Genomic DNA, 55,568 nt, shown 5'->3' with positions numbered 1-55,568 from the left:
ACGTCATCTTCCGGCGCGAGATCAACGCCGCCGAGGACCCGGACGCCATGCGCGCCCAGAAGATCAAGGAATACAAGAACGAGCTGATGCACCCGTACTACGCGGCCGAGCGCGGCCTCGTGGACGACGTCATCGACCCGGCCGAAACCCGCCAGGTGATCGCCTCCGCCCTGGCCATGCTCCGCACGAAGCACGCCGACCTGCCGAGCCGCAAGCACGGCAACCCGCCGATGTAGCAGCGCGGTCCACCGCAGCAGGCCGTACCGAGAGCCGACCCACACCACAGCCACCGGGGGAGAAACCAGGACATGACCGCTTCCGCCGAACCCCTCGTCCGCATCGTCCGCGGCAGCCTCACCGACGAGGAACTCGCCGCCCTGACCGCCGTTCTGATGGCCCGCGCCGCCGCCGCGCAGCAGGCCGCCGGCAACGCGCCGATCGAGCCGATCGCCAACTGGCAGCGCCTGGAGCGCCGCCCGGCCTACTACTCGCCGGTCAGCTGGCAGCAGGCCGCCTGACGGTCCGCGGCTTCCGCCGACGGCCGGTCGCCCCGTCCGGGTGACCGGCCGTCGGCCGTTCCCGGGCGGCGCACGCCCGCTTCGCGCCCGTCCGTTCCGCGCGGGCCGGACCGACCGCCGGACGGCTCGGTAGGATGCCTACCGGTCGGTGTGCCTCCGCCGCCCCGTCGGCCCCATGGGATCGGTCGCTGCCGAGGTACCAGAACTTTCCAGGGAGGCTGCGATGGCCAGGCAGGCCCGCGCGCTGGCGACCCGCCAGGCGGTACTCCTCGCAGCTGCCGAGGTGTTCGACGAGCGGGGTTACGCCGCCGCGACGATGTCCGAGATCCTGGACCGCGCCGGCGTCACCAAGGGCGCGCTGTACTTCCACTTCCGGTCCAAGGAGGAGCTGGCCCTCGCCGTCATCGAGGGGCAGGGCGCCTGGATCGCCGGCTGGGAGCCGTCCTCGGACAGCTCGGTGCAGAACCTGATCGACCTCGGGTACGCCTTCGCCCGCGCGCTCCGGGACGACCCGCTGGTGCGCGGCAGCATCCGGCTGACGATCGAGCACGGCAGCTTCACCCAGCCGCAGATCGCGGCCTACCAGGGGTGGATGGACCTGGTCCGGGAGCTGCTGGAGCAGGCCCGGGACGCCGGCGACCTCCACCCGGGGATCGACCTGGCCGCGGCCTCCGGGGTGATCACCGGGGCCGTCACCGGGATCCAGCTGAGCTCCCAGGTGCTGTCCGGCCGGGAGGACCTGATCCAGCGGATGGCCGACCTGTGGACGCTGCTGCTGCCCGGCCTGGTCCAGCCGCACGCGCTCGCCCGGCTGAGCGTGGCCGAGCGCACCTGACGGACCGGCGCACCTGACGGACGAGCGCGCCTGACGGCCCGGCACGGCCGCGCCCGGCCGGCGAGCGGCGCGGATCAGACCCGGTAGCCGGCCCGGTTCCCGGCCGCCACCAGGGCGGGCAGCGCGGCCGTCCAGACCCGCTGCACAGCCTCCGCCCGGGGCCGGTCGGTCTCCTCTCCCGCCAGCAGCACCTGGCCGGCCGCCACCGCGGTGAGCAGCTCGGCGGCGGCCCGGCGGTCCACCCCGGGACACAGTTCACCGGCCTCGGCGGCGCGGTCCAGCAGGCGGTGGACGACCGCGGTGAGACTGCGCCAGGTGGCGTCCGGGCCGGGCGGGCCCGGCGGGCCGTCCCGGTTCTCGTCCCGGCGCGGCACCTGGCGGCCGAGCCGGACGCCGGCCCGCACCACCACGTCCTCGCGCAGCATCCGGGCCAGCTCGTGCGAGAAGTCGATCAGCCCCTGGAGCGCCGGGCCGTCGGCGCGCAGGGCCCGCAGCGCGGCCGAGCCGATCTCCCGCCCGGCGGCGCCGCGCACGCCGTCCGCGAGGGCCTGCTTGGACACGAAGTGGAAGTAGAGCGCGCCCTTGCTCACCCCGGCCCGGCGGCTGATGTCGACCAGGCTGGCGGCCTCGAAGCCCACCCGCGCGAAGGTCTCCGCCGCGGCGAGCAGCACGGCCTGCCGGGTCCGCCCAGCCCGTTCCTGCTTGACCACTGGCCCCCTCCGGACTCGACCGGGCGCGTTCCCTCCCCCGGCCCGGCTGCTGTCGGCGCACCCCCTGCCGGGAGCGGCGCTCGCATGCGGACGGCTGCGACCGAAACCGCATGGTTGGTATCTAATCTAGCGCCTGCGTCGCCCCCGCCGTCCAGCGGGGACGGCCCCCCGCCCAAGGTCTGCGGTCGTCCGTAGGGCATTGCCCCAGCCCACGGGGCGGGTAGCGTGAACGGGCCGGGCTGCGCGGCCGGGGCACCCCAGTCGCCGAACACAAACCGGGTGGTATGTATGTTTTGCTCGGGCGTCCATGGCGGCCGCCCGACCGACACCCTGGGAGCGGGGGCCAGTCATGCCATCGATCGTAGAGCCGGACCCCCACGGCGCTTACGCGCACCCCGGGCCCGGCCCCGGTGCCGACCCCGGGGCCGGCTACGACTTCCACGACCGGACCGTCTCCCGGCACCTGGTGCACCGCGCCTCGGTCTCCGAGGTCCTCCTCACCGGCTGGCAGGCCACCGGCCCGTACGACTTCCTGCTCGGCGCCCAGTGGCCCCGGCTGCACGGCTTCTACCGGCTGCCCGGGGACCGCTACCACGACCCGGTGCTGATGGCCGAGACCGTCCGGCAGGCCGGGCTGCTGATCGGCCACGCCGGGTTCGGGGTTCCGCGCGGCCACCACTTCGTGATGGAGGACCTCTCCTACGCGCTCGGCGAGTCCGGCCTGCCCGGTCTGGCCGTCGGCGCGGGCCCGGCCTCCCTCATGCTCGCCGTCGGCTGCGAGGACGTCCGGATGCGGCACGGACAGCTCGCCTCGCTGCGGGTGCACGCCGAGATCACCCGGGACGGCCGGCCGATCGGCCGGGGCTCGGGCCAGCTGCGCGTGCTGTCCCCCAGCTCGTACGCCCGGCTGCGCGGTCCGGGACGGCACGCCGTCGCGCCGCGGCCGCCGGCCCCCACCGCGCCCGAGCTCGTCGGCCGTGCGCAGCCCGCCGACGTGGTGCTCAGCCCGACCCTGCGGCCGGACACCTGGCTGCTGCGCGCCGACGCCGCGCACCCGGTGCTGTTCGACCACGAGCTGGACCACGTGCCCGGGATGCTGGTCCTGGAGGCGGCCCGGCAGGCCGCCCAGCGGCTGCGCCACCCCGAGCCGGTGGTGCCGGTCGAGCTGGTGACCTCCTTCGACCACTACATCGAGCTGGACCGGCCCTGCTTCGTCCGGGCCGTCCCGGAACCGGCCGCGGACGGCCGCCGGCTGCCCGTACGGGTGCAGCTGGTCCAGGACGGGCGGACGGCGGCCGAGTGCCGGCTGCTCACCGAGCCGCAGGACGGGCCGTTGGACGGGCCCGCGGAGCGACCGACCGTGCCGGCCCGGCGGGACGCCCTCGACGGCCGTCCCACCGCGCCGGGCCTCGGCAGCACCCGGCTGCCGCTGGCCAGCTGACCGGTCCCGCCGCCCGGGCCGCCGGGCCGCCGACAGCGCCGGGGCGTCAGGCGGCCGACCGCTCCGGGGGCGTCAGGCGGCCACCAGAGCCGAGGACGGCCGCCCGGCGTGCATCACGCTGAGGTTGGTCGCCAGTCTGACCGGGTCCTGCGCCAGCCAGAGCCGCAGCGCAGCACCCAGGGCGGCGCTGGCCGACTCGATCCGGACGTCGGTGATCTGCGCGATCCGGGCCGCGCCGGGCACCAGCAGGTCGGCCAGCGCGGTCGGCAGCCAGACCGTCAGGGCGCACGGCGCCGGCATCGCGAGCGCGCCCAGCAGCCGGTAGGCGTCCCCCGGCGCGCTGAGCGTGGGGATGATGTCCAGCAGGGCGTCCGCCACCACCTCGGACACGTCGCTCCGGTGCCCCTGGGCGAGCCGGCGGAGCAGCAGCTGCTCGCCGGCGGTGATTCGGACGGTCAGCATGACCTCGTCGCACTCCATTGCGCGATTTCCTCCTCAGTTCCTCCCCGTACCGGCGCGGACGCGGCCGGCACGAACTACCCCTGTCGCACCTCGGCCCGGCCACCTCCTGCGGAAAGCCGGGCCGTCGGGTGACTGCGCCCCGGTCAGATCCCCGCGTAGGAGTGCTTGCCGGTGACGAAGATGTTCACGCCGTAGTAGTTGAAGAGCCAGCAGGCGAAGGCCGCCAGCGCCAGGTAGGCGGCCTTGCGGCCCTTCCAGCCGGCCGTCGCACGGGCGTGCAGGTAGCAGGCGTAGGCGACCCAGGTGATGAACGACCAGGTCTCCTTCGGGTCCCACTCCCAGTACTTGCCCCAGGCCGCCTCGGCCCAGATCGCGCCCGCGATGATGGTGAAGGTCCACAGCGGGAAGACCAGGGCGTTGATCCGGTAGGACAGCTTGTCGAAGGTCGACGCGGCGGGCAGCCGGCGCCAGATCGACGCCGAGGTGCCCAGCGGTCCGGTGGTCAGGCCGGCCGCCGTCCGCTTGTCGAAGGAGTCCTTGCCGAGGTACAGCAGCGTGGCGATGAACGCCGCGTAGAAGGCGCCGCCGCAGAAGATCGCGGTGGACACGTGGATCGCCAGCCACGGCGAGTGCAGCGCCGGGACGAGCTGCTCCGAGTCGGTGTACAGCACCGTGGTGGCGATGCCGAGGGTCAGCAGCCCCGCGAGGACGACCGGCAGGCCGAGCCAGCGGACGTTCTTCTTCGCCGCCAGCAGCACCAGGTACGCGGCCGTCATCGCGAAGGCGAAGGCGCAGGAGAACTCGTACATGTTGCCCCACGGCCAGCGGGACACCGACAGGCCGCGGGCGACGATGCCGCCGCCGTGCAGCAGCAGCCCGAGGACGGTCAGCGAGACGGCGATCCGGCCGGCCATGTCGGCCTTCTCGTTGGTGCCGGCCGCGCCCGGACCGTCCTCCTCCTCGGCGCCGCGGCCGCTGGTGACCACCGTCGCGCCCTCGCCCGCGATCGCGGTGCGGGTGAGCGTGGTGGTGCCGCCGCCGGCCCCCGCGACGGTGACGGTGACCGTCTTCGCGGCCTTCTTCCCGTCGGCCGCGGCGACGGTCTCGCCCAGGGTGCCCGCCTGTTCCTTGGAGCGGACGGCGACGGCGCCCTTGCTGCCGAACGTCCACTCGATCATGTGGGCGAACATGGCGAGCGTGTAGACCACCATCGCCGAATAGATCAGCTTGTTGGAGAGGTCGGCCAGCTGTGGGTCGACCGCCGAGGCGAGATGCACCGTCTACTCCTTGGAGTTCTGGTCGGCAGGGACTGCGGGGTCCGAGGCCTCGGCCTCGGGGTCGTCGGGCACGGCGGACTCCCCGGCCGGGGAGGCGGCGCCGTCCTCCGCCGGAGCGGCGGCTCCGTCCTCCTCCTCGGAGGCCGGGGCGTCGTCGGCCTCGGTGGCCGGGGCGTCGTCCTGGAGGTCCACCGCGAGTTCGGCCAGCTCCTCGGCGATCTTCGCCGACTCGCTGCGGGCCAGCCCGGCCAGCTCCACCTGGGTGCCGCCGCCCGGCAGGGCGACCGCCCGCACCCAGATCCGGCGGCGCTGGATGAACAGCGAGCCGATCAGGCCGAGGATCGCCAGCACGGCGCCGGTCAGCGCGATCGCGTTGCCGGGGCGGTGCGAGACGTTGAAGCTGGCCCACTGCTTGTAGCCCTCGAAGGTGACGGAGCCGTAGCCGTCGGGGAGGGTCCAGCCCTGGCCGGGCTTGAGCCGGGCCTTGGCCGGCTGGCCGTCCTGGGTGAGCTGGGTGAGCTTGCGGGTGTTGAGCTGGTAGACGTTCTGCGGCAGGCCGGAGTCGGTGCCGAGGTCGCCCGCGAAGGCGTTCAGCACCAGCTCGGGGGCGGCGTCGCCGGGGAACAGCGAGACCGGGCCGGTGCCCTCGAAGCTCAGCGGGGCGGTCGGCAGGAAGAAGCCGGAGAAGCCCATCTGGGTCTTGGTGCCGTCGGGGCCCGTGCCGTAGTCCGACACCTTCACGACGCCGGTGGAGGTCAGGTTGGCGTCCTGCGGCAGGAAGGGGACGGCGCCCTGGTAGACGACGTCACCCTGCCCGTTGCGGACGGTGATCACCGGGGCGTAGCCGTGGCCGATCAGGAAGACCTTGCTGCCGCCGATCTCCAGCGGGTGGTTGACCTCGATCGTGGACTTCTTCAGCTTCGACGAGTCGCTGCCGGAGTAGTACTCGACGTTCGCGGTGAACTGCCGGGCGGCGCCGATCTGGTCGCCCTTGGTCTGGAACTTCGACGTGAAGCCGTCCAGCTTCAGGTAGAACGGGTCGAGGTCCTGGTTGTCGTAGAACCGGGTGCCGTTGAAGTCGTCGAGCTGCGTGATGGTGTTCGAGTAGCCCTCGCCCTCGACCATCAGCTTGCCGCCCGTACCCGACGCCAGGCTGGCCCAGGCGAAGCCGCCGAGCAGCGCGAACAGGGACAGGTGGAAGAGCAGGTTGCCGACCTCGCGCAGGTAGCCCTTCTCGGCGGCCACCGCGCCGCCGGACAGGTTGGCGCGGAAGCCGCGCTTGCGCAGCAGCCGGTGCGCGGCGGCGTTCACCGCGGCGGCGTCCGCCTCGGTGCGCCACACCGCGTGCACCGGCATCCGGGTCAGGTTGCGCGGCGCGGCCGGCGGCTGGGAGCGCAGCACGCCGACGAACTGCCAGGTGCGCGGGACGATGCAGCCGGCCAGCGAGACGAACAGCAGGATGTAGATCGCGGAGAACCAGACCGAGCTGTAGACGTCGAACAGCTGGAGCTTCTCGTAGATCGGCGCGACGGTGCCGTGCTGCGCCTTCCACGCCTCGACCTTCAGCTGCCCCTGGCCGTTCTGGTACTGGGGGATCAGCGAGCCCGGGATGGCGGCCAGCGACAGCAGGAAGAGCAGGATCAGGGCGACCCGCATCGAGGTCAGCTGACGCCACATCCAGCGCGCCCAGCCGAACGCGCCCATGCCGGTCGGTCCGTCGGACTCGACCGGGGCGGTGCTGAGCCGCTCGGCGGCGGCGTCGTCCGGCGCCGGCGGCTGCTCGGTCTCGGTCGTGGTGTTGCTCACGGTCAGATTCCGATCGAGGAGTCGGCGGTCCAGGACTGCAGTTCACTCATCCAGGAATCCCAGATCCCGGTGACGAGCAGCAGACCGACCGCGACGAGCATGCCGCCGCCGATCCGCATCACGAGCGGGTAGTGCCGCTTGACCCACCCGAAGGCGCCCAGCGCCCGGCGGAAGGCCACCGCGGCCACGATGAACGGTACGCCGAGGCCCAGGCAGTAGAAGGTCATCAGCATGGCGCCGCGCGCCGCGTCGGCCTGGTTCAGGGCCAGGTTCTGGACGGTCGCGATGGTCGGGCCGAGGCAGGGCGTCCAGCCGACGCCGAAGACCACGCCCAGCAGCGGTGCGCCCAGCAGACCGACCGCCGGGCGGCGGTGCGAGCGCACCTCGCGCATGCTCAGGCCGGGGACGAGGCCCATGAAGGCGAGGCCCATCACGACGGTCACCGCGCCGAGCACCATCGAGATGACCCGCTTGTGCTCCTGCAGGGTGTCGCCGAACTGGCCGAACAGCGCACCGCCGGAGACGAACACCGCGGTGAAGCCGAGGATGAAGAGCGTCGCGCCGAGCGCCATCCGGCCGCGCCGCACGCCGCGCGCGTCCGCGAGGTCGGCCGCGGAGAAGCCGGTCACGTACGACAGGTAGCCCGGGACGAGCGGCAGCACGCACGGGGAGAAGAACGACACCAGCCCGGCCGCCAGCGCGATCGGCGCGGCCACCAGCAGCGCCCCGCTCTGGAGCGTTCCGGTGTTGTCGGCGAGCTGCTGGGGCAGGCTCACTGCTTCTGCTCCGCGACCACCGGCTGGAGGATCGACTCCAGCGCGTCCTGGGTCGTGCCGCCGATGGCGCGGGCGGCCAGCTTGCCGTCGCGGTCGACGATCAGGGTGGTCGGGATGGACTGCGAGTTGAGGCTGCCCTTGGGGAACCTGAGCAGCTGGGTGCCGGCCGGGTCGAAGATGCTCGGGTAGGTGACGCCCTGCTCCTGCTCGAAGCGGACGGCGTTGCCCTTCTCGGTGTCCCGGGTGTTGATGCCGAGGAACTGGACGCCCTGGTCCTTGTACTTGTCCGCGACGGCCTGCAGGCTCTTCGCCTCCGCCCGGCACGGCCCGCACCAGGAGCCCCAGACGTTCAGCACGACGACCTTGCCGCGGTAGTCGGAGAGCTTGGCCTGGGCGCCGTCCAGGGTGTCCCCGGAGATGTCCGGCGCGTCCCCGCGCTTGCCCACGTCCACCTTGGACAGGTTGGTGCCCTTGACCGTGACGAAGCCGACCTGGCCGTCGCCGCTACCGGACGAGCCCGCGGAGGAACAGCCGGTGAGGGCGAGCGCAGCGGCCGCGGCGGTGGCGACGGCGGCTGCGGCGACACGGGGACGGGGGCGCGTCATGGCAGACATGTGAAAAGTTTCGCATGGAGTTCCGGGCAGGTTCGGGGGGGTCCTGCCTTGCGCGTCGCACCCCCTCTGACCTGCAACGAAATCGGGTCACCCGGCGTACGCCGGGTGACCCGAAGTCATACTTACGCACCACTTACCCGCCGTGCGCGCGGGCGTGTGACGCCGCTCGCACGCCCCCGTGTGACGCCGGTCGCCCCCGGGGGTGACGCGGGTCGCACGCCGGGGGTGACGCCGGTCGCACGCCGGGGGTGACGCCGGTCGCACGCCGCCGGGCGGCACCGCTCGCCCGCCCGTGCCGGAGGCTAGGCGCCGAAGCTCTTGCCCACCGGCTTGTCGCCCTTGCGGCCCTTGCCCACCAGGTGCGCGGGCAGCAGGTCGCGGGCCGGCTCGCGGTAGCCGACCGAGACGATCCGGTCGCCCTCGAAGGTGAAGCTGGTCAGCGAGGCCAGCGAGCACTGCCGGTTGCGCGGGTCGTGCCAGAGCCGGCGGCGCTCGACGAAGGAACGGACGATCCAGATCGGCAGCTGGTGGCTGACGCAGACCGCCTCGTGCCCGCGCGCGGCGTCCCGGGCGGCGCCGATCGCGCCCATCATCCGCACGACCTGGTCGAGGTACGGCTCGCCCCAGGAGGGCTTGAACGGGTTGGTGAGGTACTTCCAGTAGCCCGGGTTGCGCAGCGAGCCGTCGCCGACGCCGAAGGTCTTGCCCTCGAAGACGTTCTCCGCCTCGATCAGCCGCGCGTCCGCCGCGACGTCGAGGCCGTGCGCCTTGGCGATCGGCTCGGCGGTCTCCTGTGCCCGCTCCAGCGGCGAGGCCACCACGTGGGTGATGTCCCGGCCCGCCAGGTCCTCGGCCACCCGGTCGGCCATCTGCCGGCCCAGCTCGGACAGGTGGTAGCCCGGCAGGCGTCCGTACAGGACGCCCTCCGGGTTGTGCACCTCGCCGTGCCGCATCACGTGGACGACGGTGATCTCTTTGGCGCTCACTTCTCGACTGCTCCTGGGCTCGTAAGGGACTAGGCCGTGGCGGCCGCGGCTGCGCGGGCCGCGGCCGGCAGCGCGGCGGCGATCCGCTCGATCGCCCGCTCGTCGTGGGACGCCGAGACGAACCAGGACTCGAAGGCGGACGGCGGCAGGTAGACGCCCTCGGCCAGCATCGCGTGGAAGAAGGCGGTGAAACGGTACGCCTCCTGGGTCTTCGCCTCGTCGTAGTTCGTGACGGCGGCCTCGGTGAAGAACACCGAGAACATGTTCCCGGCGGTCTGCATCCGGTGCGCCACGCCCTCCTTGGCGAGCGCCTCGGAGACCAGGCCGGAGACCTCGGCGGCCACGGCGTCCACCCGCGCGTACACCTCGTCGGTGCAGCCGCGCAGCTGGGCCAGGCCGGCCGCGGTGGCGATCGGGTTCCCGGACAGGGTGCCCGCCTGGTAGACCGGGCCGGCCGGGGCCAGGTGCGCCATCACGTCGGCGCGGCCGCCGAAGGCCGCGGCCGGGAAGCCGCCGCCCATGACCTTGCCGAAGGTCAGCAGGTCCGGCGCCCAGCCCTCGTTGGCGGCCTCCAGGCCGTACCAGCCGGCCTTGGAGACGCGGAAGCCGGTCATCACCTCGTCGGAGACGAACAGCGCGCCGTTGTCCCGGCAGAGCCGGGCCAGGCCCGCGTTGAAGCCGGGCAGCGGCGGGACGACGCCCATGTTGCCGGGCGAGGCCTCGGTGATCACGCAGGCGATCTCGCCCGGGTGGGCGGCGAAGGCCTGCTCGACGGCGGCCAGGTCGTTGTACGGCAGCACGATGGTGTCGCCGGCCTGGGCGCCGGTGACGCCCGGGGTGTCGGGCAGGCCGAAGGTCGCCACGCCGGAACCGGCGGCGGCCAGCAGGGCGTCCACGTGACCGTGGTAGCAGCCGGCGAACTTCACGACCTTCGCCCGGCCGGTGAAGCCTCGGGCCAGCCGGATCGCGGACATGGTGGCCTCGGTGCCGGAGGAGACCAGGCGGACCTGCTCGACCGGGGCGACCCGGGCGACGATCTCCTCGGCAAGCTCGACCTCGCCCTGGCCGGGCGTGCCGAAGGAGGTGCCGTGGGCGACGGCCCGCTGGACGGCGTCGATCACCGCGGGGTGCGCGTGGCCGAGGATCATCGGACCCCACGAGCACACCAGGTCGACGTACTCGCGGCCGTCGGCGTCGGTGAGGTAGGGGCCGGTGCCGGACACCATGAAGCGCGGCGTGCCGCCGACCGCGCGGAAGGCACGCACCGGGGAGTTGACGCCGCCGGGCGTCACCACGGAGGCGCGATCGAACAGCGACTGGGACTGGGGGGCTTCGTAGGGGTAGCTCACGGGAGACATGGTCTCAAATCGTGTCCTTGCCCTCTGCATGTCGGACCCGATCATCTGGAACGATGATCCGGGCACTCGTTGTCTGTACGGTTGTCCGTACAGTCCGTACGGACGGGGGCGCTGACTGCTCCCGAGCACGGACCAGTCAGACTGTGCACACAGAGTGCGCGAGTGCTCCGGTTGTGTGCAGGGGTGTGAAGAGGACTGCTGTGCGCCGCTGGTGGGTACGGCCCGCAAGTGGGTACGGCGGCGCATGACGGGTAAGGAGCACGTCCGGAGGGACGCCGGGCGTGCGGGGGTCTGTCGATTCCGGCGAATTCCGGTGAGGATGGTCCGAGTGTCCGAGGCGCAGGACGGCTACGACGAGGCCGCGGGGGGCTCCCGCCGGCCTGCCGAGGCCGCACGCGGGGGTACGGGAGCGGGTACGGGACGTGGTCGCCGCGGCGGCGAGAGGCGGGGTGAGGGACGCGTGGGGGTGACGTACAAGTACTTCGGTGCCCCTGACCGCGCGACCGCCGCCAGGGTTCCCACCGCCCTCGGCCCGGGCGGGCTCGGTCTGGACGCCGGGGAACTCGGCTCGCTGGGGCGGCTCGGCGACCTGATGGAGACCAGCGGCTCCCCCACCGGCCACCTCTCCACCAAGATCAAACCGGAGACCATGAGCGCCATGGTCCTCACCGGCATCCAGGGCGTGCCGCTGCACCAGGTGCCCCCGCTGGAACTCGTCGTGCTGCACCCGGACTACGCCGTCGTGCAGCTCCCCCACAACGTGGTCGAGCCGCTCCGCAAGGCCGACGAGACCGAGCTCGGCGCCGCCGCCTTCATCTGGTCCACCGTCCCGGACCGGCGCGGGCCGCGGGACGCCTTCGTCATCTACAGCATGCTGCACGAGTGGCAGGACTTCGCCAACCGGCTGCACGAGGCCGGCCACCAGCTGTACTGCCTGGTCTGGCCCTGACGCCCGCTCGGACACCCGCCCGGACTCCGGCGCCGACGAACTCGGCGGCGCACGAGGCGGATTGACGGTCCGTCGACTCTTGACGGACGGTCGGGCCGCCTGGCAGCGGGCTCGGCACGTGCCCCGGCGCGGCCCTCAGCCCCGGGCCCGGCGGGCGCGGCGTACGGTGCGTTCGCTCTCCACCGGCTCCGCGAGGTGGCCACCCACGAGGTGGGTCAGCGCGGAGACGAAGACCTCGCGCTCGGACTGCGGCAGCGACTCCAGCAGCTCGCGGTGCACCCGGTCGGCGATCGCGGTGCCCTCCGCGACGGCGCGCTCGCCCGCCTCGGTGACCGAGATGATCCGGGCCCGGCGGTCGGTCGCGGACGGGCGGCGCTCGGCCAGGCCCGCCTTCTCCAGCTCGTCGACGGTGACCACCATGGTGGTCTTGTCCAGGTCCGCCAGCTCGGCCAGCTGGATCTGGGTGCGCTCCGCCTCCTGCGCGTGGAACAGCACGCAGTACGCGCGCGGGGTGATCCCGAGCTCGGCGAAGGCGGCCGCCATCCTGGTCGCCAGCACGTGGCTCGCGTGGTCCAGCAGGCCGGAGATGTCGCGGATCTCGCGCACGGGCGGGGTCGTCGTCATACGTCCGAGATTAGCAACGGCCCGTCTGCTGCCGGATGATCCCGTTGACAACCAACGCCGGGTCTACGGGATGCCCAACTCGAACAGCGCATAGCCGGCGTACCAGCCGGCCGCGATGGCGGGCATCGCGAACAGCCCGACCAGCGAGGAGGTCCGCACCCGGCGCAGCGCGAACGCCAGGCCGATGCAGAGCGGGAAGGCCGGCAGCAGGTAGCGCGAGATGTTGCCGAAGATCTGGTTGCTGCTCAGCGCGGTGGCGATGGTGAGCGCGGTGTAGACCCACAGGACCAGCGGCGGCCGGGCGCGCCACAGCAGCACCAGCAGGCCGGGCAGGGCGATCAGCAGGGCGATGGCGATCAGGTCCGGGACGGGGTTGGACTGCCAGAAGTCCCAGTGCCCGGTGATCACGTCCATGATCGTGCGGAGCGTGGAGGCGCCGCCGTCGAAGTAGCGGTTCCACGCGCCCCGCTGGAGCTTGAAGTAGCCGCCCCAGTCGCCCATCTTCCAGCCGACCCAGGCGACGTAGCCGATCAGGCCCCAGGGGGTGATCAGCATCGCGGTCAGCGGGCGGGCCACCCCGTCCGTGCGGCGCACCAGCGCGACCAGCGCGGCGATCGAGACGGCGGCGATCAGTGCGGCGGCGGTCGGCCGGTTGAGGCCCGCCACCAGCGCCAGCACGCCGGCGGTCAGCCAGCGGCGGGTCATCACGCAGTAGCAGGCCCAGGCGGACAGCGCGACGAACAGCGAGTCCGAGTAGACCGCCCACTCCACGCCGGAGCCCGGGAACAGGGCCCAGAGCGCCGCGGCCGTCACGCCCGCCCGGAAGCCGCCGAGCCGCTCGGCGATCGCGAAGATCCCGGCCGCCGCGACCAGCGAGGCGAGCACCGAGACCACGATCCCGGAGCCGTACGAACCGAGCCCGGTGACCGTGCCGACCAGCCGCATCAGCCAGGGGTAGAGCGGGAAGAAGGCGGCCGAGTTCTCGTAGTACGTGGCCAGCGGGAAGCCGTGCAGCGGGATCAGCTGCGGGTGGTAGCCGTTCTCGGCGATCCGCTGGTACCAGACGCCGTCCCAGGTGCTCAGCACGTCCCAGGGGTTGGCGCCGCCGCCGCGGCCGGGCTGCTTGTTCAGGTAGTCGCCGGTGTGCGAGAGCAGCAGCATGAAGACGGTCAGGCCGATGGCCTTGACCACCGCGTACGCGCCCAGCGCGGGCGCGAAGCGGTCCACCAGCGCCCCGAACCGCCCGGGCGCGCGGCCCGTCCGGTCCTCGGACGGCGCCGGCGTCGCCGCGGCGGGCGCCGTGGGCTCGGTGCCGGACGACTCGGTGCCGGACGACTCGGTGCCGGACGACTCGGTGCTCGATGCCGTGCTCATCTGCTCTGGGTACTCCCCCGCCCCGCCCGTGGTCCGCGCGGCTCCGGCGCAACGATTTTCCCGTGAGCCTACGGCACGTCCCGGACCGGGCCGGCCGTCCCCCGCCACGGCGGGAAATCCGATGGCACCCCGACGGCGGCACCCGCGACGATTGCGGACATGCCGAACACTCCGTCGACGCGCCGGATCCGGGCCGCGCACACCGCCGCAACGATCACGGTCTACCAGGCCTTCCCGTCGGCGATCGCCGGACCCGCGGCGGCCGAGGGGCGCTTCCCGGCGGCGTTCGAGCGCGACCGGATGACCTGGATCAAGCCGTCCTTCCTCTGGACGATGCACCGCAGCGACTGGGGGAGGAGCGCCGGGCAGGAGCGGGTGCTGGCGCTGGAGATCAGCCGGGAGGGCTTCGACTGGGCGCTGGAGCGGGCGGTGCTCAGCGCCTACACCGGCCGGGTGCACGAGTCGCGGGCGGCGTGGAAGCGGGAACTGCGGCAGAGCCCGGTGCGGGTGCAGTGGGGACCCGGACCGCGACCTCCGCCTGCAGCCGCTGGACCACCGGGCGATCCAGGTCGGGCTGCGCGGCGAGGCTGTGCGGCGGTACGCGGACGAGTGGATCCGGCGCATCACGGACGTCACCGCGCTGGCCGAACGGGTGCGGCTGGAGCGGGACCCCGCCCTGCTGCCGGCCGAGACGCCGTACCCGACGAGCGCGGCCGTCGCCGCCCGGTTGGGGGCGGCGACGGCCTGAGCGGTGCCGAGGGGCGGGTCAGCCCTTGACGTAGACGATACCGAGCTTGGTGAGCTGCCAGAGCTGGTCGGCGGAGCCGGTGTCGGTGGCGAGCTGGACGTACGGGTTGCCCTTGGCGTCCACGGTGCTGCCGGCGGCCAGGACCTTGCCCGGGTCCTGGGAGTCGGCGATCTTGTAGCGGCCGTCGCCGGCCGGCTCGAACACCCAGTGCTGGTTGCCGCCGCCGTTGCAGCGCCACTGCTGGATCCGGGTGCCGGGGGCGGTGGAGGCCGCGTTGGCGTCCAGGCACATGTCGCGGTTGCCGCTGAAGTCGAGCTCGTAGCTGCCGCCGGCCTTGGCCTCCAGCACGAAGGACTGGTTCAGCCCGCCGCCGGCCGGGTAGCTGATGGCGGCCCGGCCGTTGGTCGAGTCGCCGTAGGTGCCGCCGCCGGTGAGGTCCAGGACGTTGCCGGTGGCCGCGTTGGTCAGCTGGTACCAGGCGCCGTCCTCGGGGACGTCCCCGAAGGGCTTGCCCGGGGTGAGCGGCTGGATCGACGTGGTGTTCTGCTGGTTGAGCGAGCAGTAGGCCTGGCTCAGCTCGGGCCGGGCGTAGAACTGGCCGAGGCAGACGCCCTCGCCGCGGTAGCCGGCCACCCGCAGGTGGTACGACTGGCGGACCATGTTCATGCACAGCCCGGGGATGCCGATCTGCGAGTCGCAGCCGTTGCGCGCCCACTCGGAGAGGTTGATGACGTCCCCGTTGCTGTACTCGTACGGGGAGCTGGTCCACTCCGCGCAGACCTCGTGCCCGAAGGCGACCCGCCGCTGGTCCAGGTACCGGACGCCGGGGACCTGCTCGGCGGCGCCGCGCAGCGCGTCGCTGAAGGTCGGGACCACCCAGTTGTGGCCCCAGGCGAGGTCCTCGGGGAAGGCCGGGCAGCCGTCGGCGATCTTGCCGAGGTAGTCGTTGCGCCGGATGTCCGGGGTGATCGGATTGAAGTACGACTGGTAGACCAGCTGGTACGCGGAGTCGGCGTAGCCCGCCTTGCGCATGGTCTGACGGATGTTCTGCAGCGCCGCGACGACCTTGGGCCGGACGCCCTCGGCCCGCCGGCGGATCTCGTCGCTGCCGATGGTGTCGCGGCAGCCCTGGTCCTTGGGGACCGGGAAGTACTGCGCCAGGCAGTGCATCATGACGCCGCTGAAGTCGAAGTCGTCGTTGGCGCCGATCGTCACCACGACCAGCTTGACGTCGTACTTGGACGCCACGTCGGCGAGCTTGACGTCCTGCTTGGGCTCGCCGAAGTCGCCGCTGCCCGGGCCGGTGACCTTGGCCAGCTCGGGGTCGCTGACCAGGTCGCCGGTCTGGGCGCCGGAGCAGGCGAGGTCGATCGGGGTGACACCGGGGATGTCGGTGACGAAGATCTCCGACTTGGGGTGCCGGTGGCAGTAGTTGGTGGGGCTGTCGGTCTCCGGGAAGTAGCCGTCGTTGGTGTCGGTGCCGGCGCCCTCCCCGGAGATGGCGCTGTCGCCGAGGGCGACGACCGCGGCCGGTCTGGCGGCGCCGGGTGCCGGGGCCGGGGCGGGTGCGGGATCGGCGAGGGCGGCGGGGGCGCCGGCCAGGCCGAGGGTGACGACGAGGGCGCCGGTGGCGAGCGCCGCCGACAGGCGGGACCTGATCACACGCGTCTCCTTGCGGGGGGGGTGGGGGGACCGCCCGGGCGGGGGCGCCGAGCGGCGCGGAGCAAGGGAGGAGCTGAAAAGGTGAGCAGGACTCGGATTCTAGGAACTGACAAGTAACACAACAAGGCTTGGGACCAAGCCGGGACCTGACGTGCCGACGGATTCCCGGCGCCACGATCCGGCACCACGATTCCGGGCGCCACGATGCGGCACGACGATTCCGGGCACGACGAAGAGCCGCCGCCCCGCACCCCAGGAGGGAAGCGCGGAACGGCGGCTCGCACCGGCCGAACCGGGTGCGGGCTCAGCCCACGTTGGCGCAGTGGTTGCCGAACGCCGGGTTCAGCAGGCCCACGATGTCGATGGTGTTGCCGCACAGGTTGACCGGCACGTGCACCGGAACCTGGATCTGGTTGCCCGAGATGACACCGGGGGAACCGGCGGCGACGCCCTCGGCGCCGGAGCTGGCCATCGCGGTGCCGGCGCCGGCGGCCACGATGCCCACCACGGCCGCGCCGACGGCGGCGGTCTTCTTGATGCTCATGCGAGCCTCCTGACTGTTCAACAGAGATGCACGGGGAGTGCGACATCAAGAACGACACCTGCCCGGACCGGTTGCGACGGTGCGCACACTGTCACCCGTCCGGAGCAACGGCGCCCCCGGTCGGCATTCGGGTGATCGGCTTCGGACGGGCCGTTTCCCCGCGCGCCGTGCCTCGTTCTCCCTGACGGAACCCGGTCCATCCGGCCCCCTACACACGAATCGAGCACGTCCATGCACTACCTCGCCCACGGCCCCGTCGGCACCGCGGCCACCGGCGGCTCGATCGACGTGGCGGGCCCCACGAACGCGGCGTCCGGCAATCCCCGCCGGAACGTCTGACCGGGAATTCCGCCCGGTCGCGCCTTTGTCCGAGCCGTTCCCGGCCGTGCGGGAGCGGTTTCGAGAGGCGCTGCAACACGGCGGCTGCGTCCACGCCCGAGCCATGGGCGGAACACGCCGGTGTGCGCCGTCCGAGTGACAATCACGGCAATCCCTGAAACCAGCGGGCGAGTATTCGTGCTCGCCCGGATCCCGACAATTCCCTTCCGTCGGGCAGAAATCGGAGGAAGAACGATGCGTAACTTCAAGAAGGCCGCCGTGCTGTCCCTGGCCACCACCGGCCTCGTGCTCGGTGCCGCCGGCGGCGCGTTCGCCAGCTCCGGTGCCCAGGGCGTGGCCGCCGGCTCCCCCGGCGTGCTCTCCGGCAACCAGATCCAGATCCCGGTGCACATCCCGCTCAACGTCTGCGGCAACAGCATCGGGGTCATCAGCATCCTGAACCCGGCGTTCGGCAACTCCTGCGCCAACATCGGCTGAACCCGCGGTCGCCGCACCGGCGACAGCTGATTCACCGAGCCCTTGCCGCGCCCCGCACTGCCGGGGCGCGGCACGCTCCCCCCGTGTGTGATCGAGGAGATCAACCCCCATGCAGAACGTGAAGAAGGCCGCCGTCCTCTCCGCCGCCGCTGCCGGCCTGGTGCTGGGCGCGGCGGGCTCCGCCGCCGCGAGCTCGGGCGCCGAGGGCGTCGCCGCCGGCTCCCCCGGTGTCGCCTCCGGCAACCAGATCCAGGTTCCGGTGCACATCCCGGTCAACCTGTGCGGCAACTCCATCGACGTGATCGGCCTGCTGAACCCCGCGTTCGGCAACAGCTGCGCCAACGTCGAGCTGCCTCCGCCGCCGGCGGACAACTGCTGATCCCCGATCGGCACGTGTTCCGGCCGTCCTGCCCCCCGACCAGTCGGCCGGGGGGCAGTTCGGCATCCCCGGACGGCCGTCCGGGACCCCCGATCCACCGAAGGGTGATGATCCGCATGGTTTCGAAGAAGAGCGGGGCCGGCCTGGCCGCCGCCGTCGGTGCCGCGGTGCTGCTCGGCGCGGGCTCGGCGCAGGCCGCCACCGCCCCGGCGGGCCAGGCGCCCGCCGGCCCGGCCACGCTGGCCAGGACCGACGTCGGCCAGGCGCTGAACGGGACGACCTCCGGTCTCGGCTACGGCGTCGCGCCGATCAAGAGCCTGCGCCTGGACCCGTGGGCCAACTCCTCCGCCGACGTGCTCAACAACGGCGCGACCGTCCAGCCGGACCAGGGCCTCGCCCCGGTCGGCACCGGGACGCTGACCGGCCCGCTGAGTGCGGGCGGCGGGGTCAAGGACCTCCCGCTGGTCGGCGGGCTGACCGGCGTCCTGCCCGGCTGACGGGCGCCGCGTCCGACCGGGCGGCGCACGCGCCGGAGCCCGGCACCCCGCGCGGTGAGCGGGGTGCCGGGCTCCCGTCGTGCCGGGCCCCCGGCGTGCCCGGCGCCGGTCAGAGCCGGGTCAGGTCGGTCAGCCCGGTCTGCCGGAGCGCCCCGGTGGCGGTGGCGGTGGTGGCCGCCGGGTCGGCCAGTCCGCTCTGGCCCACCACCTCGGTGGCGGTCGCGGCGGTGGTCGTGGTCAGGTCGTTCACCTCGTCGGTGACGGAGAGCCGGTGGTCGTCGCCGCCGAGGCTGGCGTTGGCCCCCGGGACGGCCTGCACGGCACCGGTGAGCAGGCGCGGGTCGACCTCGTCGACCTTCAGCCGACCGCCGGCGAGCTGGCCGGCGCCGTCCTGGGCGAGCGAGAGCGGCTTGCCGAGGGTGACGCCGGGGGTGTCGGCGTGCAGCGGGGCGGCCGGGGCGTCCAGCAGCACCTGGCCGAGGTCGGCGCCCTGGTCGAGCAGCGGGAGCGGCAGCTCGGCCTTGGCGCTCGGGCCGACCTTGCCGGTGCTCAGCTGGGGGACGATCCGCTCCGGGATCAGTTCGGTGCTGGTGCTGGTGGTCCGGCCGGGCACCGGCGGCATGAGCAGCGAGGTCGGGATGCCGGCCGACAGCCGGCTGCCCAGCGGGGTGAGCGGCACCTCCGCCGGGACCTGCTGGGTGGCCAGCGCGTCCTCCAGGGCTCCGACCTGGTCGGGGCCGACCGGGGCGGCGGAGGCCGGCCCCTGGGAGGCGAGCATGCCCGCACCGACCGCCAGCAGCATCGCGCCGGCCCGCTTGGAGAACTTCATGCTTTTCACCGTTCTGCTGTCCGTACTGGGGATCACTGAGGAAGGCTGCGCGGGCGCAGCCGGAAAGCAATCTGCTCAACGAGTGACCGGGAGTGCGGATTGCGCCGGTTAGCCGGTTCGGCCTAATAATCCGACCGGAAACCATCCTTCGTCGCGCCTCCCGGACTCTTTTCAAAAATCCCCGTAACCTTCCGTGCCGTCATTCTTTGATCTGGACGTCAGTGACTGCAGACCGGGTCTGAGCGTTCTACGCGTTGTACGCAAGGAATCCAAGAGCATTTCAGAGAGGGATCTCCCCATGATCCAGAAGTCCTTCGCCGCTGCCGGCCTGGCCGTCGCCGCGCTGGCCGCCGCCGCCGCGCCCGCCTCGGCCATCGGTGACGCGGACGGCGCCGCCGCCTCCATCGAGGGCAACGGCGGCACCAACTTCACCGGGACGGTCGGGAACAACAGCCCGAACTTCCACTTCCTGGACAACGCGAACGTCTGCCTCCCCGAGATCCACAACATCGCCGTCGGCGTGCTCGGCGTGGCCGTCCCGGTCGAGGTCCCGATCGCCAACAGCGGCGGCAAGCAGTACTGCACCCAGGGCCAGGGCACCCAGAGCCACGGTGACGCGGGCGTGTCCCACCTGATCGGCTGACGCTCCGTTCAGCTCCCTGCACCACCCCTCCGATCCACCCCACGAATCGCTCCCCGATTCACCCCCGAGAGGAAAACCGGAAATGATCAAGAAGTCCCTCGCCGCCGCCGGCCTGGCCGCCGCCGCCATCGCGATGTCCGCCGGCTCGGCCTCCGCCATCGTCGACTCGGACGGCGCCGCCACCTCCGTCCAGGGCAACGGCGGCACCAACCAGACCGGCACCCACGGCAACGGCAGCCCGAACTTCCACACCCTGGACAACGCGAACATCTGCCTGCCGGAGGTCCACAACATCGCCGTCGCGGTCATCGGTGTCGCGGTTCCGGTCGAGGTCCCGGTCCTGAACAGCACCCCGAAGCAGATCTGCAACGTCGGCCAGAACACCCAGTCCTCGGGCGACGCGGGTGTCTCGCACCTGATCGGCTGATCAAGGGGCATGGCACGGACGGAGGGCCCGGGGAGGAAGGTCTCCCCGGGCCCTCCGGGCTTGCGGGCCGAGAAGTCCGGACGGGCGCCCGGCCCGACCGGGTGACCGTCCGTCCGGCCGGGCGCGTGGGGCGCCGGGCCGGACGGACGGGCTGTGATCACGAGTCAGACGCAGAGCGCCCGCGGGGGCGCTCCCAGAGAGAGGGCAGATCCATGAAGAGCAAGCTGGCCAAGGCCGCCCTGACCGCCACCGCCGCGCTGGCGCTCGCGGGTGCCGCCACCCCGGCGTTCGCCCACGTCGGCCTCGCGGGCGGCGAGGGCATCGCCGCCTCGGCCGACCAGCCGTTCGTGGCCGGCGGGGGCTGGGGCGTCGCCCACACCTCCGACATCGCCGCCGGCGGCTTCGGCGGCGGCGCGGCCACCTCCACCGACCTGGTGGGCGGCGGCGAGGGCTTCGCGCACATCGCCGGCTGGAACTAGCCGGACGCGGAAGGCCGGGCCGCTCCCGTGGGAGCCGCCCGGCCTTCCGTACGCCCTGCCGCCGCGCCGGCTACTTGAGCATCGCGGCGGCCTCGACGGCCCAGTAGGTGAGGATCTGCTCGGCGCCGGCCCGGCGGATCGAGGTGAGCGTCTCCATGATCATCCGCTCCCGGTCGATCCAGCCGTTCGCGGCGGCCGCCTCGACCATCGCGTACTCGCCGGACACCTGGTAGGCGGAGACCGGCACCGGGGAGGCGTCGGCGACCTGGCGCAGGATGTCCAGGTAGGCCATGGCCGGCTTGACCATCACCAGGTCGGCGCCCTCGGCGAGGTCCTGCTCCAGCTCGCGCAGCGCCTCGCGGGCGTTCGCCGGGTCCTGCTGGTAGGCCTTGCGGTCGCCCTTGAGCGAGGAGCCCACGGCCTCGCGGAACGGGCCGAAGAAGGCCGAGGCGTACTTGGCGGTGTAGGCGAGGATGCCCACGTCCTGGTGGCCCGCCTCGTCCAGCGCCCGCCGGACGACGCCGATCTGGCCGTCCATCATGCCGGAGGGGCCGACCAGGTGGACGCCCGCGTCGGCCTGCACCCGGGCCATCTCGGCGTAGCGCTCCAGGGTGGCGTCGTTGTCCACGCTGCCGTCGGCGGCCAGCACGCCGCAGTGGCCGTGGTCGGTGTACTCGTCCAGGCAGAGGTCCGACATGACCACCAGCGAGTCGCCGACCTCGGAGACCACGTCCCGGATCGCCTGCTGCAGGATGCCGTCCGGGTTGGTGCCCTCGCTGCCGATCGCGTCCTGCACCTCGGGGACGCCGAACAGCATGACGCCGCCCAGACCCGCCTCGGCCGCCTCCACGACGGCCTTGCGCAGGGTGTCACGGGTGTGCTGGACCACGCCCGGCATCGAACTGACCGGGACGGGCTCGCTGACGCCCTCGCGGACGAACAGCGGCAGGATCAGCTCCGCCGGGTGCAGCCTGGTCTCGGCCACCAGGCGGCGCATCGCCGGGCTCTGGCGCAGCCGACGGGGGCGTACGTACGGGAATTCAGCGGACACGGCTTCTCTCTCCGAACGGTTGTGCAGTGCCGGGGGCGACGGCTCGCCGCCCCCGGCCGGGGGTCGGGGCAGGCCCTCAGCGGGCCTTGCGGCGCGAACCCGGACGGCGCTCGCTGGGCCGGTAGACCGGCTCGCCCGCGGCCGTCGCGGTGTCACGGCGCTTCGCCCCGAAGTCTGCCAGTGCCTGGGCCAGCGCGGCCGCCGACGGCGCGGGGGCCATCACGTCGACCCGCAGGCCGTGCTCCTCGGCGGTCTTGGCGGTGGCCGGGCCGATGCAGGCGATGACCGTGACGTTGTGCGGCTTGCCCGCGATGCCGACCAGGTTCCGGACGGTCGAGGACGAGGTGAACAGCACCGCGTCGAAGCCGCCGCCCTTGATCGCCTCACGGGTCTCGGCCGGCGGCGGCGAGGCGCGCACCGTCCGGTACGCCGTCACGTCGTCGACCTCCCAGCCGAGCTCGACCAGGCCGGCCACCAGGGTCTCGGTGGCGATGTCGGCGCGCGGCAGCAGCACCCGGTCGATCGGGTCGAAGACCGGGTCGTACGGCGGCCAGTCCTCCAGCAGACCGGCGGCGGACTGCTCGCCGGACGGCACCAGGTCCGGCTTCACGCCGAAGTCCACCAGGGCCTGCGCGGTGGTCTCGCCGACCGCCGCGACCTTGATGCCGGCGAACGCGCGGGCGTCCAGGCCGTACTCCTCGAACTTCTCCCGGACGGCGCGCACCGCGTTCACCGAGGTGAAGGCGATCCACTCGTAGCGGCCGGTGACCAGGCCCTTGATGGCCCGCTCCATCTGCTGCGGGGTGCGCGGCGGCTCGACCGCGATGGTCGGCACCTCCTGCGGCACCGCGCCGTACGAGCGCAGCTGCTCGGACAGGCCGGTGGCCTGCTCCTTGGTGCGCGGCACGAGGACGTTCCAGCCGAACAGCGGCTTGGTCTCGAACCACGAGTGCGAGGCCCGGTGGGCGACCTGCTCGCCCACCACGGCTATCACCGAGGTGGCCGGGTCGACCGGCGCGGAGACCGGCGAGGGCAGCACCCGGGCGGCCTTCAGGTCGGCCGCGATGGCGGACAGCGTGGAGGTGAAGGTCCGCTGGCGGGTGGTGGTGCCGGAGAGCGTCGCGCTGAGCGCGGACTCCGGCTTGCGGCCGTTGGAGACCAGCGCGGCGGCGGTGGCCGGCAGCTGGCCCAGGGTGGTGCGGACCACCAGGGTGGTCTCCGGCGCGCCCAGGTCCACCGGGCCGCCGGACAGCAGCTGGGCACCGTCCACGAAGCGCACGTCGGTGCCGGCCCCGGCCCGCAGCGGGACGCCGGCGTAGGCCGGGACGCCGACCGACTGGGCGACGCCCGGGATCACCTCGAAGGGGATCCCGTCGCCCGCGCAGCTGAGCATCTCCTCGGCGGCGCAGCCGTCCAGGCCCGGGTCGCCGTCGACGGTGCGGACCACGTGCTTGCCCGAGCGGACCGCCTCGGCGAGCACCTTGGCCAGGTCGAACTCGGCGCCCTCGGCGGCCGGGTCGTGCACCTGCACGGCGGCCGGGCAGTGGCTGCGCACGGCGGCGGCGGTCAGCGGGTCGGCGACCAGGACGTCGGCGGTGGACAGCACCTCGACCGCGCGCAGGGTCAGCAGGCCCGGGTCCCCGGGGCCCGCGCCCAGGAAGGTGCACCGTCCGGTGGCGGGCTGCCCGGCGGGGAACAGGGCATCGGTGGCGGCGGTGGGGCTCATCGGGCTCGCTCCCCCATCAGGGCGGCCGCGCCCCCGTCGAGCAGCCGGTCAGCCAGCGCGCGGCCGAGGGCCGCCGCCTGCTGCTCGGCGGACTCGTCGAGGACGATCGGACCGTTGGCGGACATCTTCAGCAGGGCGGAGCCGTCGGGGTTGCCGACCACGCCGTCCAGCCGCAGTTCGTTCTGCCGGCCCCAGGTGGCCAGCGCGGCCACCGGTGCCGAGCAGCCGGCCTCCAGGGTGGCCAGCAGGGCGCGCTCGGCGGCCACGGCGACCCGGGTGGGGGCGTGGTCCAGGGCCGCGAGCGCGGCGGTCAGTTCGGTGTCGGCGGTGGCGCACTCGATCGCGAGCGCGCCCTGGCCGGGGGCCGGGATCATCAGCTCGGGGTCGAGGTGCTGGGAGATCTCGGCGCTGCGGCCGAGCCGGTTCAGGCCGGCCGTCGCCAGCACCACCGCGTCCAGCTCGCCGCCGGTCACGTAGCCGATCCGGGTGTCCACGTTGCCGCGGATCGCGACGGTCTCCAGCTGGGCGCCGCGGGCGGCGGCCCAGGCGTTCAGCTGCGCCATCCGGCGCGGCGAGCCGGTGCCGATCCGGGCCGGGCGGCCGGAGCCGGCCAGCTTCTCCACCAGCTCGTCCAGGGTCAGGCCCTCGGCCGCGACCAGGGCGTCCCGGACGTCCTCGCGCTCGGGGACGGCGGCCAGCGCCAGGCCCGCGGGGGCGGCGGTGGGCAGGTCCTTGAGCGAGTGCACGGCGAAGTCGATCCGGCCCTCCAGCAGTGCGTCCCGCAGCGCGGAAACGAACACGCCGGTGCCGCCGATCTGCGCCAGCGCCTCCCGTGAGGTGTCGCCGTAAGTGGTGATCTCGACCAGCTCGACGGGGCGCCCGGTGACCCTGGTCACCTCGCGGGCCACCATGCCCGACTGGGCCATGGCGAGGGCGCTGCGCCGGGTGCCGAGCCGCAGGGGTGCGGCGGCCGAGGGCTGCTCCGTGATCGGTTGACCATTCATGGGGTGATCGTCCCGGTGGTACTCGTGGGATGGCTGACGGTTCATCTGGTGCCCCCGGCGGAGGGCTGGGGCGCGCCGCCGACGGGCGTCCCGGACACCGCGTGCACGGCGGCCGGGTCGAGGTCGAACAGCTCGCGCAGGGCCTCCGCGTAGGAGGCGCCGCCGGGCTCGGCGGCCAGCTGCTTCACCCGGACGGTCGGGGCGTGCAGCAGCTTGTCGACGACGCGGCGGACGGTCTGGCCGATCTCGGCGCGGGAGCGGTCGTCCAGGTCGGGCAGCCGGGCCTCCAGCCGGCCGAGCTCGGCGGCGACCACGTCGGAGGCCATCGAGCGCAGCGCGACCACGGTCGGCGCGATCCGGGCGGCCCGCTGGGCGGCGCCGAAGGCCGTCACCTCGTCGGCGACGATCCGGGTGACCTGGTCGACGTCGCCGGCGCCGGGGGTGGCGGCGTGCGCGTGGGAGAGGCTCTCCAGGTCGACCAGCAGGGCGCCGTCCAGCTCGTGGACGGCGTGGTCGACGTCGCGCGGCATGGCCAGGTCGAGCAGGGCGAGCGGGCCCCGGTCGGCCGGGCGCAGGGCGACGGCGGCGGCCACGTCCTCGGCCTTGACCACCACGCCGGCCGCGCCGGTGCAGGAGATCACCAGGTCGACGTCGGCCAGCGCCTCCGGCACCTTGGCGAGGTCCAGGGCGCGGGCGACGTCCGGGCCGAGGATCTCGACCAGCCGCTCGGCGCGGGCGGCCGTACGGTTGGCGATCAGCAGGTCGGTCACGCCGGAGCGGACCAGGGTGGCGGCGGCCAGCGAGCTCATCGAGCCGGCGCCGACGACCAGTGCGCGCTTGCCGGCGATCTCGCCCGCGCCCGCCGCGACCTGCTCCAGGCCGAAGGTGACCAGCGACTGGCCGGCCTTGTCGATGCCGGTCTCGCTGTGCGCCCGCTTGCCGACCCGCAGCGCCTGCTGGAACAGCTCGTTCAGGTCGCGCCCGGCGGTGTGCTCCTCCTGGGCCTTGGCCAGGGCGTCGCGCAGCTGGCCGAGGATCTGGCCCTCGCCCACCACCATCGAGTCCAGGCCGCAGGCCACCGAGAAGAGGTGGTGGACGGCGCGGTCCTCGTAGTGGACGTACAGGTGGGAGGTCAGCTCCTCCAGGTCCACCCCGCTGTGGTGGGCGAGCAGCAGCGACAGTTCGGCGACGCCGGCGTGGAACTTGTCCACGTCCGCGTACAGCTCGATCCGGTTGCAGGTGTTCAGCAGCGCGGCCTCGGCGACGGTCGCGGTGGCGGCCGCGTCGTGCAGCAGCCGGGTCGGCACGTCGCCGGTCAGCGCGGCGCGCTCCAGCACCCCGACCGGGGCCGTGCGATGGCTCAGCCCTACGACGAGAAGGCTCATGCCCGCCCCCCACAGCTCTCGGTGTTCATGCGGGCATCACCGCGGAGAGATCCCCGTCGCCGCCCTTGGCGGCCGTTCCCTTGGCCTGCTCGGCCTGGTCCTTCGCCGTCGACTCGGCGGTGCCGCGGCCCTTGCCGCTGCCGCCGGCCGCACGCCGCAGCTTGGCGGCGGCGGCGCGGACCGGGCCGGGAGCGCGGTCGAGCACCGACTCGGCGCGGTCGTCCGGCTCCTCGCCGGCCTTGCGCTGCTCGTGGAAGGCCAGGATCTGCAGCTCGATGGAGAGGTCCACCTTGCGCACGTCCACGCCGTCCGGAACGGTCAGCACGGTCGGGGCGAAGTTCAGGATGCTGGTGACGCCCGCCTCGACCAGCCGGTCGCAGACCTGCTGGGCGGCACCGGGCGGGGTGGTGATCACACCGATGGAGACGTGCTGGCTCTCGACGATCGACTCCAGCTCGTCCATGTGGCGCACCGGCAGCCCGGCCGCACTGGTGCCGACCACGTTGGGGTCGGCGTCGAGCAGGGCGGCCACCCGGAAGCCGCGGGAGGCGAAGCCGCCGTAGTTGGCGAGGGCGTGGCCGAGGTTCCCGATGCCCACGATGACGACCGGCCAGTCCTGGGTCAGGCCGAGCTCGCGGGAGATCTGGTAGACGAGGTACTCGACGTCGTAGCCGACGCCGCGGGTGCCGTAGGACCCGAGGTAGGAGAAGTCCTTGCGGAGCTTGGCCGAGTTCACGCCGGCCGCGGCGGCCAGCTCCTCGGAGGAGACGGTCGGCACCGAGCGCTCGGAGAGCGCGGTGAGGGCCCGCAGGTAGAGGGGCAGGCGGGCGACGGTCGCCTCCGGGATGCCCCGGGCACGCGAGGGTCGGCGCGCGGCGCCCTGGTCGGGCGTCTGCGAACTGCTCTGTGGTGATCGGCCGATTGCCACGGTGCTCCTGTGGGTGAAGCTGGGCTTTGGCAGCCAGGCTATGCGTTTGTGAACGTGTGCACAAAGATGGTGTCCGATTTGTCCCCGCACAGTGATGCGCATCACGCCATCGAGCCCATAGCACCGGCGTGTGTCAGAACGACCTCCGGGGCCTGCGCACCGGGCAGCCAGGGGCCGTACGGCGCCTCCCGGCGCAGCAGCGGGACGGCCGCGCCGGACGGGCCGGAGCGGGCCCCGCCCAGCCGCGGCCAGGGCACCCGGGCCGCCTCGCGCAGCGGGCCCGCCCAGTCGCCCGGCGGACAGGAGGGGGCGCCCAGGCAGTGCCGCAGCAGCTCGGCCGTCACCCGGGCGTCGCCGAGGGCGGTGTGCGCCGGGTACCAGCCCAGGCCCGCCGCCTCCACGCAGGCCGCCAGGCCGTGGCTGCGGGCCTCCGGCAGGTGGGCGCGGGCCAGTCGCATCGTGCACAGCAGCGGGACGGGCGGCAGCGGCACCCCGATCCGGGCGAACTCGCGATCGAGGAAGGCGTGGTCGCAGCTGACGTGATGGCCGACCAGCACCCGGCCGGCCAGCAGCTCCAGCAGCTGCGGGGCGATCTCGCGGAAGCGCGGGGCGCCCTCGACGTCGCACTGGCGTATCCGGTGCACATGGGTCGGGCCGACCGGGCCCAGCGGGTCCAGCAGGGTGGCGAACTCGCCCTCCGGGCACAGCCGCTCGTCGAGCAGCACGACCGCGACCTCGACCACGCGGTGCCGCCACGGGCTGCGGCCGGTCGCCTCCACGTCCACCACGGCGAAGCCCCGGGCCCCGGACGGGGCTTCGGGCGTGCCGGGGGTCGGACCGGGAAGCATGGCGGCACTCCTCGTGTGCTCAGCCCCCCACGGGCGCAAACGCGTTCGATCGTAAGCCGACCAAGGCGCCCCGGCCGGGGCCGAAACGGAGTGTCTTTGGCAACGATTCGGCGAAGCGCCCCCGCCGAGTGGCGGGGGCGCGAGCACCCGCGCCGGGCCGTCAGCCGCCCAGGGCCGCGCGCAGCCGGCGCTCGTCGACCCGCCAGAAGTCGTGCTGGCGCCCGTCGACCAGGGTGACCGGGATCTGCTCCCAGTAGCGGCGGTACAGCTCCTCGTCCTGGGTGATGTCCTTCTCCTCGAAGGACGCCCCCAGCTCGCCCGCCACCCGGACGATCACCTCGCGGGCCTCGTCGCACAGGTGGCAGCCGGGCTTGCCGACCAGGGTCACGGTACGGTCCGTGGGATCGGGGCTCTTACGTCGCAGCAGTGGGCTCACCGCCCCATTCTGCGCCCACGGGGCGCCCGCCCCCGCGCGCGGTGGAGCTGTTCACCTCACGGGCACGGCACCGTCACGGCCGCTCCGCGCCCGGCTGGCTATGCTCGGTGCCATGGCCGTGCTCCGAAGGCTCACCCAGGCAAGACGTTCCACCAGCGAGCGGAGCGCCCTGGCGGGCGAGGCCGCGGCCGAGGCGGCGGAGGCCGCGCTGCGGGCCGAGCCCGGAGTGGCGGACGCCCCCGGGGCGGACGCGCAGGCCGCCGGGGACACCCCGACCACCGGGGACGCACCGGCCGCCGCGGACGGCCAGGCCCCGGCCAAGCCCGGGAAGGCGCCCAAGGCCCCGGCCGGGAACCACACCCCGGACCAGGACGACCCCCGCGCCGCCGCCTTCTTCGACTGCGACAACACCATCCTGCGCGGCGCCGCGATCTTCTACCTCGGCGTCGGCCTCTTCCGCCGCGGCTTCCTCACCCGCCGCGACATCGCCCGGTTCGCCTGGCAGCAGGCCTGGTTCCGGCTGCACGGCGCCGAGGACCCGGACCACATCTCGGACGCCCGGAACACCGCCCTCGGCATCGTCGCCGGCAAGCGCACCGCCGACCTGGAGGAGATCTGCGAGGAGATCTTCGAACCGGTCGTCGCGGACAAGATCTGGCCGGGCACCCGCGCGCTGGTCCAGATGCACCTGGACGCCGGCCAGCGGGTCTGGCTGGTCACCGCCGCCCCGCTGGAGGTGGCCCGGATCATCGCCCGGCGGCTCGGCATGACCGGCGCGCTCGGCACCGTCGCCGAGGCCCGGGACGGCCTCTACACCGGCGGACTCGTCGGCGACATGCTGCACGGCCCGGCCAAGGCCGCCGCCGTCCGGGCGCTGGCCCGCCGCGAGCGCCTCGACCTCGACCGCTGCGCCGCGTACAGCGACTCGGCCAACGACATCCCGATGCTCTCGCTGGTCGGCCACCCGTACGTGGTGAACCCGGACGGCGCGCTGCGCCGCCACGCCCGGGCCCAGGGGTGGCGGGTGCGGGACTTCCGCACCGGCCGGAAGGCGGCCAAGGTGGGGCTGCCGGCGGCGGCCGCGGTCGGGGTGCTGGCGGGCGCGACGGCGGCCGCGGTGGCCCTGCACCGGCGACACCGGCGCGCCTGAGGCCATCGCCGCCCTCCGCCGCACTCCGCCGCCGGAGCCGTCACACGGGCTCCCGCAGCGTCACCCGACGCGCTCGCCCGCGCGGGTGACCGGACGTCAACCAGGGCCCTGACCTGGCCGCTCGTACGGGCGAACTCCCTTCCGGCGCAACACGGTCAAGGGCCGATGCGCGAACCTGTCAGCCGGTGACCGGTTCTGATCGTTCGCCAGACCGGGAAAGTCAGGGGTTGCCGAGCCCCAAGGCTGGGAAACGGCCCCCCGGACCGCCGAATTGGTCACCCTGAGCGCCTGTTCGATCACGTTGAGCCGGATGAACGCCGACAGCTCCGGTCAGTGTCAGCCGAATATGCGCAACAAATGGATCCCAAACGACCACTTCGACCACACGGTGTAGCTGTCATTGCACAAAGCGTTATTCTCTCCTGGATGCACGTCCCCACACGTCCCGCTCGAACGGACGCTTCGGGGAGTGCTCTCCGCGCAGGCGGAGGTGATCCGTCCACAGTTCTGCCTCTGGGAGTCCCGTGTACCCACCCGTCCGGAACGACGCGCCTGCACCCTCCCGCCCGTCGTCCGCGCCCCTGCGCCCCCGCACCGGCCACCACGACCGGCCCACCGCCGAGCGGCAGATCTCCACCGGCCTGGACCTGCTGCGCAGCCTGCTCCGCAGCCAGCTCGCCGCCTCGCCCCAACTCGTGCCCGCCGGAGGGTCGTTCGGCCACCACCACGGCCCCGGCCTGGCGCTGCGCACCACCGCCGCCGGCTCGGCCGGCACCGGCTCGCGCGGTCGCACCGGCGGCGCCGGCCTCGGGCGCGGCCGCTCCCGGACCGCGACCGGCCCCGGCTACGAGACCGAGCACAACCCGATCATGGAGCTGGTCGAGCGGGCCCAGGCCGGCGAGAGCGAGGCCTTCGGCCGGCTCTACGACCACTACGCGGACACCGTCTACCGGTACATCTACTACCGGGTCGGCAGCCGGGCCACGGCCGAGGACCTCACCAGCGAGACGTTCCTGCGCGCGCTGCGCCGGATCGGCACCTTCACCTGGCAGGGCCGGGACTTCGGCGCCTGGCTGGTCACCATCGCCCGCAACCTGGTCGCCGACCACTTCAAGTCCAGCCGCTTCCGGCTGGAGGTCACCACCGGCGAGATGCTCGACTCCAACGAGTGCGAGCGCAGCCCGGAGGAGTCGGTGCTGGAGTCGCTCTCCAACGCCGCCCTGCTGGACGCGGTGCGCCGGCTCAACCCGCAGCAGCAGGAGTGCGTCACCCTGCGCTTCCTGCAGGGACTCTCGGTCGCGGAGACCGCCCGGATCATGGGCAAGAACGAGGGCGCCATCAAGACCCTCCAGTACCGCGCCGTACGGACGCTGGCGCGGCTGCTGCCGCCCGACGCCCGATGAGCCGACCGTGACCGCGGGGGACACAGCCGGAGGGCCGCCCGGCCGGCCGTCACCGTCCACGCCCGACCGACACGTCAGAGTGAACGGTCGGTCCGATGATCAGCCGTGCGTAACCGACCGCCCGCACCGATCGTTGGCCAGCGTGCAAGCCTCCACCAGGCGTACGGTCAAGCCGAATTGCGACCCGTCACCCGATGGAGTGGCTTTGGCCAGCCGGGGCAACCGTCCGGCGGGCCAGGGTGTCGACAACGACGAAGGGAGGTGTGGCCCGTGACGGCAAACGTGCTGGAGCACCGGCGGGCGAAGGCCTTCGCCGAGGCGCTGGAGGCCCACCGGACGGAGCAACGCGCTGCAACCGACGCGGAATCGGCCAACACCGCAGGCACCGGCCCCGGTTCGGCCGCGATGGCCGAACTGGTCGGCCTGACCGACGTGCTGGGAGCGCTGCCCGGACCGGTACTGGACCGGGAGGTCCGGACGGTCCAACGCGCCCAGCTGATGGCCGCGTTCGAGCAGGCCTTCGCCGGCGGACCGGGCGCCGCGGTGCCCCGCCAGCGCCGCCACCGGGCGATCCGGTCGGCGCCGCGCGGCCGGTGGAGCCGCCGGTTCGCGATCGGCGGACTCGTCGCCGGGCTCGCCGTCGGCAGCCTGGCCGGTGCGGCCGCCGCGAGCACCGGAGCGGTTCCCGGGGACACGCTGTACGGGCTGAAGCGCGGCCTCGAAGGGCTGCGGCTCGACTTCGCCGGCTCCGACGCCGAGCGCGGTGAGCTGCTGCTCGACAACGCCGCCACCCGGCTCGGCGAGGCCAAGGTCCTGGTCGGCCGCACCGGCCCGGCCGGCGCACTGAGCCCGGCCACCGTCGAGCAGGTCCGCCGCGCCCTGGACGACATGCACGCGGACGCCCTCAAGGGCCGCGAGCTGCTGCGCTCGGTCTACCGCAGCAACGGGTCGCTCGACCCGATGCGCGCGCTGGCCGGCTTCGCCCACGACGAGGACGGCCGCTGGACCGAGCTGCAGGGCAAGCTGCCCTCCCAGCTCACCCAGCAGGCCTCCCTGGTGAGCCAGCTCTTCGACGACATAAGCGAGGACGTCGCGCCCCTGCGCCTGGTCCAGCCCTCCGGCAAGAACGGTGGGTCGCCGGGCTCCGGAGCGGGCGGCGGCTCCGCCGACTCGACGGGCGGCTCCCCCGCCGGTGCCCCGGCCGACGGCTCCGGCGCCACGCAGGGCGGCGGCCAGGCCCCGGACAGCGGCGCCACCGGCGGCAACCGCCCCGGCACCACCGCCCCGGTCGGCCCCGGTGCCGGCGCGACCGGCAGCGGCGGCAAGGGCGCCGGCCTGCCGAGCACCCTGCCCACCAGCGCCCCGGACGCCGTCAACGGGCTGGTCGGCGACCTCACCAACGGGCTCACCGGCGCCAAGCCCTCGCCGAGCGCCGACGCGGCCCCGCCGCAGGTGCCGCAGCCGTCCGGCACCCCCGGTGTCCCGGACGGGGCCCGGCAGCAGGGCGTCGAGGTTCCCCCGCTGGTCCCGGGCCTGCTGCCCGGGCTGCGGATCCTCGGCGGCTGACGGCACACCGACGGCACGGAGCGGGCCCTGCGGAGTGCGATATCCGCCGGGCCCGTTCCGTGCTCCCGTACGGCGGTCCTTCCGGCCTCCCGCACGGGGAAGGGGTCAGAAGAACACCGAGCGCCGCTGCACCAGCAGCTGGTAGAGCGTGTGCTGGATGGTCTCGCGCACCTCGTCGGCCAGGTCGAAGACCAGCATCGGGTCGTCCGCCGCCTCTGCCGGGTACCCGTCGGTGGCGATCGGCTCGCCGAAGCGGATCGTCCACTTGGTCGGCAGCGGCAGCACCCCGAGCGGGCCCAGCCAGGGGAAGGTCGGCGTGATCGGCACGTACGGCAGGCCCAGCAACCGGGCCAGCGTCTTCACGTTGCCGATCATCGGGTAGGTCTCCTCCGCCCCGACGATCGAGCACGGCACGATCGGCACCCGCGCCCGCAGCGCCGAGGCCACGAAGCCGCCGCGGCCGAACCGCTGCAGCTTGTAGCGCTCGGAGAAGGGCTTGCCGATGCCCTTGAAGCCCTCCGGCCAGACCCCGACCACCTCGCCGCGCTCCAGCAGCGCCTGCGCGTCCTCGTTGCAGGCCAGGGTGTGGCCGGCCTTGCGGGCCAGCTCGTTGACGCCGGGCAGCACGAAGACCAGGTCGGCGGCGAGCATCCGCAGGTGCCGCCGGTTCGGGTGGTGGTCGTGGATGACCACCTGGGTCATCAGCGCGTCCAGCGGGATCGTCCCCGAGTGGTTGGCGACGATCAGCGCGCCGCCCTCGGCCGGGATGTTCTCCACGCCCTGGACGTCGATCCGGAAGTACTTCTCGGCCAGCGGACGCAGCAGGGAGAGCAGCACCTCCTCGGTGAGCTCGCGGTCGAAGCCGAACTCGTCCACCTCGTAGTCCCCGGTGACCCGGCGGCGCAGGAAGGCGAGCCCCTCCGCGGCGCGACCCTCCCACCCCTTGCCGAACAGCCGGGCGGCCGCCGGGCCGAGCGGCCCCGACAGCGCCCCGCCGACCGCCCCGGCGAGCCGGTCGGCCAGGCCGGGGCCCTCGGGTCCGGTCCAGCTGGGGGCGGATTCGATCGGGATCACCTTGGCCTCGCCCGACGCGTTCTCGGCTGCGGCACTCATCGCGGGTTCAGCTCCTCGGTCGGCGGGGGCGGTTCGGTACGGCGCCCGGCGCGGCGGGGTCGGCCCCCTCCGGGCCGAGCAGCGCGGCCAGCCGGTCGGCGACGGCGGCCAGCCGCTCGGGCGGCAGCAGGCCCGGGCCCACGGCGGCGGCGAAGTCGGCGAAGGCCTCGGGGGTGGTGAACGCCGGGCGGTAGCCGAAGGTCTCGCGCAGCCGCGTGGTGTCCACCACCCGGCCGTGGGTGAGCAGCCGCAGCTGCTCGGGCGAGACGTCCACCAGCCGGGTCTGGCGGGCCAGGACGGCCATCCAGCTGACCGCGGGCAGCAGCAGCGGCAGGGTGGGCCGGCCCAGCCGGCGGGCGCACTGGGAGAGCAGCAGGACGCCCTCCCCCGCCACGTTGAAGGTGCCGGTGTTGACGGTGCCCGGCTCGGGCTCGCCGACGGCCCGGCAGAGCACGGCGACGGCGTCGTCCTCGTGGACGAACTGCAGCCTGGGGTCGTAGCCGAGGACGGTCGGCAGCACCGGCAGCGCGAAGTACTCGCTGAGCGGGGTGTCCGGGTTCGGGCCGACGATGTTGGCGAAGCGCAGCACCGTCACCGCGACGTCCGGGCGGCGCCGGGAGAAGCCGCGGACGTAGCCCTCGACCTCCGAGGCGTCCTTGGCGAAGCCACCGCCGGGCGGGGTCTTCGGCTGGATCCGTTCGCTGAACACCGCCGGGTCGCGGGGGGCGGAGCCGTACACGCCGGTGGTGGACTTCACCACCAGCCGGCGCACCCCTGGCGCCTTCTGGCAGGCGCCGAGCAGCTGCATGGTGCCGATGACGTTGGCCTCCTTCACCGCGGAGCGGTTGGTGGAGCCCAGGCCGGTGGCGCTGACGCTGAGGTGCACCACGGTGTCCACCTGGTGCTCGGCGAGCACCCGGGACAGCGCCGGTCGGCGCAGGTCGAGCTGGTGGAAGCGGTACGGGGCGGCCGGGCCGGGCGGCTCCTCGGCCGGCGTCCCGGGCGGCTGCACGTCCACGCCGACGACCAGGTCCACACCCGGACGGCGGCGGACCTCGGCGACGAAGCGGGCACCGAGATGGCGTGCCACGCCGGTGACGAGCACGACCACGCCCACGGTGCTGCACCCCATTTCCCTCGACCCGAGCGGCCTGCGTGCACCGTACCGCGCCGCCCCGCCGGGCCGTGAAACGACACCGCCCGCCCGGGCCGCGAGGGCCCGGGCGGGCGGTGGAAGCGCTGGGCGCGCTGGGCGCGGCCGGGGGCGCTTACTTCTTGTTGCGACGCTGCACGCGGGTCCGCTTCAGAAGCTTGCGGTGCTTCTTCTTGGCCATACGCTTGCGACGCTTCTTGATGACAGAGCCCACGGAACAACCCTCGCTCACTGAGACTCTCGTCCGTGAGAGACGGAGTCCATACGACTGACGTGAGGGCCTAGCCTACCGTCCGCGTGGCCGGGGCTGTAAATCGCACTCCCGGCAACCGGGAAACTCGCGGGAAATCCGGGGCGAACGGAGCCGGATCCGCGGCTGCGGATCCGGCTCCGCCGGCCCGGTGCTACGCGCTCTCAAGCCGCACGTACGACTCCTTGAGGTACTCGTGCACCGCCTGCTGGGGCACCCGGAAGGACCGTCCGACCCGGATGGCCGGCAGCTCGCCGCTGTGCACCAGGCGGTACACCGTCATCTTGGACACCCGCATGACCGCGGCGACCTCCGCCACGGTCAGGAAGACGACTTCCTGCAGGGGACGCTCCACGGAACTCATGACCATCACCCGACCCTTACCCGTGTGCAAGGCACCGGCTTCCCCTCCGGTGACTCCACCGGCACACGTGTATCCCCAGAGTAGTTATGCGTGGTACCAGTGGGAAGAGGGGAGGTGCAGTCCTCGTACGGTGAGAGATAGGACTGTTGCAGTACGTAGCCGATCGGCGGATCGGACCGCCCCGCGTACGCACGGCCCGGCCGGTGCCCCGCGGGCGCCCGGCCGGGGCGCCGGGTTCAGGCCAGGAGGCCGTGGTGGGGGAACACCGCGCGGCGGCTGGCAAGAATGGCCTGATCGAGCCGGTCGGCCGGATCGTAACCCGCGTCGAAGTCGCGCCAGGCCGGGCGGGCGCCGTCGGTCATCCGCAGCGGGGCCGGGCGGCGGGTGCGGCGGTAGACCTCGGCGCGCCAGGACTCGGGGGTCTCGGCGGCCGGGTCGACGGGCCGTCCGGCGGCGGTGGCGACCAGGTGGGTCCAGGTGCGCGGGACGACGTCGACCACGGCGTAGCCGCCCCCTCCGGTGGCCACCCAGCGGCCGTCGGCGTGCCGGTGGGCGAGGTCGTGCAGTTCCTCGGCGATCAGCCGCTGGGCGTCCACGGTGACGGCGAGGTGGGCGAGCGGGTCCTCCAGGTGGGTGTCCGCGCCGTGCTGGGTGACCAGGACCTGCGGCCGGAAGGCGTCGAGCAGCTCGGGCACCAGGGCGTGGAAGGCGCGCAGCCAGCCGGTGTCGCCGGTGCCGGCCGGCAGCGGCAGGTTGGCGGCGGAGCCGGGGGCGTCCGGGCCGCCGGTCTCCATCGGCCAGCCGGTCTGCGGGAAGAGCGTGGCGGGGTGCTCGTGCAGGGAGACGGTCAGCACCCGGGGGTCGTTCCAGAAGGCCTCCTGGACGCCGTCGCCGTGGTGGACGTCCACGTCGACGTAGGCGACCCGCTCGGCACCGAGTTCGAGCAACCGGGCGATGGCCAGCGCGGGGTCGTTGTAGACGCAGAAGCCGGAGGCCTTGCCGGGCATCGCGTGGTGCAGCCCGCCGGCGAAGTTGACGGCGTGCGGGGTCTCGCCGCGCCAGACCGCCTCGGCGGCGGCCACCGACTGGCCGGCGATCAGCGCGGAGGCCGTGTGGACCGCGGGGAAGGCCCAGTTGTCGTCGGTGCCGAGGCCGTGCCGGGTGTCGGTCAGCTCGGGGTGGGCGGCGGCGTGCTTGACCGCCTCGACGTACTCCCGGGTGTGCACCAGCTGCAGGGTGGACTCACCGGCGGGCGGTGCGGACCGGACGCTCACCCCGGGGCCGCCGTTCAGCCCGAGCGCCTCGACCAGGCGCATGGTGAGGGCGAGCCGGGTCGGGTCCATCGGGTGGCCGGGGCCGAAGTCGTAGGCGGTGACGGCCTCGTCCCAGAAGAGGTGCAGGCCGCAGGGGGTGTCACGCTCGGCTTCGGGCATGGCCTCCACCGTAGCGGGTGGCGGCGGGCGGGCCGCCGCCAGGGCGCGCCGGGGCGGCGGCGGGGCTCCGGTTGCGCGGGCGGGGTACGGCAGTCGTGGTGCAGCTGTGCGACAGTCGTGGAGGTGCTTTGTTGAGGCGGTACAGACAAACGCTCCGCGCCTCCATATCCTCTCCGCCATGAAGCCATTCAGCGTGCAACGCCTTGGGGTAATTCTCGCTGCAATACTGGGACTTGGCCTGCTCTTCGCCGCCCAGCCGGCCTCCGCCGCGGTCAACGGGACCGCCTTCGCCGTCGACAAGTCGACCGCGAAGGCCGGGGACCAGCTGACCCTGACGCTGTCGCTCACCAATACCGAGACCAGCGACATCTACTTCGCCTACGAGGCCGTCCAGCCGACCTGGCCGGCCAACTCGCAGGCCGGCGCCTTCACCGTCACCGGCTGCACCGGCGACACCGTCGACTGCGTGATCAACGGGAACAGCGCCAACTTCCACTTCGACGCGCCGATCGCACCGGGCGCCACCAAGACCGTCACGCTCACCGTGAAGATCTCCGACGCCCCGCCGTGGAGCGTCACCACGCCGTACACGGTGAACTGGGCGCCTTACGTCTACTACGAGTTCGGCCAGGTCGGCGGCACCACCTCGGCCAAGGACCAGGGCTGGCCCTACGGTGTGACCGGGATGGAGACCACGATCCTCGGCTGATCCCGGCCGACCCCTGCCCCGCGGCCCGCCGCCCCCGCTCCCGCCCTCACCCGGCGGGAGCGGGGGCCAACACCGGCGCCGGGGCGAACCGGTCGGCCAGCGGCAGCACGGCGAGCACCAGCAGCATCGGGGCGAGCAGGGCCCAGCGGTACGAACTCGCGTCGGCGATCGCCCCGACCAGCGGCGAACCGAGCAGGAAACCCGCGTAGTTGAAGAGGTTGAGCCGGGCCACCGCGGCGTCCGAGTCGGCCGGGAAGAGCCGGCCGCCGGCCGCGAAGACCTGCGGGATGATCGCGCAGATGCCGAAGCCGAGCAGGGTGAAGGCGGCGATCCCCGCCCAGGGGGCGGGTGCGACCGCCGCCAGCCCGAACCCGAGCGCGGCCAGCGCCGCACCGCCCCGGACCACCGGGACGGCGCCGAAGCGCTGCACCGCACGGTCGCCCGCCGCACGGCCGAGCAGCATCGCGACCATGTAGCCGAGGTAGGAGAGCTTGGCGAGGTCCTCCCGGCTGCCCAGGCCGTCGGTGAGGTACTTGACGCTGTAGTTGGAGACCGAGGCGTCGGCGATGTACGCGAAGGCCATCGCCAGGCAGAGCGGCAGCAGCGGCCGCCAGGGGACGGACCGGGCGGCGGCCTCGGCGGCCTCCCGGACGGCGTCCCCGAGTTCGTCCGGGCCGGCGGTGGGGGTCCCCCCGGCCGAAGGCCGGGGGAGCGTGCCGGTGACCACCGCGAGCGGGGCGATCACCGCGACGGCCGAGCCGAACAGCACCGGCAGCCCCAGGTCGTAGTGCGAACCGAGGCCCGCCAGGACGGCGCCGACGATGCCGCCCAGACTGAACGCGGCGTGGAAGCCGATCATGATCGAGCGGCCGTAGCGGTGCTGCAGGCCCACCCCGAGCATGTTCATACTGGCGTCCAGCGCCCCCACCAGCAGCCCGAACGCCCCCAGGGCGAGGGCGAGTTGCCACAGCGCATCGCCGAGCCCGACGGCCGCCAGACTCAGGCAGACGGCCGGCTGGACCACTCTCAGCACCGCCCGCGCGCCGGTGCGCTTCACCAGCTGCTCGGAGGTGATCGAGCCGACCCCGGCCAGGATCGGCACGGCCGCCAGGAAGACCGGCAGCAGCCCGTCGCTCAGCCCGTACCGGTGCTGGATCTCCGGGATGCAGGTGACCAGCAGGGCGAAGGTGGTGCCCTGCAGCAGGAAGCTGACGGCGAGCGCGGCCCGCCCGACCCTCAGGCCGGGCGGGACGTCGGACGGCGCGGCACTCATACGGACCTCCACACGGGCCTCCTGGCGTCCTCGCTACCGGCCGGTAGGACGATGTTGGCGAGAGCGTAGGCGGTGCGCCGCGATTGCGGGAGGGGTCGCGCAGGGTCCGGGCGTACTACTTCCCGCCGGAGGCCAGCTCCCGGGAGCGGTCCCGGGCCGCCTCCAGGGCGGCCAGCAGCGCGGCCCGCACGCCGTGGTTCTCCAGCTCGCGGATGGCCGAGATCGTGGTGCCGGCCGGGGAGGTGACCGCCTCGCGCAGCTTCACCGGGTGCTCGCCGGAGTCCCGCAGCATCACCGATGCGCCGATCGCGGACTGCACGATCAGGTCGTGCGCCACCTGGCGGGGCAGGCCGAGCAGGATCCCGGCGTCGGTCATCGCCTCGACCAGGAAGTAGAAGTAGGCCGGGCCCGAGCCGGAGAGCGCGGTGGCCGCGTCCTGCTGGGACTCGGGCAGCCGCAGCGCCTTGCCGACCGAGCTGAAGATCTCCTCGGTGCGCGCCAGGTGCTCCTCGGTGGCGTGCGAGCCGCCGGAGATGACGCTCATCCCCTCGTCCACCAGGACCGGCGTGTTGGGCATCACCCGGACCACCGGGGTCCCGGCGGCGAGCCGCTCCTCGAACCAGGCGGTCGGGACGCCGGCCGCGGCCGAGATCACCAGCCGGTCCGCGCCGACGTGCGGGGCCAGCTCCTCCAGCAGGGTGCCCATGTCCTGCGGCTTGACCGCGAGGATCAGGGTGTCGGCGAGCTTGGCGGCCTCGGTGTTGGAGACGGCCACCACCCCGTACCGGGCGGCGAGTTCGGCCGCGCGCTCGGGGCGGCGGGCGGTCACCAGGACGTCCGCGGGGCTCTTGCCGGCCCGCAGCAGACCGGAGAGCAGGGCCTCGCCGATCTTGCCGGTGCCCAGGAAGGCGATCTTCTGTCCGTGTGCTGCGCTGCTGCCCATGGTCCGCTCCTTGCCTCGGTACTGCGGCCATCCTCGCACCGCGCGGCGGGGCCAGGCGGGACCGTCCGGTCCGTGGTCGCCCGGGACCGGGCGGGGTGGGCGGCGGGACCGGGAGGGGTGCGCGGCCGGGCCGGGGGACGGGCGGCGGGGCCGGGCGGGCTGCGGGGCCCGGGCCAGGCGCGGGGGACGGGCGGCGGAGCCCGCCGCCCGTGCGCCCCTAGGGAGAAAACCAGGGGGTTCCCCTATGGCCTCCGGGGCCGGGCGGGCGCACCGTTGAACCATGGCACACGACGAAATGTCCCGACGTGAGAACCGGCAACTCGCCGTCGCCTCGGCGACCGTGGGCCCGTGGCGGACGGCCGCGGGGGTCGGTGCGGTGGTGGGGGCGACATCCCTGGGGATCGAGGCGATCTCCGGGAACTGGTCGCTGAGCATGCTGGCCGGACCGGCCGGCTGGGCCCTGTTCTTCTTCTTCCTGGTCGGCACCGTCGGCGGGCAACTGCGCCGCGACACCGCCGACCGACGACTGCGCCGCTGGGCGAACGACCACCCGTGGCAGTCGGCGCTCCCGGCGGCCGGCGGGCTGCTCGTCCTGAACACCCTGGCGCAGCTGTTCCTCGGCGACGCCGGCCTGTTCGGCGCCTTCTTCGTCTCGCTGCTGCCGGCCGGCATCCTGCTGGCGATCGCCGGGGTGGTGGGCTCGGTCAAGCAGGCCCGGGACAAGGACTGACGCCCGGCGCGGTTCCGGGCGGGCCGGGGTGAACCCGGGCGAAACGGGCTGAACCACCACCCGGTGCGCACGCGTTCACCACCCGGTGTGCCCCCGATCGACGCATCGTCACCCCCCGTCGTCATACTGGCGCGATGCCGATAGCCGAAGATCCGGAACCGCGCCCCACCAGGGGCGACGAGCCGGGCGGGTCCGACCCGTCCGGAACGGGTGCGAAGGACCCGTTCGCCGACCTCGTCCTGGACGAGGAGTTCGTCCGCAACGCCACCGTCGCCGAGCAGAGCGGGCGCACCCGCATGCTGGCCGCCCGGTGGAAGCACACCCCGCCGGTCGACCCGGGCGGCCGCCGCTCGGTCAACGACGGCCCGGCCCCCGCGCGCCGTTTCGGCCGCAAGCCGAAGCAGCCGGCGCTCGACCCCTGGGGCGACCCGCGCCCGCGCCGCCGACTGCAGTGGCGCACGCCGCTGTACGTCGTGCTGACCGTCGCCGTCCTGCTCGCGGCGCTGAACATCGACGGGCTGCGCCGCTGGTACTCCGACCACTACGGGGGCAACTCGTCCTCGGCCGGACCGGTGCCGACCGTCGACCCGGAGACGGCCAGGCCGACCTCGGCACCGCCGACCGCCCCCGACGACACGCCGACCGTCGACCACCCGTGGAAGGGCTCCCCCGCCGAGGGCTGGCCGAACGGTGCGGAGGCCTTCGTGCTGCCCGACGCCAAGGCCATCGGCGTCTTCTCCGCCGACGAGGTCGCCGCCCAGCTCCAGTCGGTCAAGGCCTACCTGACGGCCGCCGACCTCGACCCCCAGGTGATCGCCGGCGCCCGCCCGGAGGCCGCCCTGGCGATGCTCGACCACGAGGAGCGGGCCTCCGCCGTCGCCGCCCTCGACCACCCCGGCAAGGGCACCGACCCGACGGACTGGTTCACCCGCTTCGACCCGCGCGAGGCCGCCCTGGTCGGCGGCACCGTCAAGGTCCAGGGCCGGATGAGCATCGAGGGGGACGGTGACGGGGGCGTGCTGGTGCACACCGACTTCACCTTCGTCTACCCGCTGCAGCCGGGCCCCGACGCGGAGAAGCTGGCCTCGGCCCGCCGCACGCAGGGCGCCACGCCGCCCGGCACCGCCCCGGGCGGCACCGCCAAGCCCGTCGGCCTGGTCGTCCCGGCCGCCGACAACACGGGCAGCACCCGGACGGCCCGCACGATCGTCCGCAAGGTCGACGACTTCCGCTTCTACGACCCGAAGCGCTACAAGGTCGACGCGAAGAAGCTGGTCTTCGCCAAGACGCAGTCCGACGTGGGCAACAGCTCCTGCGACATCTACGACGGCTTCCTGCACCCGCAGTTCCCGCAGTTCGCCGATCACGACCCGGCACCGACCGGACCGACCAGCGACCCGTACGACCGGAGCAAGGACATCGCCCCGAACGAGCAGTGCGGGACGGCGAGCCGCAGCTGAACCCCGGCCGGGGCGCAGCCGGGCCGCGTCAGCGCTTGCGCTTGGCCCGGCTCGGCTGCGCGTCGGAGGGCCGGCCGCTGCGGCCGGCCCGGCGCTTCTCGTACCGGGCGACGGCCCGCTGGTAGGAGGCGCGCTGCACCGCCTCGCCGGGCGCCTCGACCAGGCTGCGGGCGAAGTAGGCGGCCAGGGCGCCGGCGCTGCCGATGAGCCAGACCGCGCCGAGCGACTTGTCCTCGGCCATCCAGCCGGTCAGCCGGTCCTTGCCCTCGGTGAGCAGCTTCCAGGTGCGCCGGACGGACATCATCGAGCAGACCGCGATGGCGACGGTCAGCAGCCCGTTGACGAAGGTCCCGTTGTCGGAGAGGGCGATGCCCTCGACGCCGAAGCGCAGCAGCAGCACCACCGCGGCCGTCGCGACCAGCGCACCGAAGGACACGGCGACCCGGCGCAGCCAGTAGCCGCCGTCCCGGTTCAGCCAGCTGGTGCCGAACCAGCGGATCGGTTCCGGCTCGGGGCCGCCGACGGCCCTGGGGGCCGCGGCCGCCACGGGGGCTCCGGCGGCCTCGGGGGCGGGGGTGGGGGGCTGCTCGCTCACGCCGTCGATTATCACCCGACCGCCGCGAACGACGGAGGAGCCGTCCCGGCCTGCGGAACGGCTCCTCCTCGTACCGGCGGGTCCTGCCCGGTCTCAGCCGAGCTTGGTCACGTCGCGGACGGCGCCCTTGTCGGCCGAGGTGGCCATCGCGGCGTAGGCGCGCAGGGCCTGGCTGACCTGGCGGTCGCGGTTCTTCGGGCGGTAGCCGCCCGCGGCCTCCAGGGTGCGGCGGCGCTCGGCCAGGACCTCCTCCGGGACCTCCAGGGAGATCGTCCGGCCGGGGATGTCGATGGCGATGGTGTCGCCGTCCTCGACCAGGGCGATGGTGCCGCCGGAGGCCGCCTCCGGGGAGGCGTGGCCGATGGACAGGCCCGAGGTGCCGCCGGAGAAGCGGCCGTCGGTGACCAGCGCGCAGGCCTTGCCGAGGCCGCGGCCCTTGAGGAAGGAGGTCGGGTAGAGCATCTCCTGCATGCCCGGGCCGCCCTTGGGGCCCTCGTAGCGGATGACGACGACGTCGCCCTCCTTGACCCGCTTGGCCAGGATCGCCTCGACCGCGTCCTCCTGGGACTCGACCACGACGGCCGGGCCGCTGAACGTCCAGATCGACTCGTCCACGCCGGCGGTCTTCACGATGCAGCCGTCCTCGGCGAGGTTGCCGTACAGCACGGCCAGGCCGCCCTCGACGCTGTAGGCGTGCTCGACGCTGCGGATGCAGCCCTTGGCGGCGTCGGTGTCCAGCGACTCCCAGCGCTCGGACTGGGAGAAGGCCTCGGCGGAGCGGACGCAGCCGGGCGCGGCGTGCCACAGCTCGACGGCCTCGGCGGAGGGCGAGCCGCCGCGCACGTCCCAGGTCTTCAGCCACTCGGCGAGCGAGTCGGCGTGGACGGTGTGGACGTCCTCGTTGAGCAGCCCGCCGCGGTACAGCTCGCCGAGGATCGCGGGGATGCCGCCGGCCCGGTGGACGTCCTCCATGTAGTACGAGCCGTTGGGCGCGACCTTGGACAGGCAAGGCACCTTGCGGGAGATCGCGTCGATGGCCCGCATGTCGAAGTCCAGCTCGGCCTCCTGGGCGGCGGCGAGCAGGTGCAGGATCGTGTTGGTCGAGCCGCCCATGGCGATGTCCAGGGCCATGGCGTTCTCGAAGGCGGCGCGGGTGGCGATCGCGCGGGGCAGGACGGAGGCGTCGTCACCGCCGTAGTAGCGGTTCGCGATCTCGACGACGTTGTGCCCGGCCCGCTCGTACAGCGCCCGGCGGGCGGTGTGGGTGGCGAGCACCGAGCCGTTGCCGGGCAGCGAGAGGCCGATGGCCTCGGTGAGGCAGTTCATCGAGTTGGCGGTGAACATGCCGGAGCACGAGCCGCAGGTCGGGCAGGCGTTCTCCTCGATGATCGCGATGTCCTCGTCGGAGACGTTCTCGTTGACGGCCTGCGAGATCGCGTCGACCAGGTCGAGCTTGCGCACGGTGCCGTCGACCAGGGTGGCCTTGCCGGCCTCCATCGGGCCGCCGGAGACGAAGACGGTCGGGATGTTCAGGCGCAGCGCGGCCATCAGCATGCCCGGGGTGATCTTGTCGCAGTTGGAGATGCAGATCAGGGCGTCCGCGCAGTGCGCGTTGACCATGTACTCGACCGAGTCGGCGATCAGGTCGCGCGAAGGCAGCGAGTAGAGCATGCCGCCGTGGCCCATCGCGATGCCGTCGTCCACGGCGATGGTGTTGAACTCGCGCGGGATGCCGCCCGCCTGCTTGATCGCCTCGGAGACGATCCGGCCGACCGGCTGGAGGTGGGTGTGGCCGGGGACGAACTCGGTGAAGGAGTTGGCGACCGCGATGATCGGCTTGCCGAAGTCCTCGCGGGCTACGCCGGCCGCCCGGAGAAGCGCCCGGGCGCCTGCCATGTTGCGACCGTGGGTGACCGTACGGGACCTCAGCTCGGGCACTGTGCTCCACTCCTTCGGGCTCTCGCCGGCGCCCCGCCGGTGGGAGGGTGCGGGGGCCGCTGTGGCTACCGAGCCTACGCCCGCCGTCCGGGCGGCCGACGGGCCGTCCGCGATGCGGTCAGACGGCGAGTCGCGGACGGGTGTACGGGTGCGGCCGGCGCGCGTGCGGTCAGCTCGGGGCGACGGCCACGGTGAGGTCGAGGGCGAACGGCTCGACCACGACGCCGTCCGGGAACTCGGTGAACATGGCCTCCCGCTCGGCCGCCAGCACCGGCGCGCGTTCCTCGGGCGTCAGCGACGCCAGGTACGAGCGGGAGGTGAGGTCGGTCAGCACGTGGTCGACGGTGACCCGCCGCTCCCAGTGCAGCACCGTCCGCTCCACCGCGAGCCCGGCGGGCTCGAAGTGGCCGGTGAAGCTGCTGATCCCGCCGTAGCCGCGGTAGCGGGCGGGCAGTGCGGCGGCCATCCGCCGGTCCCGGGCGCGCACCCACGGCACGGTCTCGTCGTGGACGTTCCACCAGACGGCGATGGCGCCGCCCGGCCGCAGGACCCGGACCGCCTCCGGGACCGCCCGCTCCGGGTGCGTCCAGTGGAAGGCCTGGGCGTAGGTGATCAGGTCGGCCGAGCCGTCGTGGAAGGGCAGGTCGTCCCCGCCGCCGCGGACCAGCGGCAACGTGGGCGAGGAGGCCAGGAACTGCGCCGCCATGCCGGAGCTGGGCTCGACGGCGACGACCTCCGCACCCCGGGCGGCCAGCAGCCGGGTGGCGATGCCGGTGCCCGCGCCGACGTCCAGGACCCGCGCTCCCTTGAGGCCGCGGCCCCACAGCCGCTCCAGCGCGTCGAACAGCTCCGCGGGGTAGCCGGGGCGGGCCCGGTCGTACTCGGCGGCCACCGCCCCGAAGCTCCTGGCGGCCTCACGGTAGTCCTGCTGCTCCGTCATGTCTCCCCCTCCTTGCGGAAGTTCGCACCCGCAGCGGGGCGCACGGGGCTCAGCGTACGTGCGACGGGGTGGCCAGGTGCAAGCGGGTGAAGGCCAGTGCCTCGGCCAGATCGGCCTCCCGTTCGGCGGGCGACGCGGAGCGGCGGGTGTTGACCTCCAGCACCACGTGGCCGTCGAAACCGGTGCGGGCGAGGTGCTCCAGCAGCTCGGCGCAGGGTTGCTTGCCGCGGCCGGGGATCAGGTGCTCGTCCTTGCCGGATCCGCTGCCGTCGGCCAGGTGCACGTGGGCGAGCCGGTCGCCCATCCGCTCGACCATGGCGAAGGTGTCGATCCGGGAGGTCGCGACGTGCGACAGGTCGATCGTGAAGTGCCGGTACTCCTCGTCGGTGACGTCCCAGCCGGGCGCGTACGCCAGCACCTCGCGGTCTCGGTAGCGCCACGGGTACATGTTCTCGACGGCGAAGCGGACGTCGGTCTCGCCCGCCATCCGGTTGATGCCCTGGACGAAGTCCCGGGCGTACTGCCGCTGCCAGCGGAACGGCGGGTGGACGACGACGGCACTCGCGCCGAGCTTCTCGGCCGCCGCCCGGGCCCGGACCAGCTTGGTCCACGGGTCGGTGGTCCACACCCGCTGGGTGATCAGCAGGCAGGGCGCGTGCACGGCCAGGATCGGCATCCGGTGCGCGTCGGAGAGCCGGCGCAGGGCCTCGACGTCCTGGCTGACCGGGTCGTTCCAGACCATCACCTCGACCCCGTCGTAGCCGAGCTTGGCGGCCAGCTCGAACGCCACGGCGGTGCTCGCCGGGTACACCGAGGCGGTGGACAGGACCACCTTGGTGTCGGGGATGTGCAGGGCGGGGTGCCTGGGCAGCACCAGCCGGTCGGTGGTGCGCAGCAGCGGCGGGCGGGCGGCCTCCCGGCGGGCGGCCTTGACCGAGCGCACCGACTGGACGGCCGCCTTGGCGGCGCCGGCGGCCCGGGCGGTGCGGGTCTCCTTCGGTGCGGCCTTGGCGGCGGCCCTGCGGGGGGCGGGCGTCGCGGACGGGGTTGCGGTCGGGGATGCGGTCGCGGACCGGCTCGGTTTCCCCGTCGGCCTCTCCGTCGGCCGCTCTGCCGGCTTCGGCTCGGCCTGGCTCGGCTCGGCCTGCTTCGACGCGGCCTTCCTCGGCTCGGCTTTCCTCGGCGCGGCCTTATGCGGCGTGGAGTCCTTCGGCGCGGTCCTGCCGGACGCGGTCCCCTCGGTGGTGTCGTCCTTCGCGATGGCCTTCTTCGCGGCGGACTTCTGCGCGGCGGACTTCTGCGCGGCGGACTTCTGCGCGGTGGCCTTCTTCGCGGTGACCTTCTTCGCGGTGCGATGGGCCGCCTTGGCGGCCTTGGCGGCCTGCGCGGCGGTGGCGCCCTTGACCGCCTTGCCGAGCCGGCGGCGCGGGCCGTCCGGCCGCGACTGCCCGTCCCCGGGAGCGCGATCCTCCCGCGTTCCGTCCTCGCCCGCTGGTTGCACCACGGGAGACAGCGTAAGCGGAGCGCGCCCCGAACGGGGCGCCGTCCTAGGGAGTGAGCTCCGGTCGGCGCCGGTCCGTGGGACTGTCCATGGTGTCCAGACGGCGCAGGATGATGCCCTCGCGCAGCGCCCACGGACAGACGTCCAGCTCTTCGAGGCCGAACAGGTCCATCGCGGCGTCGGCGACCAGCGCACCGGCCAGCAGCTGCTTGGCGCGGCCCTCGGAGACACCGGGGATCTTCGCACGCTCGGCGACGGTCATCGTGGCCAGCCTCGGCAGCCAGGCGGCCAGCCCGCTGCGGGTGAGCCGGCGGTCGGCGTACGGTCCGGCGTCGGCGGGGGCCGCGCCGGTCATCCGGGCCAGCTGCTTGAAGGTCTTGGAGGTGGCGACCGCGTGCTGCGGCGGCCCGAGCCGGGAGATCTCGCCGACGACGGTGGCCATCTCGGCCCGGATGTGGCGTCTCAGCTCGCGCAGCCCGTCCGGGTCGGCGACGTCCCCGGGCAGCCAGCGTCCGGTCAGCCGCCCGGCCCCCAGCGGCAGCGAGCAGGCGACGTCCGGTTGCTCGTCCAGACCGCAGGCGATCTCCAGCGAGCCGCCGCCGATGTCCAGGTTGAGCAGCCGGCCCGAGGACCAGCCGAACCAGCGGCGGACCGCCAGGAACGTGAGCCGGGCCTCGTCCTGCCCGGAGAGCACCCTCAGCTCGACGCCGGTCTCGGCGGTCACCCGGCGCAGCACCTCCTCGCCGTTGGCGGCCTCGCGCACGGCGGAGGTGGCGAACGGCAGGATGTCGACGACACCCTTGTCCTCGGCGACCCGCAACGAGGACGCGACGTGGCCCACCAGCCGCTCGACGCCGGCCTCGCTTATCGCGCCGTCCGCGTCCAGCAGCTCGGCCAGGCGCAGTTCGGCCTTGTGGGAGTACGCGGGCACCGGGGCAGCACCCGGATGGGCGTCCACCACGAGGAAGTGGACCGTGTTGGAACCTACGTCGAGAACACCGAGTCGCATAAGTCTCCACGCTACGCGATCCGTGCCGGGGCGAGGGGGGGTGCGGTGGTGTTCGCGCTGGTCCGGCAGGCGCGGGGGCCTCGGGCGGGGGGCCTCGGGCGGGGGGCCTCGGGCGGGGCGGCCGAACCGGTGATCCGAGGCACCCGAGGGCCCTGTGGCGACGTCAGGTGCCCGGGCGCCCCGTCACAGCAAGCCGTCCCACAGCTGCTCCACGATGACGGCCCACCAGTTCTCGGGATCGGCGAAGACCGTGCCGTCCACCTCCACCAGGGCTCGCTGCAGGCGGTCCACCGCCTCACCCGCCGCCGCCGGGTCCAGCCCGCGCAGGGCGGGCCACCAGCCGGCGAACGCCTCCAGGCAGCGGACGAAGGCGCGCAGGTCCGCGTTGCAGTGGCGGACGGTCGCGTAGTCCGGGTCCACCGCCCGGACGGCGCCGTCCGCCGCGTCGAGCGCCACCACGGCCCAGCCGTCCGTCCCCAGCACCAGCTGCCCGGCGAGCGCCGACCGCTCGCGCTCGGCCACCCGGGCGCCCCGGCCGAGTGCGGCGAGGTGCGCGGCCAGCGGCGGCAGGACGGTGCCGGGGCGGGTACCGTCCGCGATCGCCTCCGTGCCGGGGTGGTGCAGCGCGAAGAACCCCGGTACGGCCGTCGGCACACCCACGGCCCGCAGCAACGCGGACGCCTCACCGGGGAGTTCGGCCCGCATCACGTCCGCCACACCGAAGCGCTGCACGCCCGCCGGGCCGAACCGCTGCGCGAGCCGCGCGGCGAGCGCCGCGTCGGGCTCGGCCGGCTCGGTCAGCTCGACCGGCTCGACCGGCTCGGTCGGACCGGCCGCACCGCTGCACGCCGGACCGTTCCGCACCGGACTGCTGTTCCGCACCGGGCGGGGGAAGGGAACCCGGTTGCGGGCCGGCCCGTCCGGGGGCGCGGGCAGCGCCCGTACGGCGGCGGCGCGGTGGTCGGACCGCGGGCCGTACGCCAACGCGAAGTCCATGCGGACGTGCGGGAGTTCGGCGGCCAGCGCGTGGGCGCAGTAGCCACCGGGCAGGGCGCTCGGCCGCAGGTCGCCCCGGACGGCGAGCACGTCCTCGGCCGCCACCCCCTGCTCGCGCAGCCACCACCAGCCGCGCAGCGCCGGATGCGGCAGGCCCGCCGCCGAGCGCAGCGCCAGCGACCGCTCCTCGCCCGTGCCGTCCCGGTACGTCAGCTCGACGCGGGCGCCCCGGCCGGTCACCGGCGGGCGGGTCGGGTCGTACCCGCCCGCGCCGACGTAGTCCCGGTACAGCCCGACCACTTCGTCCACCGGCACCGAGGGCCACACCGTGAACTGACCGCTCTCCCGGTCCACCACAGCACAGGATGCCCCGACCTCCTCGGGCGCCCGCCGCTCACCGGTCCGCGGATCCACCGCCACCCGTGCGGGCTCCGCCCACACCACCCAGCCGAGCTCGAACTCGTGCGCGCACACCCGCCTGACCGCTGCGGACCCCTGCGGCAGATCCCCGTTGATCCACCGGTGCCCCGCCTCCACCGCCTGCGCCCGCGAAACCACCCGGCCACCCCCGTCCCCGACACCCAACCCGACCGCGCCCCGACCCTACGCCCCCCACCCAGCCCCTACTGCCCTGTCCACCTCGGGGGGCGCGAATATGACGACCGGTCTACATATCAATCCGAATCCAGCGGCCCTCGGAGCCCCAAGCCCGCGCAGGAAGTCGACCCACCCGACTTCCTGCGCAATCCGCCGCTCTCGGCGGCACGAATATGAAGACCGGTCTACAGATTTACTCCGACCCCCGGCCTCACACACACAGGAAGTCGACCCGGCCGACTTCTCGCGCAACCCATCCACCGCTCGCTCAAAAATATGACGCCCGGTCTACATATCCGGACAGGGCCCGACCCCGCAGCGCACCAAAAGTCGGCCCGGCCGACTCCTCGCGCAGGCCGCTCTCGAATCCCGGACGCAAGGAATATGAAGACCGGTCTACATAACTTCCCAGGACTGTCGAGCACAGGAAGTCGGTCCGGCCGACTTCCTGCGCCAAGCCTGCTCGGCGAACCCGACAGCGGGGCCTCCGGATGGATGTGGCCGCGGGACGTGCACTTGTGATGTCGGCGCGGCGAGGGCGGGCGGTGCTGTTCAGCGCCCGCGGGGTGGGCGCCATTCGTACGTCATGGGGGCCGTCTCCGCGACGTCGCTGGGCCAGGTCTGCCGGACCCGCTCCAGTCGGTCGTGGTGCTCGTCCGTCCAGTTCTCCGGCGGACGGATCCAGAGCATCGCGCTGAGCCGGTCGGGATCGTCGATCGTCACGGCCAGGGAGCGGTCCTCCTGCACGTGGAGGGCCAGGCTGAGCCCGCGGTCCCCGCCGATGGTCGCGTCCGTTCCCGGGGCGAGGCGGGCGAGGTCCTGCTGCCAGGCGTCGAGGTCGCGCTGGGAGAGGAAGAGCTCCAGGCGGGCGTCGACGAAGTCGGTGTGCGCCAGGACCTCGGCCCGGAGCAGGTCGTGGCCGATCGGCACGCCCGGCTGCAGGCGGCCGGTGACGCGCACGATGCAGTGGTCGCCGTCCGCGTCCGCCAGGTGGATCAGTCCACCGCGTCCTGTTCGGTCACCGTCGGCCTCGCTCTCTCGTGCTGGTCCGGCGCGCATCCTCCCGCATCGCCGTTCGCGCGCTCCGACCGCCCCACGACAACGTCCGCCCCACGACAACGTCCGGATCACGACATCGCCCGGATCACGTCCGGCAGCCCACGGGTGTGAGGTCGAGGGGGCGGCCTTCCGGGCCGAGGGCGATCGCCCAGAGGCCTCGGGTGGCGGGGTGGAGGGGGGTGGGGGCCTGGCGGGCGAGTTGGTGGTCGAGGTAGGTGACCGTGTCCCGGTGGTTGACGGCGTTCCAGGCGTGCGGCCGGCCGTAGGCGTCGAGGGTGAGGAGGACGGCCTGGGAGCCGTGGCCGGCGCGACGGAGGTCGTCGGCGAGGCGGTCGAAGGCCTGGCCGCTGTCGCCCAGGTCCCGGAAGGGGGCGCCGAGTTCGCGTTCGGCGCGGTCCCGGCCGCCGCGTTCGCCGGCGTCGCCCTCGGTGGGGATGCGCGGGGCGGCACAGGTGGGCCGGCCGGTGTAGCACTCCACCGCGGAGAGGGCGATCTCCAGGCTGTTGTTGGCCCGGCCGGGTTCGCGGTAGCCGCCGTCGTTGACGGCCTCCGCCCAGCCGCCGACGGCCGGATCGGGGTGGCGGACGGGCAGTCCGTCCCCGTCGCGGGGCGCACGGCGTTCAAGCTCGGCCTGGTGTTCCGGGTCGACGGGGCCGAGCCCGCCGGGCAGCCCGTACGGGCGGCTGTCGGCGAGGCTGCGCAGCCGCGCGGCCGGGTCCTCGGGGTGGGCTCCGTGCCGTGCGCGCAGGGCGAGTTGGAGGGCCATCGCGTGGGCGGTCGCGACCGGGACCGCGCCCCAGGCGAGGGTGGGGTCGGCGACGGCGGCGGCGGTGTCCCGGCGTCGGGCGTCCCCGTGGTGCGGCTCGGGCCGGCCGGGTACCGGGGTGGTGCCGACGAGCGGCGGCGCGGCCGGAGCCGGCGGTTCGGCGTGGGCCGACGGGGGACCGAGGACGGGCGGCGCGGCGCCGACCGGAGGCCGCGGTGCGGGAGCGCCCGGCCGGGGTTCGGCGGAGACCGCCCCGGCCGCCCCTGCCCCGCCGGACCCTGCCCCACCGGCTCCCGACCCGCTGCCGCCTGCCCCGACACCGCTGCCGAACGGCGCGGCCGCGTTCGCGGGCCCGCCCCCGCCCGCGAGCGGTCCGGGCCCGACCGCACCGATGGCACCGACGGCGCCGATGGTTCCGGTCATGCCGGCCGTACCGGCGGTACCTGCCAGGGGGTACCCGGCACCGTACGCCGGTGTCCCGAAGTGCCCGGCGACCCCGACCGGCCGGATCGCGGACGGAACGTCCACCGCCGGTCCGGGCGCGGCACCGGGCGCGGCACCGGGCGCGGCACTCGGCACGACACCGGGCGCGGCATCGGGCGACGAACCGGGCGCGGGCGGTGCGCTCACCGAGTCGGTCCGTACGGTCACCGGCCCGCCGCCGTGCACCGGAGCGGAGCCGCCGGCCGCGGGGGCCTGGAGCGGGTAGTCCCCGTCCGACCCGCCCGCCGGGCCACCGCCCTGGCGGACCGGCGCGGCGACGGACCGGCCGGACGCCCCGTCGTCCCGCGCGGGCGGCGTCCAGTCGCCGCCTCCGGCCGCCGCCCGGTGCTGCCCCTGCCACCCCCCGGTCGCGTACGAGGCCCCCGAGGCCACCGCACCGGCAGGCGAGCCCGCGGCGACGGCACTGTCCACCCCACCCGCGCTCGCCCCGGCCAGCGGGCCCGCGACCGGTCCCGCGACCGCCCCCGGGTCCGCCACGACGGTCGAGGCCACGGTCACCGCGACGGGCACCTTCGGATCGGCCGTCCCGTCCACGCCCGGGCCGTCGAGCGGCTTCCCGTCCCGGCCGGCCAGGGTGTCCGGCGCCGCCGCCGGCCCGGCGAGCGGCACCCCGTGGATCTCCTTGCCGTGCTCGTCGGTGAGCACCGGCCGGCCGTGCTCGTCCAGCCGGACGGCCAGGTCGGCCACCCCGACGACCGGCTTGCCGTCCGGCCCGGGGACGACCAGCAGCCCGGAGGCGTCGTCCACCGGCGTGCCGTCGGCGCGGAGGATGACCGGCCGACCGTCCTGGCCGAGGACGGGCTGCCCGTGCTCGTCGAGCCTGACGGTGAGCCCGGGCACGCCGACCAGCGGCTTGCCGTCCCTCCCCGCGAGCAGGACCAGCCCGGAGCCGTCCGCGCCGAGCACGCCCGGTTCGCCGAGGGCCACGGGCAGTCCGGCGGCACGCGGGTCGAAGGCGCCGGTGCGGTACGAGGCGGCGGTGACCTCGGTGCCCCGCGCGGTGCCGAGCCGGAGCAGGGCGACGGCGGCCGGCTCCTTGAGGGCCGCGGAGAGGGCCTCCTTCATGGCGCGACCGAGTTCGCCGAGCAGCCCGCCGATCTTCAGCGCGGCAACCTCGACGGCGACCGCCGCCACACCCGCCGCAACCTGTTCGGTGGCGGTGTTCTTCACGTCGGCCGCGAGGCCGCCGACGGCCTTCCTCAGCCCGCCGACCACCCCGTCCGCCCCTGCGCCCGTCCCCGCGCCCGCCGCGGTCCCCGTCCCCGGACCGGCGGCGGCCGCCGCGGCGACCCTGCCCGCCGCCTCCTTGGCCGCGGCGGCCCGCTGCTCGGCCTGCGCGAGGTCGGCGGCGAGCTGCTGCAGGGTCGCGATGATCTCGGCCTTGCAGGTGTCCACGGCCCGGGCGGCCGTGTCGAAGGCGGCGGCGACCAGCCCGACCGCGGCGTGCGCGTCGTCCAGGTGTCCCTTGCCGCCGCCGCTGAAGGTCTGCCAGTACGCGCCGAAGGACTCGACCGCGTGGCCGGAGTTGTCGGCGGTGACGCGCCGGACGGACTCGCCGCAACGGCGGGTGAGGCGGTCGGCCTCCTTGCCGAACTCCCGCCAGACCCCGGCCGCCCTGCGCAGGCCCTCCTCGTCGGCCTGCGGCCACGGGTGGCCGGTCCTGGCCAGCACCGGCACCAGTTCTTCGGGCAGTTTCCGGGACACGCGCTTCCCCCTCCGAGCCGGGTCCGTCAGACCGACATGTCCTTGGGGACGGCGGGGGCCGCCCCCGGGGTTGCCCCCGTCGTCGAGTAGACCGCGGAGACCGCCGGCGCTCCGGGCCCGACCCCCGTCCCGCCCTCGACCGCGGCGCCGAACCCGCCGGCCGCCGAGGTGTCCGTGTCCGTCGTCCGCTCGGCCATCGTGTGCAGCCCGGTCCCGACCTTCCCCACCTGCCCGGCCAACCCTCGGAGCCCGCCGACGAGTTCGCCGTGCGCCGGGCCGTACACGGCGGCGAAGCCACTGCCGGGCGCGTCCGTTCCCCAGGGGGTGCCGAGCGCGGCGAGGTCCCGTTCCAGGGCGGCCACGGCCTTCGTCAGCTCACCCCCGAGCTTCTCGAACTCCCGCCCCTCGCCGTGCAGTTCCCACGGCTTGAGGACGAACCCGCCACCCGCACGGTCGGATGCCCCGGTGCTGCCGCCTGCCATCCCCGTACCTCCCCGTAGCGGACCGGCCGCCATCCTAGGCACGCCCCGGCCCCCGCCCGCAGCGCCCGCCGGACCTCTTCACCCCGCCTTCACCCGCACCGAGCCCGCCGCCACGCCCACTGCGCACCGCCCGGCCCCATCACCGAGACGCCCCCGCCCGCCCCACCCCCGCGACCGCCCGCACCCGGCCCCCACCCCCGCGACCGCCCCGCCCGTAACCCGCCGCCACGCCCTCAGCCCCGTCATCACCCCCGCGGAAGCTCTACCCTTGCCGGGTGGCACCAGCAGAAACGTCCAAGAAGAAGGCCAAGGCGAAGCCCGAGGCCTCCCCCGCCCCCGTCGACCTCGCGATGCCGACCCTGCGCCGCGAGATCCCGCGCGACGAGGTCCCGCTCGACTTCCCGCGCGCCTGGGTCGAGTTCGCCGACCCCGCCGACGAGGAGCAGGTCTTCCGCTGCGACCTCACCTGGCTGACCTCCCGCTGGTCCTGCGTCTTCGGCCAGGGCTGCCACGGCATCCGCGAGGGCCGCGGCGAGTCGGACGGCTGCTGCACGCTGGGCGCGCACTACTCGGACGAGGACGACGAACAGCGCGTCCTGGGCCACGCGGCGCGGCTGACCCCCGAGCTGTGGGAGAACTTCGCCGAGGGCACGGACGCCAAGGGCCGGCTCGTCTCCGACGGCGGCATCACGATGCTGGACGAGGACGGCGACCGCCAGACCCGCCGGGTCAACGGCGCCTGCATCTTCGTGAACAGCCCGGACTTCGCGGGCGGCGCCGGCTGCGCCCTGCACGCGCTCGCCCTCAAGGAGGGCCGCGAGCCGCTGGAGACCAAGCCGGACGTCTGCTGGCAGCTGCCGATCCGCCGCACCTACGACTGGATCGACCGCCCGGACGACACCCGCTACCTGCAGGTCTCGATCGGCGAGTACGACCGCCGCGGCTGGGGTCCGGGCGGCCACGACCTGCACTGGTGGTGCACTGGCGCCCCGGCGGCCCACCAGGGCGCGGAGCCGGTGTACGTGAGCTACCGCCCCGAGCTCACCGAGCTGATGGGCCGGGCCGGGTACGACGTGCTGGCCCGCCTGTGCGAGGAGCGGATCGCCACCAAGGGGGACCGCAAGGTCGCCCCGCACCCGGCCGACCCCACCACGAAGGCCGCCACCGCCACGAAGGCCGCCACCGCCAAGGCCACCGGCAAGAAGGCCGGTAAGACCGGGAAGGCCGGGAAGTAGGACCGACCTACTTGTCGATGTCGCCGACCACGAAGAACATCGACCCCAGGATCGCCACCATGTCCGCGACCAGCGTCCCCGGCAGCAGCTCGCCCAGCGCCTGGATGTTGTTGAAGGACGCCGAGCGCAGCTTGAGCCGCCACGGCGTCTTGTCGCCGCGCGAGACCAGGTAGTAGCCGTTGATCCCGAGCGGGTTCTCGGTCCACGCGTAGGTGCTGCCCTCGGGCGCCTTGAGCACCTTGGGCAGCCGCTGGTTGACCGGCCCGGCGGGCAGGGCGGCGAGCTTGTCGAGGCAGGCGTCGGCGAGGTCGAGCGAGTTGAGGGTCTGCTCCAGCAGGCACTCGAAGCGCGCCAGGCAGTCGCCCTCCTCGCGGGTGACCACGGTGAGCACCTGCCGCAGCTCCTCGGAGCCGTACGCGAGGTAGGGCTCGTCGCGGCGCAGGTCCAGGTCGAGGCCGCTGGCGCGGGCGATCGGGCCGCTGACGCCGTACGCCTGGGCCTGCGCCCGGGTGAGGACGCCGACGCCGGCGGTGCGGGCGCGGAAGATCTCGTTGCCGAGGACG

At 74.0% G+C, this 55,568-nt stretch carries 55 protein-coding genes and 1 pseudogene (2 of these 56 cut by a window edge); 19 read left to right on the top strand and 37 right to left on the bottom strand.

The window, feature by feature from the left end; translation table 11 throughout:
* The 3 genes from ACZ7KX_RS07470 to ACZ7KX_RS07460 form a co-directional block, all read left to right on the top strand.
* Positions 1-236: the 3' end of an acyl-CoA carboxylase subunit beta gene (locus ACZ7KX_RS07470; RefSeq protein ID WP_470325723.1), read on the top strand. The gene continues 1,366 nt to the left of window position 1, outside the view; only the last 236 of its 1,602 coding nucleotides appear in the window; its start codon lies beyond the left edge, outside the window; it ends in the stop codon at positions 234-236.
* Between the two features lie 72 nt (positions 237-308).
* Positions 309-518, top strand: coding sequence for an acyl-CoA carboxylase subunit epsilon (locus tag ACZ7KX_RS07465; RefSeq protein WP_350521587.1), 210 nt, complete (start codon positions 309-311; stop codon positions 516-518).
* Positions 519-741: 223 nt separating this feature from the next.
* Entirely contained in the window at positions 742-1,353 is a 612-nt protein-coding gene (locus ACZ7KX_RS07460; protein WP_470325722.1) for a ScbR family autoregulator-binding transcription factor, read from the top strand.
* A 74-nt stretch (positions 1,354-1,427) separates the two neighbouring features.
* Here the strand turns inward: ACZ7KX_RS07460 and ACZ7KX_RS07455 are convergent, their stop codons facing one another.
* Positions 1,428-2,063 carry a ScbR family autoregulator-binding transcription factor gene (locus ACZ7KX_RS07455; protein WP_470325721.1) on the bottom strand — a complete coding sequence of 212 codons (636 nt, stop codon included), beginning with the start codon at positions 2,061-2,063 and terminating at the stop codon, positions 1,428-1,430.
* Between the two features lie 349 nt (positions 2,064-2,412).
* On the opposite strand from ACZ7KX_RS07455, the gene ACZ7KX_RS07450 reads away from it, so the two are divergent.
* Positions 2,413-3,504, top strand: a complete 1,092-nt coding sequence (locus tag ACZ7KX_RS07450) for a ScbA/BarX family gamma-butyrolactone biosynthesis protein (RefSeq protein WP_470325720.1) — start codon at positions 2,413-2,415, stop codon at positions 3,502-3,504.
* Between the two features lie 72 nt (positions 3,505-3,576).
* On the opposite strand, the gene ACZ7KX_RS07445 is transcribed toward ACZ7KX_RS07450, so the two are convergent.
* The 7 genes from ACZ7KX_RS07445 to hemL form a co-directional block, all read right to left on the bottom strand.
* Entirely contained in the window at positions 3,577-3,966 is a 390-nt protein-coding gene (locus ACZ7KX_RS07445; RefSeq protein WP_470325719.1) for a hypothetical protein, read from the bottom strand.
* 143 nt (positions 3,967-4,109) lie between these two features.
* A complete protein-coding gene (ccsB, locus tag ACZ7KX_RS07440; RefSeq protein ID WP_396549004.1) occupies positions 4,110-5,243 on the bottom strand; it encodes a c-type cytochrome biogenesis protein CcsB in 1,134 nt (377 codons plus the stop codon).
* Positions 5,244-5,246: 3 nt separating this feature from the next.
* Positions 5,247-7,049: a cytochrome c biogenesis protein ResB gene (gene resB, locus ACZ7KX_RS07435; protein ID WP_470325718.1), complete on the bottom strand. Its 1,803-nt coding sequence runs from the start codon at positions 7,047-7,049 to the stop codon at positions 5,247-5,249.
* Positions 7,050-7,051: 2 nt separating this feature from the next.
* On the bottom strand, positions 7,052-7,825 hold the full coding sequence (locus tag ACZ7KX_RS07430; protein ID WP_350521594.1) for a cytochrome c biogenesis CcdA family protein: 774 nt from the start codon (positions 7,823-7,825) through the stop codon (positions 7,052-7,054).
* Positions 7,822-8,439: a TlpA family protein disulfide reductase gene (locus ACZ7KX_RS07425; protein WP_470325717.1), complete on the bottom strand. Its 618-nt coding sequence runs from the start codon at positions 8,437-8,439 to the stop codon at positions 7,822-7,824. The genes ACZ7KX_RS07430 and ACZ7KX_RS07425 overlap by 4 nt, the downstream gene beginning before the upstream one ends.
* Before the next feature lie 302 nt (positions 8,440-8,741).
* Positions 8,742-9,392 carry a histidine phosphatase family protein gene (locus ACZ7KX_RS07420; protein ID WP_396549111.1) on the bottom strand — a complete coding sequence of 217 codons (651 nt, stop codon included), beginning with the start codon at positions 9,390-9,392 and terminating at the stop codon, positions 8,742-8,744.
* Between the two features lie 62 nt (positions 9,393-9,454).
* Positions 9,455-10,783: a glutamate-1-semialdehyde 2,1-aminomutase gene (gene hemL, locus ACZ7KX_RS07415; RefSeq protein ID WP_350521596.1), complete on the bottom strand. Its 1,329-nt coding sequence runs from the start codon at positions 10,781-10,783 to the stop codon at positions 9,455-9,457.
* A 466-nt stretch (positions 10,784-11,249) separates the two neighbouring features.
* Here hemL and ACZ7KX_RS07410 point away from each other — a divergent pair, with 466 nt between their 5' ends.
* Positions 11,250-11,732 (top strand): hypothetical protein, encoded by a 483-nt coding sequence (locus tag ACZ7KX_RS07410; RefSeq protein WP_078589103.1) that lies wholly within the window; start codon positions 11,250-11,252, stop codon positions 11,730-11,732.
* 135 nt (positions 11,733-11,867) lie between these two features.
* On the opposite strand, the gene ACZ7KX_RS07405 is transcribed toward ACZ7KX_RS07410, so the two are convergent.
* Entirely contained in the window at positions 11,868-12,356 is a 489-nt protein-coding gene (locus ACZ7KX_RS07405; RefSeq protein WP_470325716.1) for a MarR family winged helix-turn-helix transcriptional regulator, read from the bottom strand.
* Between the two features lie 63 nt (positions 12,357-12,419).
* Positions 12,420-13,730, bottom strand: a complete 1,311-nt coding sequence (locus tag ACZ7KX_RS07400) for a glycosyltransferase family 39 protein (protein ID WP_470325715.1) — start codon at positions 13,728-13,730, stop codon at positions 12,420-12,422.
* Positions 13,731-13,889: 159 nt separating this feature from the next.
* On the opposite strand from ACZ7KX_RS07400, the pseudogene ACZ7KX_RS07395 reads away from it, so the two are divergent.
* Positions 13,890-14,478, top strand: a pseudogene (locus ACZ7KX_RS07395) (DUF4291 domain-containing protein).
* 18 nt (positions 14,479-14,496) lie between these two features.
* Here ACZ7KX_RS07395 and ACZ7KX_RS07390 read toward each other — a convergent pair.
* Together ACZ7KX_RS07390 and ACZ7KX_RS07385 are read right to left on the bottom strand one after the other, a co-directional pair.
* On the bottom strand, positions 14,497-16,140 hold the full coding sequence (locus ACZ7KX_RS07390; protein WP_470325714.1) for an RICIN domain-containing protein: 1,644 nt from the start codon (positions 16,138-16,140) through the stop codon (positions 14,497-14,499).
* Positions 16,141-16,444: 304 nt separating this feature from the next.
* Positions 16,445-16,684: a chaplin gene (locus tag ACZ7KX_RS07385; RefSeq protein ID WP_350521601.1), complete on the bottom strand. Its 240-nt coding sequence runs from the start codon at positions 16,682-16,684 to the stop codon at positions 16,445-16,447.
* A 573-nt stretch (positions 16,685-17,257) separates the two neighbouring features.
* Between ACZ7KX_RS07385 and ACZ7KX_RS07380 the strand changes: the two genes are divergently transcribed.
* From ACZ7KX_RS07380 to ACZ7KX_RS07370, 3 genes are all read left to right on the top strand, one after another.
* Positions 17,258-17,500, top strand: a complete 243-nt coding sequence (locus tag ACZ7KX_RS07380; RefSeq protein ID WP_350521602.1) for a chaplin — start codon at positions 17,258-17,260, stop codon at positions 17,498-17,500.
* A gap of 109 nt (positions 17,501-17,609) precedes the next feature.
* Positions 17,610-17,879, top strand: coding sequence for a chaplin (locus tag ACZ7KX_RS07375; RefSeq protein ID WP_350521603.1), 270 nt, complete (start codon positions 17,610-17,612; stop codon positions 17,877-17,879).
* A 107-nt stretch (positions 17,880-17,986) separates the two neighbouring features.
* Complete coding sequence (locus ACZ7KX_RS07370; RefSeq protein ID WP_350521604.1) at positions 17,987-18,376, top strand: hypothetical protein; 390 nt, start codon at positions 17,987-17,989, stop codon at positions 18,374-18,376.
* A gap of 109 nt (positions 18,377-18,485) precedes the next feature.
* On the opposite strand, the gene ACZ7KX_RS07365 is transcribed toward ACZ7KX_RS07370, so the two are convergent.
* Positions 18,486-19,205 (bottom strand): hypothetical protein, encoded by a 720-nt coding sequence (locus ACZ7KX_RS07365; protein WP_470325713.1) that lies wholly within the window; start codon positions 19,203-19,205, stop codon positions 18,486-18,488.
* A gap of 298 nt (positions 19,206-19,503) precedes the next feature.
* On the opposite strand from ACZ7KX_RS07365, the gene ACZ7KX_RS07360 reads away from it, so the two are divergent.
* The 3 genes from ACZ7KX_RS07360 (at position 19,504) to ACZ7KX_RS07350 (ending at position 20,754) form a co-directional block, all read left to right on the top strand.
* The gene (locus ACZ7KX_RS07360; RefSeq protein WP_030232098.1) at positions 19,504-19,848 is read left to right on the top strand and encodes a hypothetical protein; all 345 of its coding nucleotides are present in this window, start codon (positions 19,504-19,506) and stop codon (positions 19,846-19,848) included.
* Positions 19,849-19,930: 82 nt separating this feature from the next.
* The gene (locus ACZ7KX_RS07355; RefSeq protein WP_121174808.1) at positions 19,931-20,275 is read left to right on the top strand and encodes a rodlet layer protein; all 345 of its coding nucleotides are present in this window, start codon (positions 19,931-19,933) and stop codon (positions 20,273-20,275) included.
* Between the two features lie 212 nt (positions 20,276-20,487).
* On the top strand, positions 20,488-20,754 hold the full coding sequence (locus tag ACZ7KX_RS07350) for a hypothetical protein (RefSeq protein WP_396548989.1): 267 nt from the start codon (positions 20,488-20,490) through the stop codon (positions 20,752-20,754).
* 70 nt (positions 20,755-20,824) lie between these two features.
* Here the strand turns inward: ACZ7KX_RS07350 and hemB are convergent, their stop codons facing one another.
* From hemB to ACZ7KX_RS07315, 7 genes are all read right to left on the bottom strand, one after another.
* Positions 20,825-21,805: a porphobilinogen synthase gene (gene hemB / locus ACZ7KX_RS07345; RefSeq protein WP_470325712.1), complete on the bottom strand. Its 981-nt coding sequence runs from the start codon at positions 21,803-21,805 to the stop codon at positions 20,825-20,827.
* A 76-nt stretch (positions 21,806-21,881) separates the two neighbouring features.
* Complete coding sequence (locus ACZ7KX_RS07340; RefSeq protein WP_470325711.1) at positions 21,882-23,531, bottom strand: bifunctional uroporphyrinogen-III C-methyltransferase/uroporphyrinogen-III synthase; 1,650 nt, start codon at positions 23,529-23,531, stop codon at positions 21,882-21,884.
* On the bottom strand, positions 23,528-24,535 hold the full coding sequence (gene hemC / locus ACZ7KX_RS07335; RefSeq protein WP_470325710.1) for a hydroxymethylbilane synthase: 1,008 nt from the start codon (positions 24,533-24,535) through the stop codon (positions 23,528-23,530). Before hemC ends, ACZ7KX_RS07340 begins: the two co-directional genes overlap by 4 nt.
* A gap of 41 nt (positions 24,536-24,576) precedes the next feature.
* The gene (locus ACZ7KX_RS07330) at positions 24,577-25,920 is read right to left on the bottom strand and encodes a glutamyl-tRNA reductase (RefSeq protein WP_470325709.1); all 1,344 of its coding nucleotides are present in this window, start codon (positions 25,918-25,920) and stop codon (positions 24,577-24,579) included.
* Between the two features lie 25 nt (positions 25,921-25,945).
* Positions 25,946-26,842 (bottom strand): redox-sensing transcriptional repressor Rex, encoded by an 897-nt coding sequence (locus ACZ7KX_RS07325; RefSeq protein WP_470325922.1) that lies wholly within the window; start codon positions 26,840-26,842, stop codon positions 25,946-25,948.
* 107 nt (positions 26,843-26,949) lie between these two features.
* Complete coding sequence (locus tag ACZ7KX_RS07320; protein WP_470325708.1) at positions 26,950-27,696, bottom strand: 3'-5' exonuclease; 747 nt, start codon at positions 27,694-27,696, stop codon at positions 26,950-26,952.
* A gap of 160 nt (positions 27,697-27,856) precedes the next feature.
* Positions 27,857-28,132, bottom strand: coding sequence for a glutaredoxin family protein (locus tag ACZ7KX_RS07315; RefSeq protein WP_470325707.1), 276 nt, complete (start codon positions 28,130-28,132; stop codon positions 27,857-27,859).
* A 112-nt stretch (positions 28,133-28,244) separates the two neighbouring features.
* Between ACZ7KX_RS07315 and ACZ7KX_RS07310 the strand changes: the two genes are divergently transcribed.
* From ACZ7KX_RS07310 to ACZ7KX_RS07300, 3 genes are all read left to right on the top strand, one after another.
* On the top strand, positions 28,245-29,282 hold the full coding sequence (locus ACZ7KX_RS07310) for an HAD family hydrolase (RefSeq protein WP_470325706.1): 1,038 nt from the start codon (positions 28,245-28,247) through the stop codon (positions 29,280-29,282).
* 581 nt (positions 29,283-29,863) lie between these two features.
* Positions 29,864-30,685 (top strand): ECF subfamily RNA polymerase sigma factor, BldN family, encoded by an 822-nt coding sequence (locus ACZ7KX_RS07305; RefSeq protein WP_470325921.1) that lies wholly within the window; start codon positions 29,864-29,866, stop codon positions 30,683-30,685.
* Between the two features lie 270 nt (positions 30,686-30,955).
* Entirely contained in the window at positions 30,956-32,251 is a 1,296-nt protein-coding gene (locus tag ACZ7KX_RS07300) for a DUF5667 domain-containing protein (protein WP_470325705.1), read from the top strand.
* A gap of 105 nt (positions 32,252-32,356) precedes the next feature.
* Here ACZ7KX_RS07300 and ACZ7KX_RS07295 read toward each other — a convergent pair whose 3' ends face one another.
* The 5 genes from ACZ7KX_RS07295 to ACZ7KX_RS07275 form a co-directional block, all read right to left on the bottom strand.
* Positions 32,357-33,364: a lysophospholipid acyltransferase family protein gene (locus ACZ7KX_RS07295; RefSeq protein WP_470325704.1), complete on the bottom strand. Its 1,008-nt coding sequence runs from the start codon at positions 33,362-33,364 to the stop codon at positions 32,357-32,359.
* Positions 33,365-33,371: 7 nt separating this feature from the next.
* A complete protein-coding gene (locus ACZ7KX_RS07290) occupies positions 33,372-34,481 on the bottom strand; it encodes an NAD-dependent epimerase/dehydratase family protein (protein ID WP_470325920.1) in 1,110 nt (369 codons plus the stop codon).
* Positions 34,482-34,632: 151 nt separating this feature from the next.
* The gene (locus tag ACZ7KX_RS07285; protein ID WP_003948845.1) at positions 34,633-34,731 is read right to left on the bottom strand and encodes a 30S ribosomal protein bS22; all 99 of its coding nucleotides are present in this window, start codon (positions 34,729-34,731) and stop codon (positions 34,633-34,635) included.
* A gap of 190 nt (positions 34,732-34,921) precedes the next feature.
* A complete protein-coding gene (locus ACZ7KX_RS07280) occupies positions 34,922-35,131 on the bottom strand; it encodes a helix-turn-helix domain-containing protein (protein ID WP_045699258.1) in 210 nt (69 codons plus the stop codon).
* A gap of 236 nt (positions 35,132-35,367) precedes the next feature.
* Positions 35,368-36,564: an acetoin utilization protein AcuC gene (locus ACZ7KX_RS07275; RefSeq protein ID WP_470325703.1), complete on the bottom strand. Its 1,197-nt coding sequence runs from the start codon at positions 36,562-36,564 to the stop codon at positions 35,368-35,370.
* Between the two features lie 178 nt (positions 36,565-36,742).
* Between ACZ7KX_RS07275 and ACZ7KX_RS07270 the strand changes: the two genes are divergently transcribed.
* Complete coding sequence (locus ACZ7KX_RS07270; RefSeq protein WP_470325702.1) at positions 36,743-37,273, top strand: hypothetical protein; 531 nt, start codon at positions 36,743-36,745, stop codon at positions 37,271-37,273.
* A gap of 46 nt (positions 37,274-37,319) precedes the next feature.
* Here ACZ7KX_RS07270 and ACZ7KX_RS07265 read toward each other — a convergent pair whose 3' ends face one another.
* Together ACZ7KX_RS07265 and proC are read right to left on the bottom strand one after the other, a co-directional pair.
* The gene (locus tag ACZ7KX_RS07265) at positions 37,320-38,546 is read right to left on the bottom strand and encodes an MFS transporter (RefSeq protein ID WP_470325701.1); all 1,227 of its coding nucleotides are present in this window, start codon (positions 38,544-38,546) and stop codon (positions 37,320-37,322) included.
* A 115-nt stretch (positions 38,547-38,661) separates the two neighbouring features.
* Positions 38,662-39,489 (bottom strand): pyrroline-5-carboxylate reductase, encoded by an 828-nt coding sequence (gene proC, locus ACZ7KX_RS07260; protein ID WP_350627608.1) that lies wholly within the window; start codon positions 39,487-39,489, stop codon positions 38,662-38,664.
* A 280-nt stretch (positions 39,490-39,769) separates the two neighbouring features.
* On the opposite strand from proC, the gene ACZ7KX_RS07255 reads away from it, so the two are divergent.
* Together ACZ7KX_RS07255 and ACZ7KX_RS07250 are read left to right on the top strand one after the other, a co-directional pair.
* Positions 39,770-40,219: a hypothetical protein gene (locus tag ACZ7KX_RS07255; protein WP_470325700.1), complete on the top strand. Its 450-nt coding sequence runs from the start codon at positions 39,770-39,772 to the stop codon at positions 40,217-40,219.
* 134 nt (positions 40,220-40,353) lie between these two features.
* A complete protein-coding gene (locus ACZ7KX_RS07250; protein ID WP_470325699.1) occupies positions 40,354-41,679 on the top strand; it encodes an SCO2583/SCO2584 N-terminal domain-containing protein in 1,326 nt (441 codons plus the stop codon).
* Between the two features lie 28 nt (positions 41,680-41,707).
* On the opposite strand, the gene ACZ7KX_RS07245 is transcribed toward ACZ7KX_RS07250, so the two are convergent.
* The 9 genes from ACZ7KX_RS07245 to ACZ7KX_RS07205 all read right to left on the bottom strand — a co-directional run bounded on the left by ACZ7KX_RS07245 (position 41,708) and on the right by ACZ7KX_RS07205 (position 53,770).
* Positions 41,708-42,274 carry a hypothetical protein gene (locus tag ACZ7KX_RS07245; RefSeq protein ID WP_470325698.1) on the bottom strand — a complete coding sequence of 189 codons (567 nt, stop codon included), beginning with the start codon at positions 42,272-42,274 and terminating at the stop codon, positions 41,708-41,710.
* A 93-nt stretch (positions 42,275-42,367) separates the two neighbouring features.
* Positions 42,368-44,212, bottom strand: coding sequence for a dihydroxy-acid dehydratase (gene ilvD, locus ACZ7KX_RS07240; protein WP_470325697.1), 1,845 nt, complete (start codon positions 44,210-44,212; stop codon positions 42,368-42,370).
* 169 nt (positions 44,213-44,381) lie between these two features.
* Entirely contained in the window at positions 44,382-45,152 is a 771-nt protein-coding gene (locus tag ACZ7KX_RS07235) for a class I SAM-dependent methyltransferase (RefSeq protein ID WP_470325696.1), read from the bottom strand.
* A gap of 49 nt (positions 45,153-45,201) precedes the next feature.
* The gene (locus ACZ7KX_RS07230; RefSeq protein WP_470325919.1) at positions 45,202-46,005 is read right to left on the bottom strand and encodes a sugar phosphate isomerase/epimerase family protein; all 804 of its coding nucleotides are present in this window, start codon (positions 46,003-46,005) and stop codon (positions 45,202-45,204) included.
* Positions 46,006-46,699: 694 nt separating this feature from the next.
* Positions 46,700-47,662: a Ppx/GppA family phosphatase gene (locus ACZ7KX_RS07225; RefSeq protein WP_470325695.1), complete on the bottom strand. Its 963-nt coding sequence runs from the start codon at positions 47,660-47,662 to the stop codon at positions 46,700-46,702.
* Between the two features lie 183 nt (positions 47,663-47,845).
* Positions 47,846-49,132: an SUKH-4 family immunity protein gene (locus ACZ7KX_RS07220; RefSeq protein WP_470325694.1), complete on the bottom strand. Its 1,287-nt coding sequence runs from the start codon at positions 49,130-49,132 to the stop codon at positions 47,846-47,848.
* Positions 49,133-49,807: 675 nt separating this feature from the next.
* The gene (locus ACZ7KX_RS07215) at positions 49,808-50,314 is read right to left on the bottom strand and encodes a DUF5959 family protein (RefSeq protein ID WP_470325693.1); all 507 of its coding nucleotides are present in this window, start codon (positions 50,312-50,314) and stop codon (positions 49,808-49,810) included.
* A gap of 85 nt (positions 50,315-50,399) precedes the next feature.
* Positions 50,400-53,288, bottom strand: a complete 2,889-nt coding sequence (locus ACZ7KX_RS07210; protein ID WP_470325692.1) for a toxin glutamine deamidase domain-containing protein — start codon at positions 53,286-53,288, stop codon at positions 50,400-50,402.
* Between the two features lie 26 nt (positions 53,289-53,314).
* Complete coding sequence (locus ACZ7KX_RS07205; protein WP_470325691.1) at positions 53,315-53,770, bottom strand: hypothetical protein; 456 nt, start codon at positions 53,768-53,770, stop codon at positions 53,315-53,317.
* A gap of 275 nt (positions 53,771-54,045) precedes the next feature.
* Here ACZ7KX_RS07205 and ACZ7KX_RS07200 point away from each other — a divergent pair, with 275 nt between their 5' ends.
* On the top strand, positions 54,046-55,005 hold the full coding sequence (locus ACZ7KX_RS07200; protein WP_470325690.1) for a DUF3109 family protein: 960 nt from the start codon (positions 54,046-54,048) through the stop codon (positions 55,003-55,005).
* A 7-nt stretch (positions 55,006-55,012) separates the two neighbouring features.
* On the opposite strand, the gene ACZ7KX_RS07195 is transcribed toward ACZ7KX_RS07200, so the two are convergent.
* On the bottom strand, positions 55,013-55,568 hold the end of the coding sequence (locus ACZ7KX_RS07195) for an NADH-quinone oxidoreductase subunit D (protein WP_470325689.1). It continues 614 nt past the right edge of the window; only the last 556 of its 1,170 coding nucleotides appear in the window; its start codon lies off the right edge, out of view; the stop codon is at positions 55,013-55,015.

The sequence above is a fragment of the Kitasatospora sp. NPDC038210 genome, from assembly GCF_055600605.1.
The sequence above is the reverse complement of the archived record's forward strand: the minus strand, read 5'-3'. Positions and strand labels throughout refer to the sequence as shown.

Coding starts and splice junctions, on each gene's coding strand:
- ACZ7KX_RS07465 (WP_350521587.1), top strand. CDS start 309: ATGACCGCTTCCGCCGAACCCCTCGTCCGCATCGTCCGCGGCAGCCTC.
- ACZ7KX_RS07460 (WP_470325722.1), top strand. CDS start 742: ATGGCCAGGCAGGCCCGCGCGCTGGCGACCCGCCAGGCGGTACTCCTC.
- ACZ7KX_RS07450 (WP_470325720.1), top strand. CDS start 2,413: ATGCCATCGATCGTAGAGCCGGACCCCCACGGCGCTTACGCGCACCCC.
- ACZ7KX_RS07445 (WP_470325719.1), bottom strand. CDS start 3,966: ATGCTGACCGTCCGAATCACCGCCGGCGAGCAGCTGCTGCTCCGCCGG.
- ACZ7KX_RS07425 (WP_470325717.1), bottom strand. CDS start 8,439: ATGTCTGCCATGACGCGCCCCCGTCCCCGTGTCGCCGCAGCCGCCGTC.
- ACZ7KX_RS07420 (WP_396549111.1), bottom strand. CDS start 9,392: ATGCGGCACGGCGAGGTGCACAACCCGGAGGGCGTCCTGTACGGACGC.
- hemL (WP_350521596.1), bottom strand. CDS start 10,783: ATGTCTCCCGTGAGCTACCCCTACGAAGCCCCCCAGTCCCAGTCGCTG.
- ACZ7KX_RS07405 (WP_470325716.1), bottom strand. CDS start 12,356: ATGACGACGACCCCGCCCGTGCGCGAGATCCGCGACATCTCCGGCCTG.
- ACZ7KX_RS07400 (WP_470325715.1), bottom strand. CDS start 13,730: ATGAGCACGGCATCGAGCACCGAGTCGTCCGGCACCGAGTCGTCCGGC.
- ACZ7KX_RS07385 (WP_350521601.1), bottom strand. CDS start 16,684: ATGAGCATCAAGAAGACCGCCGCCGTCGGCGCGGCCGTGGTGGGCATC.
- ACZ7KX_RS07380 (WP_350521602.1), top strand. CDS start 17,258: ATGCGTAACTTCAAGAAGGCCGCCGTGCTGTCCCTGGCCACCACCGGC.
- ACZ7KX_RS07375 (WP_350521603.1), top strand. CDS start 17,610: ATGCAGAACGTGAAGAAGGCCGCCGTCCTCTCCGCCGCCGCTGCCGGC.
- ACZ7KX_RS07370 (WP_350521604.1), top strand. CDS start 17,987: ATGATCCGCATGGTTTCGAAGAAGAGCGGGGCCGGCCTGGCCGCCGCC.
- ACZ7KX_RS07365 (WP_470325713.1), bottom strand. CDS start 19,205: ATGAAGTTCTCCAAGCGGGCCGGCGCGATGCTGCTGGCGGTCGGTGCG.
- ACZ7KX_RS07360 (WP_030232098.1), top strand. CDS start 19,504: ATGATCCAGAAGTCCTTCGCCGCTGCCGGCCTGGCCGTCGCCGCGCTG.
- ACZ7KX_RS07355 (WP_121174808.1), top strand. CDS start 19,931: ATGATCAAGAAGTCCCTCGCCGCCGCCGGCCTGGCCGCCGCCGCCATC.
- ACZ7KX_RS07350 (WP_396548989.1), top strand. CDS start 20,488: ATGAAGAGCAAGCTGGCCAAGGCCGCCCTGACCGCCACCGCCGCGCTG.
- ACZ7KX_RS07340 (WP_470325711.1), bottom strand. CDS start 23,531: ATGAGCCCCACCGCCGCCACCGATGCCCTGTTCCCCGCCGGGCAGCCC.
- hemC (WP_470325710.1), bottom strand. CDS start 24,535: ATGAATGGTCAACCGATCACGGAGCAGCCCTCGGCCGCCGCACCCCTG.
- ACZ7KX_RS07330 (WP_470325709.1), bottom strand. CDS start 25,920: ATGAGCCTTCTCGTCGTAGGGCTGAGCCATCGCACGGCCCCGGTCGGG.
- ACZ7KX_RS07320 (WP_470325708.1), bottom strand. CDS start 27,696: ATGCTTCCCGGTCCGACCCCCGGCACGCCCGAAGCCCCGTCCGGGGCC.
- ACZ7KX_RS07310 (WP_470325706.1), top strand. CDS start 28,245: ATGGCCGTGCTCCGAAGGCTCACCCAGGCAAGACGTTCCACCAGCGAG.
- ACZ7KX_RS07295 (WP_470325704.1), bottom strand. CDS start 33,364: ATGAGTGCCGCAGCCGAGAACGCGTCGGGCGAGGCCAAGGTGATCCCG.
- ACZ7KX_RS07280 (WP_045699258.1), bottom strand. CDS start 35,131: ATGAGTTCCGTGGAGCGTCCCCTGCAGGAAGTCGTCTTCCTGACCGTG.
- ACZ7KX_RS07275 (WP_470325703.1), bottom strand. CDS start 36,564: ATGCCCGAAGCCGAGCGTGACACCCCCTGCGGCCTGCACCTCTTCTGG.
- ACZ7KX_RS07270 (WP_470325702.1), top strand. CDS start 36,743: ATGAAGCCATTCAGCGTGCAACGCCTTGGGGTAATTCTCGCTGCAATA.
- ACZ7KX_RS07265 (WP_470325701.1), bottom strand. CDS start 38,546: ATGAGTGCCGCGCCGTCCGACGTCCCGCCCGGCCTGAGGGTCGGGCGG.
- proC (WP_350627608.1), bottom strand. CDS start 39,489: ATGGGCAGCAGCGCAGCACACGGACAGAAGATCGCCTTCCTGGGCACC.
- ACZ7KX_RS07255 (WP_470325700.1), top strand. CDS start 39,770: ATGGCACACGACGAAATGTCCCGACGTGAGAACCGGCAACTCGCCGTC.
- ACZ7KX_RS07250 (WP_470325699.1), top strand. CDS start 40,354: ATGCCGATAGCCGAAGATCCGGAACCGCGCCCCACCAGGGGCGACGAG.
- ACZ7KX_RS07235 (WP_470325696.1), bottom strand. CDS start 45,152: ATGACGGAGCAGCAGGACTACCGTGAGGCCGCCAGGAGCTTCGGGGCG.
- ACZ7KX_RS07225 (WP_470325695.1), bottom strand. CDS start 47,662: ATGCGACTCGGTGTTCTCGACGTAGGTTCCAACACGGTCCACTTCCTC.
- ACZ7KX_RS07215 (WP_470325693.1), bottom strand. CDS start 50,314: ATGCGCGCCGGACCAGCACGAGAGAGCGAGGCCGACGGTGACCGAACA.
- ACZ7KX_RS07205 (WP_470325691.1), bottom strand. CDS start 53,770: ATGGCAGGCGGCAGCACCGGGGCATCCGACCGTGCGGGTGGCGGGTTC.